General features: G+C 67.3%; 50 protein-coding genes (1 of these 50 running past the window's edge). 14 read left to right on the top strand and 36 right to left on the bottom strand.

The window, feature by feature from the left end; genetic code table 11:
* Positions 1–266: the 5' portion of an MBL fold metallo-hydrolase gene (locus D5S19_RS33815; protein WP_325050282.1), read on the bottom strand. Its footprint begins 28 nt before the window's first position; only the first 266 of its 294 coding nucleotides appear in the window; its start codon is at positions 264–266; its stop codon lies beyond the left edge, outside the window.
* Between the two features lie 18 nt (positions 267–284).
* Between D5S19_RS33815 and D5S19_RS33810 the strand changes: the two genes are divergently transcribed.
* Positions 285–431 (top strand): hypothetical protein, encoded by a 147-nt coding sequence (locus D5S19_RS33810; protein WP_325050281.1) that lies wholly within the window; start codon positions 285–287, stop codon positions 429–431.
* A 169-nt stretch (positions 432–600) separates the two neighbouring features.
* Here D5S19_RS33810 and D5S19_RS17970 read toward each other — a convergent pair whose 3' ends face one another.
* Positions 601–1,392, bottom strand: a complete 792-nt coding sequence (locus tag D5S19_RS17970; protein ID WP_199730549.1) for a citryl-CoA lyase — start codon at positions 1,390–1,392, stop codon at positions 601–603.
* 2 nt (positions 1,393–1,394) lie between these two features.
* Positions 1,395–1,610 (bottom strand): hypothetical protein, encoded by a 216-nt coding sequence (locus tag D5S19_RS17965; protein ID WP_120024498.1) that lies wholly within the window; start codon positions 1,608–1,610, stop codon positions 1,395–1,397.
* A gap of 330 nt (positions 1,611–1,940) precedes the next feature.
* On the opposite strand from D5S19_RS17965, the gene D5S19_RS17960 reads away from it, so the two are divergent.
* The 7 genes from D5S19_RS17960 to D5S19_RS17930 all read left to right on the top strand — a co-directional run bounded on the left by D5S19_RS17960 (position 1,941) and on the right by D5S19_RS17930 (position 8,346).
* Complete coding sequence (locus D5S19_RS17960; RefSeq protein WP_158605557.1) at positions 1,941–2,648, top strand: GntR family transcriptional regulator; 708 nt, start codon at positions 1,941–1,943, stop codon at positions 2,646–2,648.
* 284 nt (positions 2,649–2,932) lie between these two features.
* Complete coding sequence (locus D5S19_RS17955) at positions 2,933–3,424, top strand: nuclear transport factor 2 family protein (RefSeq protein ID WP_120024496.1); 492 nt, start codon at positions 2,933–2,935, stop codon at positions 3,422–3,424.
* A gap of 102 nt (positions 3,425–3,526) precedes the next feature.
* On the top strand, positions 3,527–3,793 hold the full coding sequence (locus tag D5S19_RS17950; RefSeq protein WP_120024495.1) for a maleylpyruvate isomerase N-terminal domain-containing protein: 267 nt from the start codon (positions 3,527–3,529) through the stop codon (positions 3,791–3,793).
* The gene (locus D5S19_RS17945) at positions 3,778–5,286 is read left to right on the top strand and encodes an AMP-binding protein (RefSeq protein ID WP_120024494.1); all 1,509 of its coding nucleotides are present in this window, start codon (positions 3,778–3,780) and stop codon (positions 5,284–5,286) included. Before D5S19_RS17950 ends, D5S19_RS17945 begins: the two co-directional genes overlap by 16 nt.
* A 19-nt stretch (positions 5,287–5,305) precedes the next feature.
* Positions 5,306–6,163 carry an oxygen-binding di-iron domain-containing protein gene (locus D5S19_RS33185; protein WP_120024493.1) on the top strand — a complete coding sequence of 286 codons (858 nt, stop codon included), beginning with the start codon at positions 5,306–5,308 and terminating at the stop codon, positions 6,161–6,163.
* A gap of 38 nt (positions 6,164–6,201) precedes the next feature.
* Positions 6,202–7,401 carry a CaiB/BaiF CoA transferase family protein gene (locus tag D5S19_RS17935; RefSeq protein ID WP_233574011.1) on the top strand — a complete coding sequence of 400 codons (1,200 nt, stop codon included), beginning with the start codon at positions 6,202–6,204 and terminating at the stop codon, positions 7,399–7,401.
* A gap of 9 nt (positions 7,402–7,410) precedes the next feature.
* Positions 7,411–8,346 (top strand): hydroxymethylglutaryl-CoA lyase, encoded by a 936-nt coding sequence (locus D5S19_RS17930; protein ID WP_120024492.1) that lies wholly within the window; start codon positions 7,411–7,413, stop codon positions 8,344–8,346.
* A gap of 51 nt (positions 8,347–8,397) precedes the next feature.
* Here D5S19_RS17930 and D5S19_RS17925 read toward each other — a convergent pair whose 3' ends face one another.
* Genes D5S19_RS17925 through D5S19_RS17910 form a run of 4 tightly spaced genes read right to left on the bottom strand, consistent with a single transcriptional unit; the run spans position 8,398 to position 15,025 of the window.
* Positions 8,398–9,561 (bottom strand): DUF3322 domain-containing protein, encoded by a 1,164-nt coding sequence (locus tag D5S19_RS17925; protein ID WP_120024491.1) that lies wholly within the window; start codon positions 9,559–9,561, stop codon positions 8,398–8,400.
* 1 nt (position 9,562) lies between these two features.
* A complete protein-coding gene (locus D5S19_RS17920; protein WP_120024490.1) occupies positions 9,563–12,955 on the bottom strand; it encodes an ATP-binding protein in 3,393 nt (1,130 codons plus the stop codon).
* On the bottom strand, positions 12,952–13,560 hold the full coding sequence (locus D5S19_RS17915) for a DUF4194 domain-containing protein (protein WP_120024506.1): 609 nt from the start codon (positions 13,558–13,560) through the stop codon (positions 12,952–12,954). Before D5S19_RS17915 ends, D5S19_RS17920 begins: the two co-directional genes overlap by 4 nt.
* Before the next feature lie 10 nt (positions 13,561–13,570).
* Positions 13,571–15,025, bottom strand: a complete 1,455-nt coding sequence (locus D5S19_RS17910; protein WP_120024489.1) for a DUF3375 domain-containing protein — start codon at positions 15,023–15,025, stop codon at positions 13,571–13,573.
* A 213-nt stretch (positions 15,026–15,238) separates the two neighbouring features.
* Here D5S19_RS17910 and D5S19_RS17905 point away from each other — a divergent pair, with 213 nt between their 5' ends.
* The gene (locus tag D5S19_RS17905; RefSeq protein WP_120024488.1) at positions 15,239–16,420 is read left to right on the top strand and encodes a hypothetical protein; all 1,182 of its coding nucleotides are present in this window, start codon (positions 15,239–15,241) and stop codon (positions 16,418–16,420) included.
* Positions 16,421–16,482: 62 nt separating this feature from the next.
* On the opposite strand, the gene D5S19_RS17900 is transcribed toward D5S19_RS17905, so the two are convergent.
* The 3 genes from D5S19_RS17900 to D5S19_RS17890 are packed head-to-tail and all read right to left on the bottom strand — an operon-like array spanning position 16,483 to position 19,909.
* Entirely contained in the window at positions 16,483–17,511 is a 1,029-nt protein-coding gene (locus D5S19_RS17900; RefSeq protein WP_120024487.1) for an ABC transporter permease, read from the bottom strand.
* Entirely contained in the window at positions 17,508–19,058 is a 1,551-nt protein-coding gene (locus D5S19_RS17895) for a sugar ABC transporter ATP-binding protein (protein WP_120024486.1), read from the bottom strand. Before D5S19_RS17895 ends, D5S19_RS17900 begins: the two co-directional genes overlap by 4 nt.
* Positions 19,055–19,909: a sugar ABC transporter substrate-binding protein gene (locus tag D5S19_RS17890; protein ID WP_158605556.1), complete on the bottom strand. Its 855-nt coding sequence runs from the start codon at positions 19,907–19,909 to the stop codon at positions 19,055–19,057. Before D5S19_RS17890 ends, D5S19_RS17895 begins: the two co-directional genes overlap by 4 nt.
* Positions 19,910–20,199: 290 nt before the next feature.
* Here D5S19_RS17890 and D5S19_RS17885 point away from each other — a divergent pair, with 290 nt between their 5' ends.
* Positions 20,200–20,607: an SDR family oxidoreductase gene (locus D5S19_RS17885; RefSeq protein WP_199730547.1), complete on the top strand. Its 408-nt coding sequence runs from the start codon at positions 20,200–20,202 to the stop codon at positions 20,605–20,607.
* Positions 20,608–20,616: 9 nt separating this feature from the next.
* Here the strand turns inward: D5S19_RS17885 and D5S19_RS17880 are convergent, their stop codons facing one another.
* From D5S19_RS17880 to D5S19_RS17835, 10 genes are all read right to left on the bottom strand, one after another.
* Positions 20,617–21,654: a phosphotransferase family protein gene (locus D5S19_RS17880; RefSeq protein WP_407641758.1), complete on the bottom strand. Its 1,038-nt coding sequence runs from the start codon at positions 21,652–21,654 to the stop codon at positions 20,617–20,619.
* Positions 21,655–21,694: 40 nt separating this feature from the next.
* Positions 21,695–23,479 carry a hydantoinase B/oxoprolinase family protein gene (locus D5S19_RS17875; RefSeq protein ID WP_199730546.1) on the bottom strand — a complete coding sequence of 595 codons (1,785 nt, stop codon included), beginning with the start codon at positions 23,477–23,479 and terminating at the stop codon, positions 21,695–21,697.
* Positions 23,476–25,557, bottom strand: a complete 2,082-nt coding sequence (locus D5S19_RS17870; RefSeq protein ID WP_199730545.1) for a hydantoinase/oxoprolinase family protein — start codon at positions 25,555–25,557, stop codon at positions 23,476–23,478. The genes D5S19_RS17875 and D5S19_RS17870 overlap by 4 nt, the downstream gene beginning before the upstream one ends.
* Positions 25,554–26,915 (bottom strand): aspartate aminotransferase family protein, encoded by a 1,362-nt coding sequence (locus D5S19_RS17865; RefSeq protein WP_120024481.1) that lies wholly within the window; start codon positions 26,913–26,915, stop codon positions 25,554–25,556. The genes D5S19_RS17870 and D5S19_RS17865 overlap by 4 nt, the downstream gene beginning before the upstream one ends.
* The gene (locus tag D5S19_RS17860; RefSeq protein WP_120024480.1) at positions 26,912–27,502 is read right to left on the bottom strand and encodes a glycosyltransferase family protein; all 591 of its coding nucleotides are present in this window, start codon (positions 27,500–27,502) and stop codon (positions 26,912–26,914) included. The genes D5S19_RS17865 and D5S19_RS17860 overlap by 4 nt, the downstream gene beginning before the upstream one ends.
* A 48-nt stretch (positions 27,503–27,550) precedes the next feature.
* Positions 27,551–29,086 carry an amidase family protein gene (locus D5S19_RS17855; protein ID WP_120024479.1) on the bottom strand — a complete coding sequence of 512 codons (1,536 nt, stop codon included), beginning with the start codon at positions 29,084–29,086 and terminating at the stop codon, positions 27,551–27,553.
* Positions 29,083–30,579 carry a sugar ABC transporter ATP-binding protein gene (locus tag D5S19_RS17850; protein WP_158605555.1) on the bottom strand — a complete coding sequence of 499 codons (1,497 nt, stop codon included), beginning with the start codon at positions 30,577–30,579 and terminating at the stop codon, positions 29,083–29,085. Before D5S19_RS17850 ends, D5S19_RS17855 begins: the two co-directional genes overlap by 4 nt.
* Positions 30,580–30,622: 43 nt before the next feature.
* Positions 30,623–31,513, bottom strand: a complete 891-nt coding sequence (locus tag D5S19_RS17845; RefSeq protein WP_158605554.1) for an ABC transporter permease — start codon at positions 31,511–31,513, stop codon at positions 30,623–30,625.
* Positions 31,514–31,645: 132 nt separating this feature from the next.
* Complete coding sequence (locus D5S19_RS17840; protein ID WP_120024476.1) at positions 31,646–32,116, bottom strand: nuclear transport factor 2 family protein; 471 nt, start codon at positions 32,114–32,116, stop codon at positions 31,646–31,648.
* A 52-nt stretch (positions 32,117–32,168) separates the two neighbouring features.
* Positions 32,169–33,248 (bottom strand): sugar ABC transporter substrate-binding protein, encoded by a 1,080-nt coding sequence (locus D5S19_RS17835; RefSeq protein ID WP_158605553.1) that lies wholly within the window; start codon positions 33,246–33,248, stop codon positions 32,169–32,171.
* Positions 33,249–33,500: 252 nt separating this feature from the next.
* Here D5S19_RS17835 and D5S19_RS17830 point away from each other — a divergent pair, with 252 nt between their 5' ends.
* The 3 genes from D5S19_RS17830 to D5S19_RS17820 all read left to right on the top strand — a co-directional run bounded on the left by D5S19_RS17830 (position 33,501) and on the right by D5S19_RS17820 (position 37,263).
* A complete protein-coding gene (locus D5S19_RS17830; RefSeq protein WP_120024474.1) occupies positions 33,501–34,562 on the top strand; it encodes an aldo/keto reductase in 1,062 nt (353 codons plus the stop codon).
* Positions 34,563–34,631: 69 nt separating this feature from the next.
* Entirely contained in the window at positions 34,632–35,471 is an 840-nt protein-coding gene (locus tag D5S19_RS17825; RefSeq protein WP_120024473.1) for an SDR family oxidoreductase, read from the top strand.
* A 40-nt stretch (positions 35,472–35,511) separates the two neighbouring features.
* Complete coding sequence (locus D5S19_RS17820; RefSeq protein ID WP_120024472.1) at positions 35,512–37,263, top strand: acyl-CoA dehydrogenase; 1,752 nt, start codon at positions 35,512–35,514, stop codon at positions 37,261–37,263.
* Positions 37,264–37,315: 52 nt separating this feature from the next.
* On the opposite strand, the gene D5S19_RS17815 is transcribed toward D5S19_RS17820, so the two are convergent.
* The 16 genes from D5S19_RS17815 to D5S19_RS17740 all read right to left on the bottom strand — a co-directional run bounded on the left by D5S19_RS17815 (position 37,316) and on the right by D5S19_RS17740 (position 56,427).
* A complete protein-coding gene (locus tag D5S19_RS17815; RefSeq protein WP_120024471.1) occupies positions 37,316–38,323 on the bottom strand; it encodes an NADP-dependent oxidoreductase in 1,008 nt (335 codons plus the stop codon).
* Between the two features lie 33 nt (positions 38,324–38,356).
* On the bottom strand, positions 38,357–39,049 hold the full coding sequence (locus D5S19_RS17810; RefSeq protein WP_233574010.1) for a TetR/AcrR family transcriptional regulator: 693 nt from the start codon (positions 39,047–39,049) through the stop codon (positions 38,357–38,359).
* Positions 39,050–39,115: 66 nt separating this feature from the next.
* A complete protein-coding gene (locus tag D5S19_RS17805; RefSeq protein ID WP_120024470.1) occupies positions 39,116–40,339 on the bottom strand; it encodes an acyl-CoA dehydrogenase family protein in 1,224 nt (407 codons plus the stop codon).
* 59 nt (positions 40,340–40,398) lie between these two features.
* Positions 40,399–41,910, bottom strand: a complete 1,512-nt coding sequence (locus D5S19_RS17800) for an AMP-binding protein (RefSeq protein WP_120024469.1) — start codon at positions 41,908–41,910, stop codon at positions 40,399–40,401.
* 14 nt (positions 41,911–41,924) lie between these two features.
* The gene (locus tag D5S19_RS17795; protein WP_120024468.1) at positions 41,925–42,347 is read right to left on the bottom strand and encodes a hypothetical protein; all 423 of its coding nucleotides are present in this window, start codon (positions 42,345–42,347) and stop codon (positions 41,925–41,927) included.
* Positions 42,348–43,184: 837 nt separating this feature from the next.
* A complete protein-coding gene (locus D5S19_RS17790) occupies positions 43,185–43,610 on the bottom strand; it encodes a hypothetical protein (protein WP_120024467.1) in 426 nt (141 codons plus the stop codon).
* Between the two features lie 51 nt (positions 43,611–43,661).
* The gene (locus D5S19_RS17785; protein ID WP_120024466.1) at positions 43,662–44,441 is read right to left on the bottom strand and encodes an SDR family oxidoreductase; all 780 of its coding nucleotides are present in this window, start codon (positions 44,439–44,441) and stop codon (positions 43,662–43,664) included.
* Entirely contained in the window at positions 44,438–44,818 is a 381-nt protein-coding gene (locus tag D5S19_RS17780) for an ABC transporter substrate-binding protein (RefSeq protein ID WP_120024465.1), read from the bottom strand. The genes D5S19_RS17785 and D5S19_RS17780 overlap by 4 nt, the downstream gene beginning before the upstream one ends.
* Before the next feature lie 600 nt (positions 44,819–45,418).
* Positions 45,419–46,588 carry an amidohydrolase gene (locus D5S19_RS17775; protein ID WP_120024503.1) on the bottom strand — a complete coding sequence of 390 codons (1,170 nt, stop codon included), beginning with the start codon at positions 46,586–46,588 and terminating at the stop codon, positions 45,419–45,421.
* On the bottom strand, positions 46,585–47,796 hold the full coding sequence (locus D5S19_RS17770; protein WP_120024502.1) for a dipeptidase: 1,212 nt from the start codon (positions 47,794–47,796) through the stop codon (positions 46,585–46,587). Before D5S19_RS17770 ends, D5S19_RS17775 begins: the two co-directional genes overlap by 4 nt.
* 91 nt (positions 47,797–47,887) lie before the next feature.
* Positions 47,888–49,273, bottom strand: a complete 1,386-nt coding sequence (locus D5S19_RS17765) for an aldehyde dehydrogenase family protein (protein WP_233574013.1) — start codon at positions 49,271–49,273, stop codon at positions 47,888–47,890.
* Positions 49,274–49,329: 56 nt separating this feature from the next.
* Positions 49,330–50,877: a GMC family oxidoreductase gene (locus tag D5S19_RS17760; protein ID WP_120024463.1), complete on the bottom strand. Its 1,548-nt coding sequence runs from the start codon at positions 50,875–50,877 to the stop codon at positions 49,330–49,332.
* 74 nt (positions 50,878–50,951) lie between these two features.
* Positions 50,952–51,797, bottom strand: coding sequence for an ATP-binding cassette domain-containing protein (locus D5S19_RS17755; RefSeq protein WP_120024462.1), 846 nt, complete (start codon positions 51,795–51,797; stop codon positions 50,952–50,954).
* Positions 51,798–51,804: 7 nt separating this feature from the next.
* A complete protein-coding gene (locus tag D5S19_RS17750) occupies positions 51,805–53,730 on the bottom strand; it encodes a dipeptide/oligopeptide/nickel ABC transporter permease/ATP-binding protein (RefSeq protein WP_120024461.1) in 1,926 nt (641 codons plus the stop codon).
* Positions 53,731–53,764: 34 nt separating this feature from the next.
* Positions 53,765–54,778: an ABC transporter permease gene (locus D5S19_RS17745; RefSeq protein ID WP_233574009.1), complete on the bottom strand. Its 1,014-nt coding sequence runs from the start codon at positions 54,776–54,778 to the stop codon at positions 53,765–53,767.
* Positions 54,779–54,834: 56 nt separating this feature from the next.
* Positions 54,835–56,427 (bottom strand): ABC transporter substrate-binding protein, encoded by a 1,593-nt coding sequence (locus D5S19_RS17740; RefSeq protein WP_120024460.1) that lies wholly within the window; start codon positions 56,425–56,427, stop codon positions 54,835–54,837.
* Between the two features lie 384 nt (positions 56,428–56,811).
* Between D5S19_RS17740 and D5S19_RS17735 the strand changes: the two genes are divergently transcribed.
* Positions 56,812–57,540: a GntR family transcriptional regulator gene (locus tag D5S19_RS17735; protein ID WP_147397434.1), complete on the top strand. Its 729-nt coding sequence runs from the start codon at positions 56,812–56,814 to the stop codon at positions 57,538–57,540.
* The last annotated feature ends 131 nt before the right edge of the window (positions 57,541–57,671 follow it).

Here is a 57,671-nt window from a genome sequence, read left to right as displayed (position 1 = left end):
GATGGACAGAAGAGGAAGTCCGCCGCCGACCAGTCGCGGCGTTGCCATTCCGCCGTTTTCGGCCGTCCGGCACCGTGCGTGGTGTCGGGGCCGTGGCCAGGGTAGATCCAGGTGCTGACCGGACAGGCATCGAAGAGCTTGCGCGTGACACCCGCCGGCAGCAGGGCGAACAGTTCCGGTTCGTCGTGGGTTTTGCCTACACCGCCCGGAAACAGCACGTCGCCGGTGAATACGTGGACGATACCCTTCGGCTCCTCGTGACTCAAGGCGATCGAGCCTGCGGCGTGGCCCACAAGATGGGTGACGGCGAGTTCGACGTTGCCGAGCCGGATGCGGTCACCGTCCCGGACCGGGCAGTCGGTGCCGACCGGGATGTTCGGCGCGTCTGCGCGCCGGTCTTTCCGGCCACTTCCGCCCGCGCCTGCCAGTGATCGTAATGGCCGTGGGTCGTGACCACTTTGGTCAATCCGGCAGGTCCGGCGTAGGGACCGACCGCGGCCTTGGTGACGCGAAGCCCGTTCGCCTCACGGATCGCGGCCGGCGCGTGCACCGACACGTCAGTGTATCCGGTGGACATGGTCTGCGTCCTTTGTTTCGGAGTCAGCGGAGAGGGCGGTACTCGACGGCGTCCTCGGCGAGTGTCCACAGTGACCTTCCGATGGGCGCCCGGGCTTCTTCGGCCAGATGCCCGACGACGCCCGCCGCGCGGGAAACCACGGCCACGCCTCGCAGCACCGAGGTGTCGATGCCGAGGTCGCACAGCACCGCGCCGCACATGCCGCCCGCGTTCAGCGGCAATGGCACCGAAGCCGACGCCGCGGCTTCTTGCTGCACCGCCAGCATCAGCTGGATGTGCGGGCCGACCGTGCCGTGCTCGCGGGCCAACTCCAGCAACCGCGCCGTGCGAGGGTCGCCGCTTTTGTGGATCGGATGCCCGATGCCCGGCAGCCGCTTTCCCGCCGCGCGATACTCGTCCACGATCCGCTTGGCACGGCGCCTCACCTCTGCCTCGTCGTGCGGCGCCTCCTCACCCGAGGCCCGCAACATGCGGCCGGTGTCCTCGAAAACCCCGAGAAAGACACTGCCCGCCCCCAGCACGCCGGCGGCGACCGCGCCCTGAACCGCTTCCGGAGCGCCGGTGTAGGTCAGCCGCGCGGCCAACGCGGACGGCGTCAGGCCGTGATCGGCGAGCGCCACCAGCACCGCGTTGAACAGCACCGCTTCGCCGTGGCCGGGGAGCCGTCCGGTGACCAGCAGGTAGAACATGCTGCCGAAGTCGACGGTCCCCATCAGTTCATCGGCCAGCCGATAGCCCTGTACCCGGATCTCGTCTTCGGTGGTGAACCCGATCGACGTCCTCAGGCCGGCCGGCCGCGCACGAGCCGAGTCCACTCTCAGACCTGCTCACGCGCGGCGGGCACCGGGTCCGCATCGTCTGACCACGGCTCGAGATCCAGATCGCGGGCGGAGACGGAGAACCCGATCGAGCCGCCCCGGCCCGGGCTCAGGAAGTAGTGCCGGTGCGGGTAGTTCTCGTCGCGGACGGCGGCGTCGAGGTCGTCGGTGACGAGCGCCAGGTGGTTCAGACTCACGTAATTGATCTTGCTCATGAACTGCGTCTCCTAGGCCCGGGATGGCGCCGGGCAGTGGACCTGCGTCGGTTAGTGAAGGATTGTATGCATGTAAAACTTGTCTGCGCAATCGGATCTGCCACCTCCGGTACCGCGAAGAGTTCCGCTACACCCGGTCCAACCTGCAATTACCGCCTGCCGGACGGCACCGCGAGACCAGGATGCAACCTTTCCGCAGACCGCCAGCCTTGCCGTACTATTGTATCCAACATCGTGACACGCGACGGCTCGTGCACCAGCCGTATGCGACATGGGATGCTGATGGACAGGCACGCCGTGTGCCGTCGCAGTGCGCGGAGAGGAGTCTCGGTGGGCCGGTCTGCGAGGGATACCGCCTACGAACACCTCCAGCGAGGCATCGCCGACGGCGAGTATCCGGCCGGAAGCTGGCTGCGCGAGGAGGACATCGCCGTCGCGGCCGGGGTGAGCCGAACCCCCGTGCGCGAAGCGATTCAGCGGCTCAGCGCACAAGGGCTGGTGCGCATCGAGCGGCACCGCGGCGCGGTGGTGATCGGCTGGACGGCCTCCGACCTCGACAACATCTACGACTTGCGACTGGTGCTCGAATGCTTCGGCATCCGGCAGACGACGGAGCGGAAGGCGCTGCTCGACGAGGACGCCCTCCTCGCGATCTGCGACGAGTGCGACACGCTGCTGGCGACCGAAGGGCCACAGGCCGGGCAGCTGGGCCAGCTCTGCATCGATTTCCACCTGACGCTCTACCGCGGCAACCGGCAGCTGGTCGCGATGCTCCCCGCGACCCTCGACCCGCCGTTCGTGCGGGAGGCGTTCCACCACCACACCCGTGCGGACCTCAGCCGTGCCTTCGCCCAGCATCGGGAGATTCTCGAAGCGATCCGCCTCGGCGACGCGGATTGGGCGGAGGGCATCATGCGCGCGCATCTGCGCGCCGGACGGCACTCCCTGACGAGGATGGAGTGGACCCGCCCGGAGGACGGGCAATCGGCCTCGGCAGCCACGCCGGACGAGCCGGGCAGCGACCGCGCCACCGCCTGAGCGCGCGGATTTCCCGCCCCACCAAGGGATTCGCGGCTCCCCACCGGGCAGGCAGGCCACGGCACCGGGTTGAGGTTGACGGGTTCACTGTCCGCGCGCTACCTTCTCTCGTATACAACTTACTGCCACGTCTGCCGTAGCATCTCCAATAACCAGCAAAACAATACAAACTGTCACTACATTGGATACAACTCGGTGGGCGGGGCCTCCGGTCGCGTCTGCACGCCTCATGGTCCACAGAGGAGTGGAGATGACGATCGGCGTATTTACGGAGGGTCGCACGCATGACCAAGGCGGGCACGGACGGTGCGCTCCACGAAACACCGCGGAGCGGGCACGGCGAAACCGAAGGCCGGGCAGCGGCGGCGTTCGACCGGTGGTACCAGGCCCATGAGACCGCCGACCTCGCAGGGCTCGCGGCCGTCCTCGCCGAGAACGTCACGGTCAGGTCGCTGTTCCGGCCGGCTCCGGTGCAGGGGCGCGAACGCGCGGTCGAGCACTTCAAGAAGACGCTGCAGGCGTTTTCCGATCTGTCGATGCCATTGCTGGGCCCCGCAGGAATCACCGCTATGGGGGTGGTGCTCGGAGAAGTACGGTTCGTCGGGCACTTCACGGGCTTCCTGACGGTGCGCGATCGCCGCTACGAAGGCGAGCGACAGCCCTTCGACGTCTCCGGTGCGGTCATCCTCCACACCGGAAACGATGCCGTCACCTCCGTACGAACGCTCTTCGACCGGGATGACTGGCTGCACCAGATCGGCATTCCGGTCCGCTGAAGAAATCTTGTCAACCAAGCAAAGGAGCTTGTGCACCATGGCCGCGGCCGTGACCCCACGAGTGGGCGTCACCCGGACCGGCGGCAAGGACACCCTCGTGCGGTGGATTGCCAGGAGTTCGCCACCTGCCTGGAGATGATGGTCGAAGCCGGCGAACGGGAATGGCAGAGCCAGACCCCGTGCGACCGGTGGGAGATCCGCGACATGGCCGGCCACCTGCTCGACGCGGCGTACTGCTACCTCGGCTATTTCAAGCAGGGTGAGGGCTCTGCGACGAGGAGTGGCCCGGCCGCCTGGTCCCGCACCTTCAGGCACCTGACCGCAGTTCCGACCAACGAGCGAGAAGATGGGCGATGGCTGAGATACTGACCCTGCCGGAGTTTCTCCGCGAAGGCGTGCGGAAGTGGCCGGACAAGCCGTGGCTGCACACTCCGGAAGGCACCACCACCCGCGCGGCGCTCTACGCGGATGCCCTCCGCTGCCTTGGCGGGCTTCGCGGTCTGGGCGTCGAGCCGGGAGACCACGTGGTGATCGTGTTGCCCAATGGGCAGGACTTTCTGCGTGCCTGGTTCGCGAGCGGACTCTGTGGCGCGGTCAGTATCGCGGTCAATCCCCAGGCGACCAGCGAACTTCCCGCGGTCGTCAAGGACACCGGCGCGAAGCTGGTCGTCGTGCCCGCGGACTTCACGGCCGAAAATCTCGGCGGCGTCCCGGTCACGACAGTGGCGGAACTGAATGCGGCAGAACCCGCGGAACCCGTTGTCTGTGCACCGGAATCACCTGCCACCTACATTCAGAGTTCGGGTAGCACCGGCAGGCCGAAGTTCATCATCGAGACGCACGGTATGTACACGATGGCCGCCGAAGGCTACCCGTACTGGCTGGGTCTCACCGAGGACGACGTCTGTCTCACCACACTCCCCCTTTCCCATCTCAACGCACAGGCGTATTCGACACTCGGAACGTGGGGCAACGGCGCCGAGCTGGTGTTGCTGCCGAAGTTCTCCGCGAGCACGTTCTGGGAGACCGTCCACCTTTACGGTGTCACGGTGTTCAACGCGATCGGCGCGATGATCGAAATCCTGATGGAGCGGGAGCCCTCAAGCGCCGAACGCGGACACAAACTGCGTTACGCATACTCCGCACCCGCGCCGGTCGAAGCCCGGCACAAAGAGATCGAGAAACGCTTCGGCTTGCGTCTGGCGATCGGATACGCCCTCTCGGAAACCCCGTACGGGCTCATCGTCCCGCTCGACGAACCACCGGCGTACGGTTCCATGGGACGTCCCCGCCAGCACCCACGGCTCGGGCGCGTCAACGAGGCCCGGATCATCGGCCCCGGCGGAGCCGAGGTCCCGGCCGGGCAGACCGGCGAGCTGCAGCTGCGGAACCCGGCACTGAGCCCCGGGTACTTCGGCCTGCCCGACGAAACTCGCGCTCTGCGCAGCGACGGCTGGCTGCACACCGGCGATCTGGCCTACGCCGACGCCGCCGGAAACCTCTATTTCGCAGGCCGGCTCAAGGAAATCATCCGGCGCCGCGGCGAGAACCTCTCCCCCGCCGATGTGGAAGTGGTCCTCGACGCCCATCCTGCGGTTTCCTCCAGCGCGGTGATCGGCGTGCCGTCCCCACTGTCCGAAGAGGACGTCAAGGCGTTCGTGCTGCGCAAGCCGGACACCGAAGTCGACGCCGGGGAACTCGCGGAGTGGGCAGCGCAGCGGCTCCCGCCGTACAAGCGGCCACGCTACCTCGAATTCGTCGAGAGCTGGCCGCTCACCGAGACGCACAAGATCGCCAAGCGCTTGCTGCCGACCACGCGCACCGCGAACGAGGTCGATTTCGACCCACGTAGCGGCGCCTGACCCTCCCGAGGTGACACCGATGTCATCGCCAGAACCAGCCGCCGGGCAGCTCCATCCGCTGCACCTGCCGCCACAGAAGGTGGCCGCCGGCACATATCTCGTCCAGGCGGCGCAACAGGGCCTGGGGGCGCCGCTCTCGGTGCACCTGAACTCCGCCGTCTTCCAGGGTGCCGAGCCGATCATCGTCGACACCGGATCGGCGCGAAACCGCGACCACTTCATCAAGGACGTGTTCTCGCTGGTCGAGCCGGCGGACGTCCGATGGGTGTTCCTCTCCCACGACGATTCCGACCACACCGGCAATCTCGCCGAAGTGATAGAAATGTGCCCGAACGCGACCCTGCTCTGCAGCTGGGCGCTGGTCGAACGGTTCGGCAACGCCTACGACTTCCCGCTTCGAAGATGCCGGTGGGTCAACGACGGCGATTCGGTCCAGGCCGGCGATCGCACCCTGGTCGCACTGCGGCCCCCGGTCTACGACTCGCCGGCCACCCGTGGCCTGCTGGACACCTCGACCGGCGTGTACTGGGCCGCGGACGCGTTCGCCACCCCTGTTCCGGGCGGCCCCGGCACGGCGCCGGCCACCGACGTGGCCGAGCTGGACCCACAGCTCTGGTGGGACGGCATGGTCATGTTCGGTGTGCACGCGCTCGCGCCGTGGCTCAGCCTCGTGGACCGCGGACGCTATGCGAAGACTGTCCGGAACGTCCAGGGCCATCGCATCGAGTGCATCATTTCCGGGCACAGCCCTGTGATCGGTGCAGATCGCGTCGCCGAAGCGTTCGACATGATCGGCCGCCTGGCCGACACCACCCCGCCCCCGTGCCCGGACCAGCAGGTGCTCGAACTGATGCTGCACGCCATGGGCGAGCAGTGACCTCCCTCCGTTCGCCTTCGCAGAGAAAGGGCCGCACCGTGCCCGAACCTCCCGGCCCGCTCGCCGGAATCACCGTCGTGGAGATGGGCCAGCTGATCGCCGGCCCGTTCTGCGGGCAGCTGCTCGGCGACCTGGGCGCCGAGGTGGTCAAGATCGAACCGCCGGGCAGTGGCGATCCGATGCGCCGCTGGGGCCGGACCACCGCCGAGGGCGCCTCCCTGACCTGGCCGGTGATCGCCCGGAACAAGAAGTCCCTCACGCTGGATCTCCGCCGGGAACCGGGTCAGGAGGTGGCCCGCGAGCTGCTGCGGACCGCCGACGTGCTGATCGAGAACTTCCGCCCGGGCACGCTCGAACGCTGGTCGCTGGGCCCCGAGCGCCTGCATGCGGAGAACCCCGGCCTGATCGTGGTCCGGGTCAGCGGATTCGGCCAGACCGGCCCGTACGCGGGGCGCGCGGGCTACGGCTCGATCGGCGAGGCGATGGGCGGCTTGCGCTACCTCATCGGCGAGGCCGACCGTCCGCCGTCACGCGCCGGGATCAGCATCGGCGACTCCCTCGCCGGGACGTTCGCCGCGCTCGGGGCGCTCGCCGCGCTCCATTCCCGGCAGGCGACCGGCCGGGGCCAGGTCGTCGATTCGGCGATCTACGAAGCGGTTCTCGCGATGACCGAGGCGGAGGTGACCGAGTGGGACGCGATCGGCCATCAGCGCGAGCGCACCGGCGCGATCCTGCCGGGCGTCGCGCCGAGCAACGTCTATCCCACCGCGACCGGTGGTGACGTGCTCATCGCGGCCAACCAGGACACGGTGTTCCGCCGGCTCGCCGAGGCGATGGACCGTCCGGAACTGGCCGAGGATCCCCGTTACGCGACGCATCAGGCACGCGGCGCCCGTCAAGCGGAGCTTGACGCTCTCATCGCGGACTGGAGCGGCAAAATCGATGCCGGGGATCTTTTGGCTCTGCTGCACGACGCTGGTGTTCCGGCGGGCAAGGTCTACCGCGCCGAGGACATGTTCGCCGACGACCATTTCGCCGCACGTTCGGCCATCGTGCGCGCCCGCAACGCCCTCGGGCACGAATTCGCCATGCAGAACGTGGCCCCACGGCTGTCCGCGACGCCCGGTGCGGTCCGCTGGTCCGGCCCGGAGCTGGGTGAACACACGGAGGAGATCCTGACCGGGCTCGGCCGCAGCGAGGCCGAGATCACCGCGCTCCGTGACGCGGCCACGATCTGAGTGCCGGCCATGACTCGACACCCCAGCCTCGTGCTGCCACCGTCCGTGGACATCCGCGAGGTCGGCATGCGTGACGGGCTTCAGCTTGAAAAACCCATCCCCACCACCGCCAAGCTGCGTCTGCTCGAAGCGATCGTCGCCTCGGGCGTACGCCGGGTCGAAGCCACGTCGTTCGTCTCGCCGCGCGCGGTCCCGGCACTCGCCGATGCGGACGCTGTGGCCGCCGAACTGACCCGTTGGCCGGGCATCCGGTTCTCCGCACTCGTCGCGAATGTCCGCGGCGCGGTCCGAGCCATCGACGCCGGGGTCGCCCACCTGGAGTACGTGATCTCCGCTTCCGACTCCCACAGCAAAGCCAACGCCGGGCGCACCACAGCCGAAGCCACGGCCGTGATCGGCGACATCGCCGGCGAAGCCCACCGCGCGGGCGGCGAGCTGGAAGTCATCGTCGGCGTCGCCTGGGACTGCCCCTTCGACGGCCGTACCCCACCGCAGCGCGTGCTCGATATCGTCACTTCCGCGGTACGCCAGGGCGCGGACCGGCTCTGCCTCGGCGACACCATCGGCACCACCACGCCGATCCGCATGCTCGCCCTGCTCGACGCGGTACGCACCGCCTGCCCGGACGTGGAGGTCGGCATCCACCTCCACGACACCCGCGGCACCGGCCAGGCGAACGCCCTCGCCGCCGTCCTCGCCGGCGTCCGCCAGCTCGACGCCTCCGTCGGCGGCCTCGGCGGGTGCCCGTTCGCCCCCGGTGCCAGTGGGAACATCGCCACCGAGGAACTCGTGTACTGGCTTGAAGAGTCCGGTGTGGACACTGGTCTGGAACTCTCCCGCGTCCTGTCCGCGGCGTCGGTCGCCGAACACGCGGTGGGTCACGAACTCACGAGTTCGCTGTTGCGTCTTGTGCCGACGTCACCCAGCTGGAACCCAGAGCTGTGAAGGGACCCTTCACGGACTCTGGGTCCGTGAAGGGTCCCTTCACAGCCGTTCTCAGTGGAAAGTCCGGGTGGCTTGCTCGATGGCAGCGTAGGAAATGCGTTCTTGCTCCAGCCGCACGGACCGGCCCAGTACCCCCTCCACCAGATCGGCATAAAGGCGCGCCTCCTCCGGTCGAAGCAACTCGAGATGTTCACTGGTGGGGTCGGGCTCACTGACCCACTGAACCTCATGGGCGAGGAGTGTCGCACGGTCCATGAGCATTGATCGGGTGCCTTCGAACAAGCCGCGCACAGTGTTGAGGATCGCGAATCCGTGGGTGTCGATGTCTCCCCAATAGACGAGGTTTTTCTGAGCCAGCCAGGTCAACGGGCGCAGCCGGGCCGCCGCGTAACCCTCGCCGAAGATCACGACAGCGTCCTCGATCGGCGGAAAGGCCAGATAAGTGATCTCGTTCTCGACGACGAATACTGTACGCTCCGTCGGCGGCATTTCGGCCAGCTCGGCCACCCGGACGGTCAGTTCGCTGAATCCGGGGCCGTCCGCCAAGCGGCGGTAGCGGACGTAAGACGGCTTCTGGCGAAAGAGATACCGTCCGGCGAAATCCGATGGCGGCCTGCCGCGGTCGACGCGCGCCTCGGGGAGCTGCCGGTCCAGCAGCGCGGCCAGGATGCTCCGGAAACGTTCGATGAACTTGGTGTCGACGCCGGGTACGTCGACCTGCCGGAGGTACATGTCGGATCGCGCGTGCGCGTCGATCCACAGGGCGGTGTCGACCAGCCTGGTCCATTCGCCCTGATGCCCGAGCACTTCCATCGGCTTGGCGCACATCCAGCCGGCGATGGCGGGCGCCCGTAGCCGGGTCGCTGCCAGCAAGGCCATGAAGGTCCGCACCTCCTGCTGGACGCCGAGGGCGGACCACAGCTGTTCGTAGGAGTCGATCCAGACCCGGCCGGGTATCTCATTCGTCCCGGCGACCCGGCCGCCGACCGTTCTCGCCTCGACCCGGAGATGCCGGGCCCGGTGCCATTGCTCAACCCAGGCGCGGGCCTCGTCCAGGCGCGCCGAGGTGTCCCGGGGGCTCGGCCCCCGCAGCCCCATCACCAGCGGCTCCCACGATGTTCCCCCGGCGAGCTGCGACAGGAACTCGCCGCGGTCCCACCGGCGTCGCAGCTTGCCGAGCACATCACCGGGAACGGTCCAGCCGGTCGGTGCCATCTCAGCCGCTCTGCTCGGACGCGGTGCCGAGGGCATGCGCGAGCTGGCGTCGCTGGTATTCCTCGATGGTCAACGTCTGCAGCCGCGAGCTGTTACCGGTCTTGTTGTCCACGAACCCGACCGCCGCGACGTACGGTTCGATGACGTGGATTTTCTGCAGTGGTGTCACGATCAGCAGTTGCAGGCCCAGCCTCCGGAACAGGCCGAGCGCGAACCTGGTCGACTCGTCGGAGCCGCGACCGAATGCCTCGTCGATCACCACGAACCGGAAAGTCTTCGACTTGCTCGCACCCCAGTCGAGCTTGAACTGGTAGGCCAGCGAGGCCGCGAGGATCGTGTACGCGAGTTTTTCCTTCTGGCCACCGGATTTGCCACCCGAGTCGGTGTAGTTCTCGTGCTCGGTGTCATCGGTGCGCCACCGCTCGGACGCGGCGAAGGTGAACCAGTTGCGCACGTCGGTGACCCGGCGGGTCCACTGCCGGTCCGGTTCGGTGTGCCCCTCCCGGCCCCTGAACCGTTCGACAAGCGCCTTGACCTGGAGGAACTTCTGTTCGGAGTACTGATTCGAGTCGTCACCGCCGAGCGATCCACTGGTGCAGTCCCGGAGTTCTTTGCGGAAATCGCGGATCTCGACGTTCACGGTGGGATGCGGCTCGAGCCGGATGAACCGGCCGGGGTTGTAATCGATGTCGATCAGCGAGTCGTTGATGGTCTCGATCCGCTGCTTGATCAGCTCCGCCTGCTTGGTCAGCTGGGAATGAAACCCGGCGATGTCGCGAATGGTGTTCGTATTGAGATAGGTCTTGAACTCGGACTCGAACCGGGGCAGGTCGTCGGACGCGATCCGCTCGTGCAGCGCGCGATACTCCCCCGCGGACTGCACCGAGTCGTCGAACTCCGCGGTTTCCAACGGGTAGCCCTTGCGGAAGTCGCCCATCTTCCCGACCACCCGCGCCGCCACCTTGTTCTGCCTGCCGGTATGCCGATCGATCTCCCCAGTGATCTCGTCGTTCACCTCGCTCCGGCAAGTGTCGCAGTCCTCCGGGGTCGCGAAACTCCTCGATCCGACGCGCTCGTGCACGAGAGGAAACGACGCCCTCGCGGGTTCGGCCGACGGCTCGTCCAGGATGGCCTTCGCGACGTGCAGCTGTTTCTCCGCTTCTTCGCTCTGGCTCCTGAGCTTTCCGAGTTCCGCCTGCGCCTCCTCCTTGACCTCCTCCGCCGCCTCGATCCGGGTACCGACGGCATCGAGCTCCACGGTCAGTCGTTTCAGCTCGTCCGACTGTTGTTCCAGGCGCCGCTTCTCCTCACCCAGTTCGGCAATGCGGTTCACCGAAGCCTGCCAGTCGAGTTCGGCGAACTCGCCGAACTGCGCCAGCAAGGTCAACGTGGTGACGAGCCTGCCCTTGGCACTCAGCGCGGCTTTGCACTTTTCGGTCCGCTCATGCAACCCACCCAGCTGAAGCTGAAGCCGGCTCGCCTGGTCGAGCAGCGTGTCGATCTTGGCCTGGTTGTCCCAGCCCAGCACGTAGTGCCGGCGGTCGCCGATCCGGCGGGCGTCGTCCTTCTCATGCCTGCCGCGGGTCCCTTTGCTCTGCCCGGCCCGGGTCACGGCCTTCGCGGCCCGTCGGAACTCGACCATGGTGTCCACGCACTCGTAGTCGGCGCGGTGTGCCAGCTCGCGATCCAGCCAGGCCGAGAACGGCGAGTCCTTGATCTCCAGCTTGGCGAACAGGGACCGCTCGGGCAGCGGCGAGGACGGCGTCCGGCTCAGCCGTTCGGGCACGCGGTAATAGACGAGCTTGATACCGAGGTGCCGTTCGTTGATCCACTCCGAGACTGCGTCGTAATGCTCGCTCGAGACCAGCATCGACAAACCGAAGCTGTGCAGGAGACGCTCGGCGGCGCCTTCCCACGCGGCGCATTCCGCGCGGACCTGGATGAGCTCGCCGACGAAGGGCAGCTCGGCAGAGTCGACCCGCAGCGCGGCGCACAGGGCTTCCCGCACGTCCAGGCTGCGGGTGGGAATGTTGCTGCGCCGCTCCCGCAGGCTTGACAACTCGGTGTTGAGTTCGGCGGCTTCGGCATCGAGTTCGCGGCGCTCCACGGTGAGATCCGTGAGCTGATTCTGCAGATCGGCCTGCTCCTGGTCGAGCGAACCCTGCTTTTCCGCGATTTCCCGCTGCCGGGCGATGAACTGCGCCGGATCCACGACGGCGGGCAGGCCGGCCGACTCCAGATGCGTTTGATACCGGTCGTGCTGCGCCTTCCGCCGGTCGCGTACTTTCTCCTCGCGGTCGATGTCGGCTTCAAGCTGGCCGATCCGATCGCCGCCACAACCCGCGCGTTGGATCTCGAGAGCCCGTTCCTTGCGGCGCAGCCCTTCCAGCTCGGCCTTCGCCTGCACCAGGCTCGCCTGCCGCGTCCCGATCCGGTCGGCGAGCACGCTCAGGCGTTCGGTCAGCAGTGTCGCCTTGCGATCCGCGCAATAGAACCGCAGGGCATCGCGCGCGGCTTTGCCCGTCCTGATCCGGGCGTCCAGCTCGTCATAGGTGTCGCATTCGGCGAGCAGTGGTTCCAGCAGCGTGAGCTGCGTACGCGCCTTGAGCACCGCTTCGTGCGCCTTGGTCAGATCCTCGAAGTGACCGACCAGCCGGCTGGTCCACTCGGCGGCGTCGAATGGTTCCAGCATGTGCGAACGGACGAAGTCGTTCAGGTTGCCGACCGACTTCATCGAAACGGTCTGATGGAACAGCTCCATCGCCTGCTCCGACTCGATGCCGAGCCTACGGCAGAAATCCTTCCCGTAAGCGGGAAAATGCTCGTGGATGCGCACGTCCTGCTTGCGCAGCCTGCGTTTGAGCGTCGCGACGTCCCCGCCGAAGTCGGTGAAATCCCCCGCGATCGTCAAGCCACGGTCCGCGGTCAGGTAGAACCGGTCCGGCTGGCCGGCCGACGCGTCCCGAAACCAGAACACCTGGGCCAGCGTCACTGTCGAGTCGTACCCCGCGTTGGTGAAGGAACCGAGAACGACCGAGAACGACCGCCGATCCCGCAACCCGACCGGCTGGGACGCTCCGGTCACTTCGTTGCGTTCGGACTTGTAGTAGCCCAGCACGTAGGAACGGAGGTGCCGCTCCCTGGCCTCCGCACCCGCGGCCTTGTTGTAGGAGATGCGATGAGCAGGCAGAAGCAGCGTCGTGATCGCGTCGACGATGGTCGATTTCCCGGAGCCGATGTCACCGGTCAGGAGGCTGTCGCGCCCCTCGGGGTGGAATGTCCACACCCGCTGGTCGAAGGTGCCCCAGTTGTAGACCTCCAGGCGCTGCAGCCGGTAGCCGGCGAGTTCGGCCCGCTCGGTGTCGAGCGCCGGTGTGCGGGACAGCCCGCTCATCCGTCCGTATCCTTTCCGCCGCCCAGCTGCGCCGCGTATTCGCCGAGCCGCTGGTCGAATTCGGCGAGCCACTGGCCGTCGACGAACGCTTTGAGAATGCGCCGCACCTCGTAGGCAGCCTCCTGCCCGGTGATCCGCCGCAGGAAGCCGAGGTCGACGATCTTCGCCAGCTGGGTGTCGATCTGGTCGACCAGCCGGGCCTCGTTGCTGCTCTCGGGCAGGAACATCCGCACCATCTCGACGAGCTGGTCCCTGGTGAGGATCAGCCGGGTCTCCGCGCCGGAAGCGTCGAACTCCGCCAGTTTCTTCCGCAGCAGGGCCAGCAGCAGGCTCACGTGGAAGGACAGGGCACGCCGCGGGATCAGCCGGGGCAGCTTCCCGTCCTCCTCCTCGTCGTCCGGCTTCGACCGCAGGAAGGCATAGCCCTCGGCCTCGTCGACGATGACGGTCAGGCCCATGACGCCGACGTAGTCACGCACTTGGGCCTGCAGCGGCAGCAGATGGCGCCAGGCCTTCTCGTGGCTGTCCGCGTAGACCACCCCCTTCATCAGGTGCGTGACGACCAACGGCAGGTCGAGCTCGTCTCGGCGCAACGACGTGGACATGCTGCCCATGCTAAATGGACCCACCGACAGAACCGGCACGCGTGAACGTCACCCGCGGAATGGTCGCGACCCGCTCCACTCCGGTGTCGTCGTGCCATCGCACCTGTTCCCGGGTCCCCTCGTCGAAAACCACCTGAAACGCGGGATCTCCCAAGGAGAGGTAGGCGACCAGCTCGGCCATCCCCTGTTCCAGCGGCCGGCGCCCGAGCACCTCGGCCAGCCCGATCTGGCCACGCTCGCGCAGCTCGGCGCGCACGATGCCGGACAACCGTTCGCGGTCCACGTAGACCTGCTCGTAGAGGACCGACGCGTCGATCTCCTCGTCAGCCGCGGTGATCCCCCCGCTGTCCAGCGGGACCTTCTCCTTCGGGGTGTAGAGCGGACGTTCCATCGGCAGCGCGACCACCGGCGCGGTGCCGTCGAGTTCGGCGGTGAGATCGGGGGCCGGGTGTTCACGGAGCCTGAGCGCGGACGATTCGATGCTGCGCAGGATGTCCATCACGCGGCGGTTCTCCAGCCACACCTGGTCGTCGAGGAACCGACGAAGCTGTTCGGACAGCAGCCGCACGGTGGCTTGGGTGCGTTCGGCAGCGTCCAGCCAGTCATGGTGGATGTGGCGCATGCGCGGGTCGGGCTCACCGACGACGTCCAGCGACTGCACCTTCGCCAGCAGGTCGGACAGCTCGATCTGCCGCTCGTGGGAAAGGAGGAAGTCATAGAAGGCCTGGAAACTGCGTCCCTGATCCGACTCGGCGATGCCGGCGCGGTTGCCGACCACCTCGTCGAGCAGCTGGCCCTTGCTGCCCTCCCAGCCCGCGATACGGGCGCGCAGCTCCCGGTCGAGCACGCGGAAATTGGCCTCGACCTCGCGGAAGTCGGCGAGCAACTCACGCGCGGTCGCGGCGAACTGCTGATAGCGATCCCGCTGTCCCGACGCATCGAGGACGGCGAAGTCACCCCCGGTGACCCGGTTGATCTCGACGTCGAGTTCGGACCGGCGCCGACGCAGCTCCGCCAGCCGGACATCCGGATCCGTCTCGGCACCATAGGCCATCTGGCGCAACAGCTCGAAGATCGTGTTCAGGCGGGACTCGGTCCCGACGAACGACCGTGCGCGGAGCGAGTCGACCCAGGTCAGCGCCTTCTCCACGGCGGGAGTCGCGTCGAAGTGCACCTCGTCGGATCCGGCCGGGTAATACTTGCGCAACCAGCTGTTCGCCGGCGCCGCCCAATCATCGAGGTAGGCCTTGGCCGATTTGGGGAACGAGCCCGCACCGAGCCGTTCGTTGAGCGCGTACAGCTCGTCATCCAGCCGGCTGATCAGCTCGGTCGCCGAGATCGACCGGACGTTGTCGTCGACGAAGACCTTCCCGAGAAACCCGAGCACCAGCGGCGCGTTGTCGGCACGCAGCAGCCGCCACGCCGGGTCATTGCGGCGGAGGAAGTCAAGTTCGTCGAAATCCATCACTCTGGGTAACTACCGGGGCGCTCGTCGGCAACGTCAGCGGAAACCATAGCGGAGCCCCTCGGCCGGCACCGACGGCGCGCTTCGCATCGAGCCCACCGAGTTCAGTACGCTGACGCCGAGAGGAAAGAGTCCCGTGGCCGGATGATCGGGCGATCGCGGATCGTGGCGATGAGCGGCCGGGACCGGGGCCACCAACCAGCAGGACAGGCTGTGAGCGAGTACCAGTACTACGAGTTCGTGGCGATCGACCGGCCGCTGGACAAGGACCAGCAGGCCGAGGTCCGGTCGCTGTCCACGCGGGCACAGATCACCGCCACCAGCTTCGTGAACGAGTACCACTGGGGCGATTTCAAGGGCGATCCGAACCAGTTGGTGGAGCGCTACTACGACGCGCATCTGTACGTCGCCAATTGGGGCACCCACCGGGTGATGTTCCGTCTGCCGTGCGATCTGCTCGATCCCGATGTCGTCGAGGACTACTGCATCGATTACGACGTAAGTGCCTGGACCACCGGCGACGACCTCGTGCTCGAATTCGCCAGCGAAGACGAAGCCGGCGAATTCGAATTCGATTACGACGCGTCGTCATTACTGTCGGCGATAGTCGGAGTTCGTGCCGAACTCGCCGCCGGTGATCTCCGCCCGCTCTATCTCGCCTGGCTGGCCGCCTACAGCAGGTGGGAACGCGATGAGGACGCCTTCGATCGAGACGCCGACGACGATCTCGAACCGCCGGTGCCGCCCGGCCTGGACACACTCACCGCGGCTCAGCAGGCATTGGCCGACTTCCTGCGTCTCGACGACCACCTCATCGCGAGCGCAGCCGCGGCTTCTCCACCGCTGAACGAGACGGCCGGCGATCCCGCTGACCTCGCTGCCTGGGTGGCTTGCCTGCCGGTCGCCGAAAAGGACCGGTTCCTGACGCGAGTAGCAAGGGGTGAGGCGGCGCGGGTGCACATGGAGTTGCAGCGTGACTTCCGAGACAGACACCGCCGCGACGACACCGCGCCAGGCATCCCCGCCCCAGTCCGCCGCACCGTCGCCGAACTGCTCGACGACGCGGCGCGGCGACGAGCCGACCACGAACGTCAGCTGGCCGCCCAGCGCGCCCACGAGGAAGCACTCCAGGAGCAGAAGCGCCAGCAAGCCCGCGAACGACGACTCGACAGCCTGGCCGGCGCGGAAGACGCCGCATGGTCGCGCGTCGAGGCGATGATCGACAGCAAGAAACCGGCCGAATATGACGCCGCCGTCACGTTGCTCACCGATCTGCGGGCGCTGGCCGAACGCGAGGACCGGCACGAGACGTTCACCTTACGCGCCAAGGCATTGCGGCAAACGCACGCACGCAAACCCGCGCTCATGGAGCGCTTCAGGCTGGCAGGCCTCTGACCCATCTGCGGTGGGCTCATCGCCACGCACACTCCGCCGATCGAGCTCGTCATCTGCGTCAGCTACGTCGATCGGCGTCGCGCAAAGGTTCCGAGACCCACACCGACGATCAGCAACAGACCTTGGAACAGGTACTGGTAGTAGGTATTGAGACCGAGGAGCGCGATCGCGTTGAACCCGACGATCACTGTGATCACTCCGACGATCGTCCCGAGGATGTGGAACTGTCCGTCCCGCAGGACCGACGAGCCGTAGAACGCCGCGGCGTAGCTGCTCAGCAGATACGCGTCACCACCGTTGGCGGCGGCGCTGCCGGTACGCGACGCGAGCATGACCCCCGCGATCGCGGCGAGCACGGCAGCCAGGACGAACGCGATGACGCGCACCCGGGTCACCCGCAGGCCCGCGAACTCCGCCGCCGTCTTGTTGCCACCGACAGCCTGCATGGACTGACCGAGAGCCGTGCGGTTCAGCACTATCCAGCTCAGAACCGCGATGGCCGCCATAACGTAGATCGGATAGGGAAGCCCCGCCGCCTTGCCCAGCGTCAGGTTGACGAAGGCCGAGGGGTGGTCGAGCGTCGTGGGCAGTCCACCGCTGATGGCAAAGTTCGCGCCGACGACGATCGTGCCGATGCCGAGCGTGCCGACCAGAGCATTCACGCCGACGACGGTCACAACCAGACCGTTGACGAGCCCGATTGCGGCGGCCACCACGATGGCGACGAGGAAGGCCAGCGGAATCGACAATCCGGCCGAGGCCATCAGCGTGGTGGCGACGACACCCGAGAGGCTCGCGGTGTACCCGATGCTGAGGTCGAAGTCGCCTGACACCAGTGCGAACGTCAGGCCGATCGCGATGATCGCCGCCAAGGAACTCTGGTTCAGGATGTTGATCACGTTCGAGTACGTGGCGAACGTCGACGGCTCGAGGATCGTCATCGTGACGACGATCGCGAGCAGCACGACGAGGGTGCCGTATCGAGCGACACCCGCCCACAGCCGGTCGGACCTGGAGTGAGACCTGACGACCGGCGCAGCTTCGCCGACCATCGTCAGGTCGCCTTCCGGGGAAGACAGCGACGAGGTCATGCGGGGACCTCCTCGAAGCACAGCGCGGTCAGGTGCTCCTTGGTCGCGTCATCGCCGTTGACGACCCCGACCGTCCGGCCCGCCCGGAGGATCGCCACAGTGTCACACATCTCGAGCTCCTCGAAGTCACTGGAAATCATCAAGACCGCCGTGCCGGCGCCGGCGAGGTCTCGGACTGCCCGGTAGAGGTCCTCACGCGCCGCGACGTCGACCCCCACGGTCGGCTCGTCGAGCACGAGCAGGGCCGGGGATGCCCGCAGACATCGACCAACCACCACCTTCTGCTGATTACCACCGGAGAGCTGGCTCACCGGCTGGCGAACCGACGCCGCCCTGACGTTGAGCCGCTGCGCCATCGTCGTGGCCACAGCGCGGGAGCGCCGGGGCGAGACGAAGGGAAGCCACGACCAACGCCGGTCGTCCTTCAACGTCGACATGGCCATGTTGGCCGCTATGGACAACCCCATCACCAGCGCCTCGCTCCGACGCTCCTCGGGCACGAAAGAGATGCCCTGACCGATCGCGTCGTACGGTGTCTTGGGGCGGTAGTCCCGCCCGTGGAGGGTCATCCGTCCGGCGGAGAGGCGATCGATCCCACTGATCGCTCGGGCCAGTTCCGTACGGCCGGAGCCGACCAGGCCGGCGATGCCGAAGATCTCGCCGCGCCGCACCGTGAGCGAGACGTCGTGGACCCGTGGTCCTGACGCAAGGTTCGCGACCTGCAGCACCACCGGCCGCTCCGTCAGATCTGCGCGCTCTGCCACGGGGCGCCGAGCAGGCGCCATCGCACGCCCGGCGATCTCGTCGGTGAGCCGGCCGCGATCGATGTCGACTGCCGCGAATGTGCCGGTGAGACGCCCGTCCCGAAGGACGGCCACCCGGTCGCACACGGCCAGCACCTCCTCGAGCCGGTGCGAGACGTAAAGCACCGCGACCCCGCGGCGACGCAGCTCGTCGACGACTGCGAACACCCGGGTCGCCTCCTCGTCGGTGAACGAGGCTGTCGGCTCGTCCAGCGCGATGACCCGGGCGTCGTCCATGAGGGTTCGTCCAAGGGCCACCATCCACCGGTCGGAGACGCTCATGGAACCGACCGGAGTGTCGAGCGGGATGTCCGCGCCGACCTGAGCGAGCACCTCACGGGCCCGTTCGCGGTAGTGCCGTCGTGCCAGCATCCCGCGGACAGATCTGCGCGAGTAGCCGAGCGACATGTTCGCCGCGGCGTCGAAGTGGTCCACCAGATTGAGCTCTTGGTGCATGAAGCGCAGACCAAGTGCGTCGGCCGCACGGGCCGATCCGATCGCCACCTCCTCACCGTCCAGCCGGACGACACCTCCATCGGCGTGATGGATGCCGGCCAGGATCTTGATCAGGGTCGACTTTCCAGCTCCGTTGGCCCCGCAGAGACCGAGGACCTCGCCCGGGGCGACCGCGAGGGACACCCCCGACAAGACCTCGACGCCGGCAAAGCTCTTGGACACCGCCGACAGCTCGATCCGGGGCCGGCTCGCGCCGACCGGGCGAGGCGCCACACCAGACGACGTCATGATGTAGAGACCGCCTCAGGATGCTCGGCGAGGAAGGCGTCGATGTTCGACTGATCTACGATCTGGAAGGGCACGGCCACGTCGCTCGGCTTCGCGTCCACTCCGGCCTGGATGTAGTCGGCCGTCTTGCGCGCCGCCTCACGCCCGGCGGCCGGCAGGTCGAACCAGACGGTGGCGGTCATCGATCCGTCCTTGATCGCCTTCAGCGCGGGCGGTGAACCGGCCAGACCGTAGACTTTGACATTCGCGCGTCCGGCCTGCTTGATCGCCGCGATCGCACCCAGCGCGGGGTCGTCGAAGCAGCCCCAGACCGCCAGCCCGTCGCCCGCGTCAGGATGCTTGGCGAGCCACGCCTGCGTGAACGTCGTTCCGTCCTCGACCTGTCCGGGGATCCGGATCTCGTTCGCAGTCACGGCCAGGCCGGTCCCCTGGACCTTTTCCGTCAACGCCTTGAGGTTGCCGGCGCAGGTATAGCCACTCCGATAGGTCAGTTCCAGAAGCGCGCCCTTGCCGCCCGTGTCCTTGACGATCCTCGTGGCCAGGTCGACGCCTTGCGGGTAGCCGATGTCCCAGTTGGTTTGCACGCCGTCGGCCAGACCACCGGCCAGTGAGACCACGGGAATCCCGGCTTCCTTGGCCGCGATCGTGCCGGCCGCCAGCCCCTCGGACGGGAACGTCTCGGTGATGATGAGGTCGACCCGCTTCTGCACGAAGTTCTGCATCGCGGCGACGGCCGAGTCCGCGGACCCGTTCGCGTCGACGACCGACACCTTGTATTTCCGCGTCTCAGCCTCGGCCTTGTAGGCGTTGGCTGTCCTCGTCGCATTGGGATCGGCCGAGGAGAACTGCACGACTCCGATCGTGTACTCATCCTTGTTCGCCTTGCCGGCGCTCCCAGAGCCCGAGCACGCAGACGTCACCGCGACAGTTGCGAGCGCCGTACTCAGCGCCAGCATCCTCAGTACATGCCTCATTCTGTTCACCGCTGAACCTCTCATCCGGTCCGGCACAGCGCATCGGCGACCGTGATCGAGACAACACTGTACATAAACTTGAGTCCAACTTCAATAAAATTCGCGGTCGCGCTTCGCCTCTTGGAGCGGCCCCGGCACCGGCCTCCGCGCCCTCCTCGAGGCGACTCGTGACCGGTGGCACGCGCGGCATCGGCCTGGCGACGGCCGAGCTCCTCGTAGCCGGAGGAGCACGAGTGTGCGTGACCGGGAGGAAGGCCGAGCACCTCGACGCGGCCCTGCGCCGCCTCGGTGGGCCCGAGCACGCCATCGGGGTGTGCGGGTCGAGCGATGACGAGTCTCATCAAGCGACAGTCATCGATGCGGTCATCGCGTCGTTCGGCCGGATAGACCTCTTGGTCAACAACGCGGGAATCAACCCGGCGTTCGGCCCGCTTGGCGATCTGGAACCGCGCGCCGCGCGCAAGATCTTCGACGTGGCGGAGCTGATCACCTTCCTGCTGTCCGACCGTTCCGACTGGATCACCGGCCAGGTCGTCACCATCGACGGCGGCGCCCTGCTGGCCGGCCCCTCCTGAGCCACCGGCTCAGCGCCGAAGCTGAGCCAGACCTTGCTCGATCAGCGGTTCCACGGCCTGCCCCACCCTCGCGAAGGCACCGTCGACGGCCGTGCCGTCGACATGCCTGCGGTGGACCCCCTCCAGGATCGCCGCCGACTTGAAGCAGGAGAGCGCGAGATGGAAGGTGAGGTCCCCGACCGGCCTCCCGCTGGCCGCGATGTAACGCTCGATCACCTCCGCGCCGGTCAGGAAGCCGGGTGCCGACCCGACGTCGCCCAACTCCGGAACGTCGCGCAGTACCGGTGCGATGTCAGAGTTGATCGCGAGTGCCGCCACGTCCGTCAGCGGATCACCCAGTGTCGAGAGCTCCCAGTCGAGAACGGCACGCACACCGAGCTCGTCGACCAACAGGTTGTCGATCCGATAGTCCCCGTGGACGATCGCCGCCGTGTTCGCTTCGATCGAGACGCTCGCGATCGAGTCGACACGTTCGGCCAAGGCATCTCGGAGTCGTTCGGCGCCGCGGAGCGGACGACCGCCCGTCGCGAGCATCTGCCGCGACCACAGCGAGAGCTGTCGCCGCAGGAATCCGCCGGGGCGCCCGAAGTCGCCGAGGCCGACCTCCACCGGGTCCACCGCGTGGAGCTCGACCAGGGTGTCGACCATCGCCTCGCAGATCTCGCGCGTCCGGGAAGCCCCCAACGCGACGAGGTCGTCCGCGCGCACATAGGCGGTGCCGGGGACGCGCTCCATCACGTAAAGTTCCGCTCCGGTGACGGTCACGTCCTGGCAGTGCGCCAGAACCCGTGGCACGGGGACCGCGGTGCTCGCGAGCGCCGACATGACCCTGACCTCACGGCCCATGTCGTGAGCCCCCGAGGACACGTGACCGATCGGAGGCCGCCGGACGACGACGCCCGACTCGATGCCACCGACCAGGTATGTGAGGTTCGACCGTCCTCCCGCCAGGAGGCGCGCAGAGGCGTCGGCGGGCAGTCGTCCCGGTTGGACGGTCTCGAACCACTCCAGGAACTGCTTCAGGTCCAGCCCTGCGAGACTTTCCACTTGATCTCCCTTCGCGCCCATATGCCCTCCGTCACGCCGATCAGGCGCGGGGTAGTGATCGCAGTGTCCGCGTGGCCTCGTCGTCGGCTCGCACCGAGACACCGTCGTCAACGAGCACGACACCGTAGACATCAAGGGCCGCCTCTCGGGTGACCCAGCCTTCGCGCACGTCGCGCGCCACCAGATCGGCCTGCCGGGCGAAGGGGTCGCCGTATCCTCCGCCGGAGGTCTCGAAGCCACGCACGGTCTCCCCGGGCCGCACGACCACGTTGCCGGCACTCGGAAGAGGCTGCTGGGTTCCGTCCGCAGCGACGAGGTACGCCCGGGAGGGCACCCCATCGAGCCCGCCGCGTACGCCACGGGGCGGGGTCTCCTGTCCGTCGCCGGGGAATATGACGGTCATCTCGTCGAACCGCGGCCCATAGGCGACGTCCGCCGCCAACGCTCCTCGATGCTCTCCCGCACCGCCGGTGTCAGGCACGAGACGCAGGTGCTCGTAGAGCATCGGGATCTTGCTCTCGACGACCTCGATGGAGTCTCGGTACATCAGGCCGCCCACGCACGGCAGCCCCCAGGTCACCCATCCGTCGGCGTCGGCGCTGCCCGGGCCCCCGCCGACACCGCTGATGAGCTGGTTCACGTATGGCCGGCCACCGTACCGGGCGTCGTGACCCGAGACGACGGCGGACGAGACGCTCATGCCCACCGCGCCTTCGGCGACCCCGTGCGGTGCACCCAGCGTTGCGAAGGCCGCGCCGATGCTGTTGATGATGCGATCCGTCAAGTTCGTGGTCGCGATGGCACACGAGTGCGGGAAGGTGGGACGCCCGACGATCGCACCATCGCGGATCAGGACGTCGACCGCCCGGAACGCTCCGGAGTTCTTGGGGATCCCGGTCGGCAGGGAGTTGAAGACACCCGCGTAGACCGACGCCCGAGTCGTCGCCTCGGTCAGGTTGAGACCGCAGTCGACGTTGTCGGGATTGTCGCGCAGGTCGACGACGATCGTCCCCTCGTCGGACCGAATGTCGATCTTCACGTCGAGCGGCACACCGTCGGGCAGCACCGGATCGAGCGCGTCGTGCCGTGCGGTGTTGTGCAGGCTCCGGGCCGGCAGCTTGCGGATCTCCGACCGGATGAGGTCCTCGGAGTAGTTCAACCAGTTCTCGACGAACTCCTTGACCGTGTCGACCCCGTACTTGGCGCACAACTCCTTGAGCCGGCGCTCACCCACGCGCGCCGCCCCGATCTGCGCGAGGAAGTCGCCGTACCACTGTTCTGGAACACGAATGCGTGCCTTGCACATCCGCACGATGTCGCCTACCTCTTCGTAGTCTCGCTGGACGCGGACCGTGGGGAAGATGAGGGCACCTTCCTCGTACACATCCTTGGCGGTGATGTGGTAGGTGGTCGGCAGTGAGTTGCCGATGTCGGCCTGGTGCGCCTTGGCGACCGCGGTGAACAGGTGCTGGCCCTCGAAGTACACCGGTACCAATACGGTGTGGTCGGCGGCGTGCGAGTTACCGATGTACGGGTTGTTGTCGAGGAACGCGTCCCCCTCGGCCAGATCGGGATGCGCGTCGCACATCGCCTGTGACTGCAGCTGCGCGCCGAAGATGTGCACCGACAACCCTTCGGCCGCGCTCAACAGCCGGTTGTCGCCGGTGGTGATGGCACACGAGAAGTCGCGCGCGGAATTGATCACAGCGGACCTGCCGGTCCTGAGCAGGGTGTCGGTCATCTCGCGGACGATGCTGTCGAACCGGTTCGCCAGTACCGCGGTCAGCACCGCGTCGAACTTCCCGGTCGTCGTGGTCATGGTCATGCGGACACCTCGTCTACGTGAAGGATGTAGTTGCGTGCCGTGCTGACGCGCGCGCTCGTGCCCGGGTAGACCACCAGGGTCGTGTTGGGCTCCTCGATGATGGCCGGGCCGCTGACAAGCTGGCCGACCTCGAGGTGGTGGGGACGGTAGATCGGGGTCGAGACCAGTCCCGCTCCGAAGTAGCAGTCCCGATGGACCACCACGGGCCGGCTGGGCGCCGGTGGGACGGTCAGGGCGTCCCCGTGCTCGAGTCGCACCGAGATCCGGACCTTCCAGTTCGTGACGACGACCGGCGAACTATCGGCACGGATGGCGAACAGCGACTCGTGGAGACTGTGGAACCGCTCCACCAGGTCGCGGACGTCGCCGGGCCCGGCGAACCTGCGCATCGGCAGTCGGACATCGATGTCCCATCCTTGGCCCGGATAGCGGGCCTCGGCGAACACCTCGATGTCGTAGGGATCGCCGCCGAGACCGGCCCGGCCCCGAAAGTCCAGTACCCGCGTCTCGAGCCGCTCGAGAGTCGCGTTGACCCGATCGGTGTCGAACGCGTCGCTCGTGACAAGAAGCGCGGCCGACTCCTCCTTCACGATGTCGGCGAAGTGCATGCCCGTCGCCGAGAGCGCCGAGGCCAGGTTGGGCAACAGCACGTTCTCGGATCCGAGCTCCTGAGCGATCCGCAGGATGTTGATCCCGGCCGCACCACCGCCGGCGACCAGAGTCGACTCGCGCGGGTTGATGCCCTGCGCGACCGTGATCTCATGGACCGCTTTGACCATGGCATCGCTGGCCAGGGACAGAATCCCCCAAGCCGTCTCGTGCACGCCCAGCCCGAGGCGGTCTGCGATCACCTTCAGCGCGCGATGCGCGGCCTGGGCGTCGAGTCCCATCCGCCCGCCAAGGAAATAGTCGGGGTTGAAGTAGCCGAGAACGCACGCCGCGTCGGAGACCGTTGCCTCGGTGCCGCCACGTCCGTAGCAGGCTGGACCCGGCTCCGAGCCTGCCGACTGAGGTCCGACCCGCAGGAGGCCGCCCCCGTCGACCCAGGCGATCGAGCCCCCACCCGAGCCGATCGATCGGATGTCGACCGAGGATATCCCGAGGAGGTCGCCCTCCCAGGTCCCTCCGAGCCAGGTGTCACGCGAGTGTACGAGCTGACCGCCGCGGGAAAGCCCGACGTCGAACGTCGTCCCTCCGGTGTCGCACACGATCATGGTGCCGCCGAGGCCCTCCAGCGTCGAATACGTGACACCCGCGAGCGGCGCCATGGCCGGCCCGGACTTGGCCGTGTGGATCGGTGCCGCGATGACCTCGTCGATCGTCATCACCCCGCCGATGCTGGTCGAGACGAGCATCTGGCCCGCATAGCCGGCTGCCCGCACGTCCTGCTCCAGCTGACGGAAGTGATGCTGCATGAGCGGCTTCAACGAGGCGTCGATCGCTGTGGCCGAGGCCCTCCGGTACTCCCGGATGATCGGCAACAGCTGGTGCGACAGGGTGTACGGGACCCCCGGGAGGATCTCTTCGATCAGACGTCCGACGATCAGTTCGTGCTCGGAGTTCACCACCGACCAGAGCAGGCACACGGCCACAGCCTCGAAGTGCTGGTCACGGAGAGTCTCCAAGATCGAACGGACACGGTCCTCATCGAGCGGTGTCACGACGTCACCCTCGGCCGTGACCCTCCCGGGCACCTCGAACGTCCGGCTCTTGGGGATGTAGGGCTGGGGATAGGGCTTGGTGAAGTCGTGACCGTCCGACTTACCGCCCTCCTTCAGCACCAAGACGTCGGGGAACCCCTCGGTGGTCAGGTAGGCCGTCTTCGCGACGTTCCTCGTGACGATGGCATTGGTGGCGCGAGTCGTGCCGTAGATGAACAGGCTCGTCTCCGCGAGGATGTCCCCTCCGCTGCGTCCGAGTGTCGCGGCCGCGGCATCGACGGCTTCGAAGAGACCGCGTGAGACGCGGTCGTGGGTCGTGAGCGCCTTTCCCATCGTTTTGTGGCCGTCGGGCGCGCTGATCACGACGTCGATGAAGGTTCCTCCGGTATCGGCGGAGATCTGGTAGGACATGGTCATCGCTTTCCGTGTCGAGCGGCGTCGGGCCGACGCGCAGGTGGTGGGCTGGTGTCGAACGCATGACGCCAGGCGGACTCGATCGCGGCGACGACGGTGTCCACATCTTCGGGCGTAGTGGCACCGTTGAACAGCAGTGAGCCGCGCGGGTTGATGAATGCCCCGTAGACATAGGCCAGCTCGCACACCAGGGCGATACACCCTGCCTCTGACGCTCCCGCCGGCAGCGGGGCGAGGTCGTGATCCCAGGCGAACCGGGCGATCGAGCCGACGTGCGAGGCGACGAGCGGCACGCCTCGACCGCGTACGGACTCCAGTCCCGCGACGAAGCGGCCACCCAGCTCGTCGAGGCGCGGATACAGGTCGGATGCGACGGCCTCGAGCACCTCGGTCGTGGCCAGAGCCGCGGCGACGGGTGCCGCCGACGCGTTGTAGGTCCCGGCGTGGACCACCCGGCTCTCGACCACCACTGCCATCGCCTGCTCGGACCCCGCGACGAACGCCAGTGAGGCTCCCCCGGCCACGGCCTTCGCGAACGTCGACAGGTCCGGGCGGACTCCGAGCCTTTCCTGGGCGCCGCCGAGACCGAGCCGGAACCCGGTCACGACCTCGTCGAAGATCAGCAGAGCGCCGAAGCGGTCGCACAGCGCGCGCAGCTGCTCGTAATAGGCGCGATCCGGCGGATCGGCCAGCGCGATCGCCGGGATCGGCTCCAGTATCAGCGCGGCGATGTCCTCGCCGTGCCGGTCGAAGGCCCGTGCCAGCGCTTCGAGATCGTTCCACAGGGCGACCATGACATCGTCGGATGTCCCGAGGCCCTCGCCGTGTCGCCGCACCGGCACAAGCCCCTCGACCGGCTCGGCCGCCTCCACGTCGTTGTTGACGAGGACGGGATCCAGCCACCCGTGGTAGTGCCCGTCGAGCTTGAGCACGCACCGACGGCCCGTCGTCGCCCGCGCTATCCGCAGCGCGAGCTGCACCGCCTCGGACCCCGTGCTGACGAAGCAGATCTTCTCGGCCGACGGCACGAGACGACAGAGCCGCTCCGCCAGCTCGACCTCGAGCGTGCTGCCGGCGCCCACGATGTCCAGTCGCGCGAGCTGACGCGCGATCGCGTCGGTCACCTCGGGTGCCCGGTGTCCGAGCAGCACGGGCCCGAGGGCGTTGACGCAGTCGACGACCCGGTTCCCGTCGAGATCCGTGAGGTAGGCACCCTCCGCGAGTTCGAAGAACAGGGGGACGGCCCGGCGACGGGAGCCCGAGCTCACCCCCCGTGGGATGACCGCCTCGGCGCGGCGGGCCTGGGCCAGCGACAGCGGCACGGCCGCCCTCACGAGGTCGAGCGGATCGTCGGTGCTCATGACGCGGTTCCTGTTCTCTTCGGATCGGAGGGGGCGTCGTCGGCAGCCGGTCGCACGAGAACCCCGGCACTCATTTCGACTCCCCCCGACCTGTCTCGTGGCTGGCAACGGGAGGCGGGGCCGCAGGCCGGGACCGGCTCCCACGGCCGGGCCGCGGCGAGCAGGGTCGTCCCGTGCCCCGCGGCATCGGGAACGAAGGCGAGGTCGTGCTCTCCGCGCAGCCTCAAGCCCGTCTCGACCGCGGCAGGCGTCAGCGCCGGGAGGTCCGCCGGCGCCACCACGACCTCAGCTTGCGGAGCATGCGTCGCGACCCGATCACGGCGGCCCACCAGGATCGCCTCGTTGAGGGAGTCTCGGTAAAGGAGCTGACGGTCCTCACGCACCGCCACCTTGACACCGAGTGTCAGTCCGGCGAGGCCGCGTCGCGACGCGGTGACGACCACCGTCCGGTCGATCGACGCAGCCACGGCCGGCGAGCAGGGCGCATCGGCAGCGAACGCGCGCATCAGCTCGGCGTCCTGCTCCGGCGTTGCCGCCAGTGTGGGCCACCGAGGTGCGATGGCCGGATCGGAACGACGGTCGTCCATCGCCTCGAGCGGGCCTTGGATCGGGCAGCCGTCCAGGGCGTGTCCGGGTCAGTGCGCGTCGACACGGTTCCACCCGATCTGGGCCTGGACGGTCGCCGCGACCGCCACGAGGTCCTCCTCGCCGAAGCGTTGCGCCGTGACCATCAGGCCCACCGGCAGCCCGTCGGCCACCGCCACCGGCATCGACAACGCCGGCAGCCCCGTGACGTTGGCGCTCGATGTGTTCGCGAGCGTCGCCCACGAGCGCGAGACCCGCTCATCGAGCGGGATTCCCGGGTCGACGAGGTAGGGCAGGGTCGGCACCGTAGGACCGATGAGGAAGTCGACCTCGCGCAGCGCCGCCTCGAACGCGACGGTGACGTCCCGCGATCGATTGGCTGCCCGCGCGTACCGCTGCCCGGGCTGTTCGGCCCGCACGATCCGTCCGACTGTGAGCTGTGTCTTGACGTGCGGCGAGAGCTCGTCGGCACGGGTGCGGAACCCCTCGTGGACCGCCGCCGCGAGCTCGGGCCAGTATTCACCCGCCCACTGGTACCCCTGGGCGCCGGACTCGAGCAACGCCGAGAATCCCTCCGGCGTCATGCTGGCGCCGATCGGCCCCGCCGACCGGTGCTCCGGGATCGAGATGGCCACGATCTCGGCACCCAGGTCCCGCAGTGCCTCGAGGCCGGCCGCGAACGCCTCACCGACGGCCGGCTCAGCGGGACCGACCATCTCCTCGACCACTCCGAATCGGAGGCCCATGAGCCCCGAGCGACCCGCGGCCGCCTCCGTGAGTGCGAGCGCCGGGGGAACCGTGCGCTGACGGGGGTCGAGCAGATCCGGCCCAGCCAGTGTCTCCAGGACCCGCGCCATGACGCGCACGTCTCGCGCCAGCACCCCGACGTGATCATGAAGCTGGTCGATGCCGAGCACTCCTCGATAGGAGACCAGCCCGCGGGTCGGCTTCATACCGAGCGTCCCGCACCAGGAGGCCGGAACGCGAGACGAGCCACCGGTGTCCGTCCCCAAAGCGGCGTCGATGTCGTCATAGAACAGGCCGGCCGCACTGCCGCTGGAGGAACCGCCTGCGAGGCGAGCCGGATCAGCCGGGCAGAGCGTGGGTCCGTAGTAGCTCGAGTCGCCGGAGGCCGACATGGCGAGGCAGTCCATGTTGGTGATCGCATTGATCGTCGCTCCGGCCCCGATCAGCCGGCGCACCGCCTCGCTGTCGCTGCGCGGCACGAAACCCTGAAGGATCGACGACCCTGCCGTCATCTCGACTCCTGCCACCGCGAAGCAATCCTTGACGGCGACCCGCAGACCCTGCAGCGGGCCCTTCGTCACGGTGTCGTCACGGACGGTGACCCGTCGGACGATCGCGTTGAACGGGTCGTCACCGACCGGTTGCGTCTGCCGTCCCGTCGGAGCCTTGGATGACACCGCGATCGCCTCGTCGAGCGACTCCATCGCCACCTCGAATCCGTGGGCGACTCGGGCCAGGTCACGCGCCTCGGCACTGGACAGCCCGAGTCCCAGCTCCTCGGCCGCGCGCCGGAAGCGGTCGCCCGAGATGCCGAGCGGTGCCCCACCGGGGGCCGTCATGCCCGTCCCTCGATCTCGGAGGAACCTGCGAGACCGCCGTGGGGCGTCGCGCCCTGGCACGAGAGCAGCACGTCGCGCTCCGTCAGCGGCTGCGACTGCTCTGCGACGACACGGCCGTCCCGCATCGTGACGACCCTGTGACAGGTCGCGGCAAGCTGTTCGTAGTCGGTCGAGCAGATGATGACTGCCGCGCCCGCCTCTGCGGAGGCGTTGACGAGCGCCAGAATCTCGCGCTTCGCTGCCGCGTCGACGCCCTGGGTGGGCTCGTGGAGGATCAGCACCCGCGGCTTGAACTCCAGCCACTTGGCCATGAGGACCTTCTGCTGGTTGCCACCGCTCAACGAGCCGACCGGCATGTCCGGCGCGACCGGCCGGACGCCCACGCGCTCGAACGCCTTGCGCGCGGCCGACCGCTCGGCAGATGCCGAGATGGGCGTCCAGGCGCGGCGGGCCCGCAACGTCGGCAGTGTGAGGTTCTCCCGGCCGCGAGCCGCGAGCCACAGCCCTTGTCGCTTGCGGTCCACCGGCACGAAAGCGACGCCGGCACCCATGGCCGCCCTGATCCCGCCGCGCAGGACCCCGCCGTCCGGGCCACGGACGGTCCCCGCCGCGACCGGGCGGGCTCCGGCAAGCATCTCGGCGAGGGGGTCCTGCCCCATGCCCACCAGGCCGGTGATGCCGAGCACCTCACCCGCGCGCAGGCTGAGGCTCACGTCGTCGACCCCGGCTCCCGAGACCCCCTCGGCCACGAGCCGTACGCTGCCGTCCGGCTCGGCCGCCCGCGGCGGGTAGAAGTCATCGATCGGCCGGCCCAGCTGGAGTGTCACCATCTCGGCCGCGCTGAGCCCCTCGGTGGGCCGGGTCGTCACGACCCTGCCGTCGCGAAGCACCGTGCAGCGATCGGTGACGGAGAGGACCTCGTTGAGCTTGTGGCTGACGAAGAGGACGGCCGCTCCGTCGGCAGCGACAGCGCGCATGACGTCGAGGAGCCGCCCGGACTCCGCGGGCCCCAGGTAGGCCGTCGGCTCGTCGAGCACGAAGATGTGCTGGGTCGCCCGCAGGGACAGGAGCCAGAGTGCTCGGGCGACGGCCACGATCGAGTGGTCGCTCGGGTTGAGCGTGTCCACCCGGGCGTCGGGATCGATCCGCGTGCCGAGGCGACGGAAGATCCGCAGCACATCGGCCTTCAGCCGCTTCCAGTCGATGGGCCGCGCCCGCCGCCCACCGTAGGCGTCGGACACCCCGATGTTCTCGATCACCGACATCGAGCCGACGAGCCCGAGGTCTTGGTGGATGATGGCGATGCCATGGTCGGCCACCTGCGCGAGCGGCGTCTTGACACGCCGGCCGCTCAACTCGACGGTGCCCCGGTCGGAGGCGTGAAATCCGCCCAGCACCTTGATGAGAGTCGACTTGCCCGAGCCGTTCTGCCCGAGCAGACCGTGGATCTCACCGGGCAGCAGGTCCAGGTCGACGTCATCGAGGGCCTTCACGCCACCGAACGATTTCGTCAGTCCTCGCACGGAAAGGGCCGGCTCAACCACGGGCCCGCCCCACAGCCATGCCGAAGACGACAGCCACGATGAGAGCCGCACCGTTGAACACGTCCGACACCCACAGCGCGCCACCCATGAGCTGCAGACCCGTGATACCCACGGTCAGGAGGCACAGCCCGACGAAGGTGCCGAAGGCGTTGTAGCGGCCCACCTCGATCGTCGTGGCACCGAGGAACGCCGCGGCGAACGGCGTCATGAGGTAGGACGATCCGATCCCGGGATCGACCGACCCGAGGTATCCGGCGATCAGGAGGCCCGCGACCGCTGACAGGACCGCCGCGACCAGGAACGACGTGATCTTCAGCCGGTCGACCGGGATGCCGGACAGCCGGGCGGCCTCCGGATTGCCACCGGTGAACAGGAGCATACGGCCCACGGGCGCCTTCTCGTACACGTACCAGACCACGATCACGAGCAGCCAGCCCGCGTAGGTCAGGGCGGGCAGGCCAAGGATCTCCTTGTTGACCGCGTCCTGAAGCCCGGCCGGGTAGACGTCGGCGCGGCGGCCGCCGGTGAGCGCGAACGTCGCGCCGGACAGAACCGTCAGCATGCCGAGGGTCGCGATGAACGAGTTGACACGCAGGCGGACGACGAGAACGCCATTGACGAGTCCGATCAACGCACCGGCGAGGAGGACGATCACCAGGCTCAGCGTCAGGTTCACACCGTGCTCGGTGAGCACGCCGAGAGCGACCGCGGTGAACGCCATGACGCTGCCGAGCGAGAGGTCGAACTCTCCCGCCCTCAGCACGAACGTCGCTGCGATGGCCAGGAACAGGACGATGGTCTGCGAGGTGACCATGACGCGGAAGTTGCCCCAGCTGGCGAAGGTGTCCGGCATCGCGATCGAGAAGCCGACACTCAGTGCCACCAGGAGGATCATGACCGCTTGGCGGGCCACCACCGTCGAGACCGACGTGCGCTGACGCCTCGACGAGGGCGTGGCTGCGCCGTGACCGAGCTCGTCGTTCGGGGAAGAGGGCTGGATCGCCATGCGCGCCTCTCAGCTCTGGATGAAGCGCTCGGTGACCCAGTCGCTCGTAGCGGGGGTCAGCGCGTGGACGGTGAGCCGCAGGTTCGCGTAACGCCAGCCCTGGCCGGTGAGGACGTACTCGTCGTCGTAGGTGCCCATGAGGACGACGGCCGCGCCGCGAAGGATCATCGGCTGCCACAGGTACCAGGTACCGGTCGCAGAGCGGCCGTCGCTCGCGACCACGATGTCGCCGCCCACGATGTAGTGCAGGGCGAACGGAACGTTGGCCGGGGTGGCGGCGAAGTACTCCTCGATCTGCTGGCGACCGACCGCGACGCCGAGAATCTCGCCGCCGTCCCAGGTGGCCGAGTCGACGAAAAGCTTTCCGATCTCCTGCGCCGGATAGCCTGCGTCGCACAGTTTCGCGTAGTGCATCTTGAGGGCCTTGATGTCCTCGATGGCCTCGAGACGCGCGAGACGGGCTTCGAAGTGCTCGATCATGCTCTTCCTTGTCTGGTGTCAAACGACCCGGGACGGACGGGGAGACGGCGCGCTAGCCTCGCCAAGCCTTCTGGTACGCGGACTCGAAGTCCGCGTACGCCGGCCAAGCCTCAACCTCGGTCTGGCCGACATTGTCCCGGTCCAGAAGTCGCTGCGGAAGCACGATGTCCTTGGCCGAGGAGTCCCCCTGGAGGAGACGAGCCTGCTGATCGATCAACTGCCATCCAAGCGAGGGGGTCGGCGGGAACGCGAAGTCGGAGTAGAGGTTGCCGGCCTTCTTGCGCAGAGCCTCGATGTTGTCCGCGAGGCCGTCGCTCGTGGCCAAGTGGACGTGCGAGCCGGACGACCGAAGGCCCGCCTGCACGTAGGGCACCGTCGAGCCGACAATCGAGAAGATGTGGGTCAGGCTGGGATTGCGGCGCACGTCGGTCTGGACCTCGCTCGTCAGGGTGCTGGCGAACTTGCCGTAGTCGAGGTCCTTGACCTCGAACTTGCACGCGGGGCACAGCGCCTTGTATTCCTTCTCGAACAGCTTGGCCGACTCCACGGTGATGGGCAGCGACGAGGGGCTGTACATCAGCGTGTCGGCCTTGCAGCCCGAGTCCTTCATGATCCATCCGGTCAGGGCCTTGAGGTCACCGGTGAGGTCGACCGACGCGGTGCCGCTGATGCCGGCCGGGAGGGCGGCCCCGACATTGCGGTTGATGGCGTCCGTCACGACGATGCCCGCGTCGTGAGCATTCTTCACCGCGCGCTCGATAGTGGCCGGGTCGACGACCACGAGGATGATCCCGTCCGCCTTCTGCGCGATGGCCTGCTCGACAGCCGACTGCGCCGAGGCGGTGGTGCCGTCGCCGTAGACGGCCTTGGTCGTCATGCCGGCCGCCTTCGCCGCCGCCGCGGCGCCGTCCGAGATCTGCTGGAGGAAGGGCACGCGGGCCGCGTTGACGATCCAGATGTTCTTCCCCTTGACCTTGGACAGGTCAAGAGCACCGCGGAGGTGGGGTTGCACCGGATCGGTCTTGGTCTTCTTCTGCTCCGTAGCCTTCGCGACGCACGCCGTCGTGTCCGAGGCGCTCGCGTCCGAGCCCCCGTTCGATCCCCCGCACGCCGTCAGGAACAGTGCCGGCACGAGTGCTGCCACCACGAGTAGTGATTTCTTCATCACGGTCCTTCGTCTGGATGGCTGAGGCGGCCCCCTCACGGAAGATCGCCGGCTGACAGCTGCCGCGCCCGGTGTGGAGAACGATCGCGGCGACGTGCCGCGCCGATGGTGTTCCACGTCACGCGAGGCGACGCTGGCACTGTAACCTGAACTCGGATTTAAGTTCAATCCCTTTCGATGGCAGTGCGCATGACGTTCGTATGACAGCTAGGAGACACCGTGCGTCACCTGAATCTCGGCCTTCGTTCCGGCCTTCGCGTGTCCGAGCTCGCGCTCGGGACGGGCAACTTCGGCACCGCCTTCGGTCCTCGGACCGGCGCGGACCTCCCCACGGCCCGCGCCATATTCGAGAGTTATGCCGAAGCCGGGGGCACCATGATCGACGCCGCGGACATGTATCAGGCAGGCGAGTCAGAGGTCATTCTCGGCGATCTGCTGGGGGCCGACCGAGATCGGTTCGTGGTGTCGACCAAGTACACCTACGGTGCCGAGCCGACACGACCGTCCGCGCTCGTGGGCAACAGCCGCAAGAACATGATCACCTCGGTCGAGCAGAGCCTGCGCCGCTTGCGGATCGATCACATCGACCTGCTCTGGGCGCACAACGACGACGGCGTCACTCCCATCGACGAAGTGACCAAGGCCTTCGAGGATCTCATCTCCGCCGGCAAGATCCACTACGCCGGACTGTCCAACTTCCCGGCCTGGCGCACCACGAGAGCCGTGGACCACGCCGATCAGCACGGCTGGAGCGGCATCAGCGCGATCCAGGTCGAGTACAGCCTCGCCGAACGCACCGCCGATCGAGAACTGCTCCCCATGGCCGAGGCCCTGGGTCTTGGAGTGCTCACCTACTCACCCCTCGGCGGCGGGCTGCTCACCGGCAAGTACCGCTCGAGCGACGAGGGACGGCTCACGACGATCGGCGACGTGATCCTGACCGAGAACTCGGCGCAGCGCACCGCCGTCCTCGACACCGTCCTCGATATGGCGACGCAGCACGACGCCCGGCCGAGCGAGATCGCGGTGGCATGGCTCCTCGAACACGGTCGCCGAAGCCAGGTCGGCTGGATCCCGGTCATCGGACCACGGACGTCCGACCAGCTCGGCAGCTATCTGAACGCCCTCGACCTCACCCTGACCGCGGACGAGATCACCCGGCTCGATCTCGTGAGCGCGCCTGCCCTCGGCGTCCCCCACGAACTTCGGGTCAAGCTGCAGGACACGCTCCTCGGCGGGGCCGGCGGTCCGACGCGACCTCGCACCCGGCCACTGCTCTAATGAATATGAGTTCATATTTGACTCTTTGCCCCTGCCGGGTCATCCTTGACTTCCGCAGAGAGGGAAGTGATGAACAGCGAGCGCACGATCAACGAGGCCCGCGGCACCGACTGGCTGGCGAGCATGTTCGGACTGCCCGGACAAACAGCCGTGGTGACCGGAGGAACACGGGGAATCGGCTACATGATCGCCGAAGGACTGCTGCGCGCCGGCGCGGCGGTCATCTTGTGCGCACGTCATCAGGAGGACTGCGACACGGCGGCGCGGCAGCTGTCACCCTTCGGCGAGGTCATGGGAGTCCGTGCGGACCTGTCGACGACCGGCGGCTGCGAGAGCTTCGCCCGACTGGTGTCGACGCACACCGACTCCATCGACGTGCTCGTGAACAACGCGGGCGCATCCTGGGGTGCCGCCATCGAGGAGTACCCAGAGGCCGCCTGGGACAAGGTGCTGGGACTCAACCTCAAGGCGCCGTTCTTCCTGACCCAACAGCTGCTCCCGCTGCTCCGCCGGGGCGCGACCCCGGACGATCCGTCGCGTGTGATCAACATCGGGTCCATCGACGGGTTGGTGGTGCCCAGCGTCCCGAACTACGCGTACGCCGCAAGCAAGGCGGCCATCCATCACCTGACCCGAGCGATGGCTCGCGACCTGGCCGAGTCGCACGTCCTCGTAAATGCCATTGCACCTGGTCCTTTCGAATCCAAGATGATGTCCTGGATGCTCCGGAACTTCGAGCAGCGCATCAAAGACAGCTCGCCTCTCGGCCGCGTCGGAAGCGCCATCGACATGGCGGCGGCCGTCGTCTACCTCGCCGGCCGGGGCAGTGGCTACGTCACCGGCGCCGTCCTCCCGGTCGACGGCGGGATCGCGACCACGATCAGCTCTCCGTGGGCGGAGGATCTGTGAGCCGGCCGGGGGCGGACGTCGCTCGGGGCGGTGCCGCGCGATGACGAGAACCAAGACCTCGCACCTGATGTCGAGGCGCGACCTGGACTACTTGATGTTCGAGTGGCTGGACGTCGAGTCGCTGCTCCGGCAAACCGGCCACGATGGTCATGATCGCCAGCTCGTCGGCGACCTCCTCGACCTCGCGCAGGAACTGGCGACCGAGCACTTCGCACCCCACAACCGCCGCAACGACCTCGAGGAACCACAGCTCGTGGACGGCGTGGTCCGCATGCACGACGAGGTGGCACCCGCACTCGCGGCCTACTTCCAGGCGGGCTTCGCCCAGCTGTCCGCTCCGGCCGAGGCCGGTGGCGCGGACCTGCCGGCGACCGTGTCCCTGGCTGCCGACATCTGGTTCACCGCGGCGAATCCGACGACGGCCGGCTTCCCGATGCTCACCCGGGCCAATGCCCACCTTCTGCTGGCCCACGCCGACCGCGAGCAGATCGACACCTGGGTGACACCGATGCTCGAGGGGCGGTACTTCGGGACGATGTGCCTGAGCGAGCCGCAGGCGGGATCGTCACTGTCGGACATCTCGACGCATGCCCATCGCGCGGACGACGGCACCTATCGGGTCCGCGGGACGAAGATGTGGATCAGCGGAGGTGACCATGAACTCGCCGAGAACATCGTCCACCTCGTGCTGGCCCGGACCTCGCCCGATCAGGGCGTGCGCGGGCTGTCCTTGTTCATCGTGCCGAAGGTTCTCCAGGACGGGCGGCGCAACGACGTCACGCTCGTCGGGCTGAACCACAAGCTCGGTATGCGGGGCATCCCCAATGCCGTCCTCTCCTTCGGCGACAGCGGCGGTGCCGTCGGCTACCTCGTTGGCGCGGAGGGTGGTGGCCTTTCGGCGATGTTTCACATGATGAACGAGGCACGGCTGGCTGTCGGCACGACCGCCGTGGCCCTGGGCTACTCCGGCTACCTGCAGGCGCTGGACTATGCGCGACAACGGGTCCAGGGGCGCGCTCTGGGGTCGGCCGCCGGGTCGCCGCCCGTGGCGATCATCGAGCACCCTGACGTCCGACGCATGCTCCTGATGTCGAAGTCCTACGTCGAGGGCGGCCTGGCCCTGGCGCTGCTCTGCGCACGGCTGCTCGACGAGGAGCGGTTCGGCGACGATCCGCACCGTGCGCACCTCCTGCTCGAACTCCTGACGCCGATTGCCAAGAGCTGGCCGGCCCAGTGGTGCCTCGTCGCCAACGATCTCGCGATCCAGATCCATGGTGGGTCGGGCTACACCCGAGACTTCGCGGTCGAGCAGCTTTGGCGCGACAACCGCCTGAACCCGATCCATGAGGGCACCCACGGAATCCAGTCGCTCGATCTGCTCGGCCGCAAGATCTCGCTTGAGGGCGGCGCAGCGCTGCGCCATCTCGAAGAGATGGTCCGCGCCACGGTGGCGCGGGCCAGGCACGAGGACTGGGGCGAACTCTCGTCGCTCGTGGAGGAAGCCCTCGACTCGCTCCTGCACACGACCTACTCGCTTCTCAAGCACCCGGATCGCGCTGTGGCACTGTCGCGCTCCTCGACGTACCTCGAAGCCTTCGGGCACGTCGTCGTCGCGTGGGTTTGGCTCGATGTCGCGCTGAGCACTCGTCACCACGACGAGCCCTATCACGCGGGCAAGCGGCTCGCCGCCGCGCACTTCATCCGGATCGAACTCGCGACCAACCGGGCCAGGATCGACGAACTGGGCCGGCTCGAGAGCACGCTCGTGGACCTCGACCCGAGTCTGCTGTGACCTTGGGCCGTCGCCGGGAACGGGTACCCCTGGCCTCGCTCCCGGCGGGTCCTCAGCTGATCTTCAGCACAAGCTTTCCGGTATTCCTGCCGTCGAACAGCCGCAGGAGCGTGTCGCCGAAGTCGTCGACCGTTCCGTCGATGACGGTCTCCCGGGCGATCAGGCGACCGGACCGGTAAAGCTCGACCAGGTCTGCCATGGCCGCCTCGTCGAGCGCTGGATAGTCGAAGACCAAGAAGCCCTGCATGCGCGCTCGGCGCACGAGCAGCGCCATGTAGTTGCTGGGCCCGGCAACCGGCCCCTCTTCGTTGTACTGCGAGATGGCGCCGCAGATGACGACTCTCGCACCCCGCGCGAGGTTCGCCAGGCCTGCGTCCAGGACCGCGCCGCCAACGTTGTCGAAGAAGATGCCGACCCCCTCCGGCGCCGCCGCGCCGATGCGCGCGGCGAGGTCGTCGTCGCGATAGTCGATGACCTCGTCGAATCCGATCGTCCGAAGCCAACGCGCCTTTTCCTCGCCCGCCGCAAGCCCGATCACCCGGCATCCCTTGGCCGCGGCCAGCTGGCCCGCGACGCTTCCGACCGCACCCGCGGCAGCAGAGATCAGGACGGTCTCGCCACCGCGAAGCTGTCCGACTTGGGCGAGCCCGTGGTGGGCGGTCAGGCCCGTCATGCCGAGCGCTCCCAGCCAGGTGGGTGCATCGGCGACGTCGAGATGCGCTCGCGTGACGCCGGTACCGTCGCTGACCGCGAACTCGGTGACGCCGAACAGTCCGACGACGGCGTCACCAACCGAGAAGCCGGCGTGGCGCGACTCGACCACCTGGCCGATGGCGTTGGCTCGCATGATGTCGCCGACGGCGACTGGCTCGATATACGACGGAACATCTCGCAGCCAGCCCCGCATCGCCGGATCCACCGAGATGTGACTTACCTTGACGAGGAACTCGCCGTCCGCGAGCGGATCGAGCGCGATGCCCTCGACCGACCAGGTCGAGGTGGTGGGCAGCCCATGAGGACGTGCCGCGAGACGGACAGCGCGGGGACCGGAAGATGACATGAGCCGAGTCTACCAGTAAATCTGAATTCGAATTCAGTTCAAGCTCGTGATCTTCAGGCCGTTCACCCACAGCTTGGTGCACGTCTCGACCAGATCTTCGAGGTCCCGTGGCCCCTCCCCCAGAGCGAAGACCTCGAACGCGATACGACTCACCATGAGGGACAGAGCCCTCGCCGCCAGCTCGGCGTCGATCGAAGGGTCCGCCAACCCCTTCTCCTGGAGGAGCTTGATCCGGCGCATGTTCCGCTCGCCGAACCGCATCGCGCTGCGCGCACGGAGCTTCTCGAACTCCGGATCGATCATCGAGACCTGCTGCATGAGCCACATCAGCTTGGCGTTGCGTTGGTAGGCCAGCAGATAGGCCCTGTTGCTCGCCTCGATGACAGCGGCCGGGCCCTCCTCGTCGGCCAGATGCGGCATGCCGGGATGGAGCATGTCGTGGCGTGCGGCCTCGATGACGGCGGCGAAGATCTGCTCCTTGGTTTCGAAGTAGGTATAGAAGGTGCCGATCGAACAACTCGCCTCAGCGGTGATGTCGACCAGGCGAGCGTTCAGGAAGCCATCACGCTCGAAGACCACGCGCGCGGCCGCGACCAGCGATTCCCGGGTCCGGCGACCTCTCGGAGTGGTGGGCAGGTCCCGCACATTCATCGAGTCGTCGATCAGCGAACCGACCTGGTCGATCGCATCAACGCCCTCGACCACCACGTCCTTCTCGCGCGCCACGCGCCACCACCTTTGTCGAACTCGGATTCACCTACGGGTCAGCGTACGCTGCCGCGCTCGGCGCCGTCACCTTCCCGCGACGACGGCCGCGCGCCGGTTGAGCTCCTGACGAGCGATCGTCCGCTTGTGCACCTCGTCCGGCCCGTCCGCGAGCCTGAGTGTGCGCAGTTCGGCGTAGAGGCCGGCCAGCGGGAAGTCATCGGACAGCCCCCCGGCGCCGTGGACCTGGATGGCGCGATCGACCACCTTGAGCGCCACGCTCGGGGCCGCGACCTTGATCGCCGCGATCTCGGTCCGCGCACGCTTGTTCCCGACCGTGTCCATCAGCCAGGCCGTCTTGAGCGTCAGCAGGCGGACCATCTCGAGCTCCACGCGCGACTCCGCGATCCAATCCTGGATGTTGGATCGCTGGGCGATCGGCTGACCGAAAGTGACCCGGCTCGAGGCACGATCGATCATCAGGTCGAGCGCCCTCTCGGCCATCCCGATGGCCCGCATGCAGTGGTGGATCCGCCCCGGCCCGAGCCGGGTCTGGCTGATCATGAAGCCGTCACCCTCGCCGGCGAGCAGCGCCGACCGCGGCACACGCACGTTTTCGAACAGGATCTCCGCGTGTCCGACCCTGTCCTGGTACCCGAAGACAGGCAGGCCGCGGACGATCGTGATGCCGGGCGTGTCGATCGGCATCACGAGCATGCTCTGCTGGCGGTGACGTTCCGCGTCGGGATCGGTCTTGCCCATCACGATGAGCACCTCGCACTTACGGTGCAGTGCGTTCGAGATCCACCACTTGCGCCCGTTGAGCACGTAGTCCTCACCATCGGCTTCGATCCGGAGCTGGATGTTCGTGGCATCGGAGCTGGCCACCGCCGGCTCGGTCATCGCGAATGCCGAAGCGATCTCGCCCGCGAGCAAGGGCTTGAGCCAGCGATCCTTCTGCTCGTCGGTGCCGAAGATCGACAGGATCTCCATGTTCCCCGTGTCAGGGGCGTTGGAGTTGGTCGCCTCGGGAGCCAGATGGAAGCTGCGACCGAGGATCTCCGCCAGCGGAGCGTACTCGACGTTCGACAGCCCCGCGCCCTCCGTCGCATGGGGGTGGAACAGGTTCCACAGACCACGGTTGCGGGCCTCGGCCTTCAGGTCCTCCAGGATGGCCGGGTGGTGATTCGGATCCCCGGCAGCACCCATCTGCGCCGCATAGACGGCCTCCGCAGGATAAACGCACTCGTCCATGAAGCCCTGGAGCTTCTCTCTGAACTCCATGCCCCGCTCGCTGTGGGAGAACTCCATGGCGATCCTTTCATTATGAATTCTCATCAGTTTCATGCCGGAGAGAGGTCTCTCGGCGACTACAGGCGCAGGATGGCCGGGTCGATCTCGCGTTTGAGGATCTTGCCCGTGGACCCCTTCGGCAGGTGATCGGTGAAGGCGACCACGTGCGGGACCTTGTAGGCCGAGAGCCGCTCCTTGGCCCACAGCCGGAGCGAATCCACGTCCAGCTCGGCACCCTCCCTCAGCACGACCACCGCCCCCACCTCCTCGCCGAGACGTTCGTCCGGCACCCCCAGCACCGCAGCCTCGAGAATGTCGGGATGGTCGTACAGCACGTCCTCGACCTCTCGCGGATAGACGTTGTAGCCGCCTCGAATGATGAGCTCCTTGGCCCGTCCGACGATGCTCAGATAGCCGTCCGGATCAAGGCTCCCGAGGTCACCTGTCCTCAGCCAGCCCTCGACCAGTGCCTCCCCCGTCTCCGCCGGTCGGTTCCAGTAACCCTTCATCACCTTGTCGCCACGGATGTGGATCTCGCCCACGTCGCCGACGCCGAGCACCTCGCCGCTGCTGCGGATCTCGATCTGCACTCCCGGCAACGGACAGCCAACCGAGCCAGGGCGCCGGGGCCGCGAGACGTCGTTGAACGTCACGACCCCCGTGGTCTCGGACAGTCCGTACCCGTCGCGTATGTCGCAGCCGAAGACACGCTCGCACGCGCGCTGGACCTCTGGCGGGATCGCCGCACCTCCTGATCCCGCGAAGCGCATGGACGTGAAGTCGGCGGGATCGAATGCCGCGGCCGCACCCACCATCGCGACCCACATCGTCGGAACAGCCGCGATAGCCGTGAGCCGCTGGTCTCGCGCCAGTTCGAGCATGACGATCGGGTCGAAGCCGTCCACGAGGAACATCGATCCGCCGGCCGCCAAGGTCGTGTTCATGACCGCCGCCTGACCAAACACGTGGAACAGCGGGAGCGCGGTGCCCACACGGTCGTCGGGCCCGAAACCCGAGACCTGCGGAAAGTCGACCGCATTCGCCACGAGGTTCCCCGAGGTGATCTGTGCGCCCTTCGGCTTGCCGGTCGTACCGGACGTGTAAAGGATCAGCGCCGTGTCGTCACGCTCGTACGCCCATGGCGTCGAAACAGGGTCCGCGTCGAACCTGGCGCCGGCGGGGACCTCCCAAAACGGCACACCGGCCCCCGTCGCTGCCTCTCGGGCGGCCGCAGACGCGCCGGTCCAGGCGATCACCAGGCTTGGCTCGGCGTCCGTGAGCACGTGCGTGATCTCCGAGCTCGTCGACATCGTGTTCATCGTGATGACGGTGACCCCAGCCGAGAGCATCCCGTAGTACAGGATCGGAAACTCCGCGATCGTCGGGCAGACGAGCAGGACCCGGTCGAGCGGCGCGACACCGGCCTCTCGAAGAGCACCTGCGACACCCTGAGCCGCGCGACGCAACTCGGCGAACGAGAGCTCGGAGGTAGCCGTGTGGATCGCCAGCCGCTCGGGATCACGCTCGGCGACGTCCCAGAGCAGAGCGACGAGATTGGACGCGGCCGGATCCCCAGCGAGCGCAGACATAGCCACCTGCGCCATCAGAAGCTCTTGAAAAAGCCGGCGGCACCGACGCCACCCTCGACGCACATCGTGACGACGGCATAGCGCTCGCCACGCCGACGGCCCTCGCGGAGCACGTGGCCGACGACCCGGGCACCGATACCGGCCTGCGCCACGGCCGTCCCGCGCTGCGACGAGTGCGCGTACTCGTCCTGCGCATCGCATCTCACGCCGTGGCGTTCGCCGACGATCTCCGCCGTGTGCAGCACGGGGACGTCCATCGGGATACCTGCCCGCTGGAACCAGGGATCCTGAGCGCGGTACCGGTTGGTGCGCTCGAGGGCCTGGGCGACAGCGCAGGCAGCCAGATCTTGGAGCGGGACGTCGTGGAATGCCCCCTTGAAGGCGCGCCCGATCGGGGTGCGCGCCGTCGAGACGGTCCCTGCGTCGCGACTGGTCATCGTGTTTTGATCTCCGTCTGGGGTGTCGAGGTCTGATGGGTCGGCGCGGCGCGACGCGGAGCCCCCGTCGAGACGGATCGGCTCGGCGTTGAGATCGCCGCGCCGGATACGACTGCTCGAAGTCCCACCACGCCCATGAACACGCCCATGAAACGGTCCTCTCCGCGAGCTTGAATTTGAATCTTAGTTCATGTTCAGGCGTCTGTCCATCCGCCCTGACCCGGCGACGCCAGGAAGCACCACCTGACATGTGTCCTGCAGCCAAGGCCGATCGTCACCCCGCCGCCCGCCCGGGCCGCGTTACCCCCAGGGTGTCGGCAAAGTCGGTGTGGAGGTCCGTGAAGGGACCCTTCACGGACTCAGAGTCCGTGAAGGGTCCCTTCACGGACCCGAAACCGGTCCGGCGCACGCCACGAGGTGGTCGCACACACCTCCGCATCGCCCGCTGCCGGGCCCCCGACCAACTTTGCCGGGGCCCTGCCGTTACCCCGACAAACCCGTCGACCTGAAGACGTACCGGCGCGACCACGCCGGCCGCACAGGAATCTGCTGCGACAACAGCGTGGCCGAATCATTCTTCAGCGCCCTCAAGAACGAGCGAGTCCATCGAGTTGATCTACACAACACGAAAACAGGCCATCGCGGATATCGCCGCATATAGAGAACTGCGCTACAACAGCGAACGTCTCCACTCAGGACTCGACTGCAAGACCCCCAGCGAGGTCCACACCGGGTACCTGAACCGGCAGCAAGCAGCGCAGACCAAGCCACCAAGCAGCTGCCCGGGAAGATCGAGGCCCCTCGGATCGCGTAGTTCGCCTCAGCCGCATACGGCGTCTACGCAACCGTCGGTCCGGCTTTGCGAGCTGCGATAGCCGCCCACAAGGGGGCACCCGCCCCGGACTCGATGTACTCCTCGATACGTGCGACCCGCTCGCCGGCCAGCGTCACGACGACACAGATCGGGATGCGGACCTCGCTGCCGTCATGCAGCAGTGCGACGAAATCGTGTTGACTGACATAACCACTCGGAGTGGGCGTCAGGTGCACGCCGTCGTACCCTCGCGACACGGTGGCGGCGAACAGCGGACCGAGGGAGGCGAGGCTCTCTTCGACGGTTTGGTCGCGGAGTTCGAGGTTGGTCCATATACGGGCCGTGGGTACATATACCGCCCGCAGCGCTTCCACGTCGGCCGCCGCCACCGCCGCACCGATCGCATCGGCAACCGATCGGACGGCAGCCTGATCCACGAATTCGACCATGTTCTCTCCCGGAGCGTGCGGTCTTTCTGTACCCAGGTCGGTGCGGCGGGCTCATCGCATGATGCTGAACCCGCCGTCGATCACCAGCGTCTCGCCGACCACGTAGTCTCCGGCTCGTGACGCCAGGAAGACAGCACCTCCCGCGAGATCCTCCGGCGTGCCGATGCGCCTCGCCGGAATGATGGCCGCGAGTTCGTCAGGCGTGTCCAGCGCACGGCGGTTGAGATCAGACACGAACGCCCCGGGAGCGATCGCCGACACGACGATATGGTCCCTGATGAGCCTGACGCCGAGCTGCTTGGTCAGATGTACCACGGCTGCCTTGCTCGCGTGGTAGGCGTAGGTGTCGATATCGAGCCGGTTGACCGAGACGGCATCGATCGACGCGATGTTGATGACTTTCGACGGACGCTCAGCCGACGCACCCGCCCGCAGGTCCGGCGCGAGTGCCTGGGTCAGGAAGAACAGCCACTTCAGGTTGAGATCGACCGTGGCATCCCACTCCTCGTCCGTGACGTCGTCGAACGCCGCCAAAGTGCCGGTTCCGGCATTGTTGACCAATATGTCGAGCGAGGACTCACGTTCACGCAGTCTTCGCACCAGGTCGTCAATACCTTCTCGAGTCGACAAATCCGCAGGGAGCGCGAAGCACGTACCGAACTCGGACAGTTCCTGCGCGGTGGCCTCACACTTCGCGGCCGTCCGCGCCGCGATATAGACCCGGGCGCCCTGGGCGACGAACCCCTCGGCGATCATTCGGCCGATACCCTTGGACCCGCCCGTGACAAGAGCGACACGGTCGGCGAGCGAGAAGAGCTGAGAACCGTTCATCGAGTTTTCTCCCTTTCCGTGGACTCACGCCCGGCGGGACAGCCCGCCTCCGTCACTGTGATCGCGACGGTGCGGTCGTCGATCTTCCTGAGCTGCTTGGCCGGCTCGGTGACCGAGGACGAGAAGCAGGTCGGCCGGAGACTCCCCTCTGCCTTCCACTTCCGCTCGAACGACCACACGACATCGCCGGCGGTCAGGGGGTTGCCCTGTACGTTCTTGACACCCTGCCGGAGGTGGAACGTGGAGGTCAGACCATTTGCGTTCGGCGCGTCGCCGACAAGAGCCGCCGGCACGGCCGCGGCCGCCTCCGTGGTCGACGTCAGCGCGAGGCCACCACCTCCCCCGCCCTTGCCGGTCGAGCACGAGGGTCCGGTCATGTGGTTCCTCCAGTGCTCGATGTCCAGCTGGGGGCGCTGGCGATGACACTAAATCTCAGACCGGGCATCGACGCTCCCGCGCCGATCGTGCCGAGCGACCTGGCCATTGCCGGGATCATACACCGTATTCGAGTTCATGTTCAGGTCTAGTCTGCTCGCCGAGCGTCCGATGGCGGTGCTGGACCGGGAGTTCGGCCACGCCTGGCTATCCGATCGCCGGCATCGGGACGTTGCTCGCCATCCGACCCTGGTGTCTCCCGCGCCTGGTGTGGTGCCACGCGTCTTCGTCGCTCCGATGAACTCTGACACCGACGCAACGGATCTGGCCGCGACGTCCCCAGGGTTTACCGCCTGATGCCGTAAAGGAGCGGGGCCTCCGCTCCTCGTGGTCCCGAGTGGACACTCGGGTTCTCGGGTCAACACGGCGAAGGAGGCCGGTGACCGTGCGGCAGAGCGCGACCGGCGAGCAGCTCGGCGTGGTCCGGATAGCGCATGATCCGGCTCATCCGGCACGACGAGATTGATCATTTCGTCCGAAGTACCGAACCGCCAGCCACAATGTGCGCGGGAGTGTGCACCCGGCAAACCGGGTGAGGTCGTTCAGCTTCGGCCCAGCAGCCGGGCACGCAGGGGCACCGAGGCCGCGGCGTCGGCAATGGTCAGGGCCATGGCCAGCCCGCCGTCACGCACGACGGCGTCTCCATCCGCCGCACCTGCCGCAGCTGCGAAGGCAGCCGTATGGTTGCCTTGATCTGGCGCCAAGCCGAAGGACAGCACCGGGTGCAGCGCCGGAATCCGCAGTGACACCTCCGCCATGTCGGTAGATCCGAGCATGCGATCGTCGTAGTCGGGGAACGTTCGACCGAGAGCCTGCGCGTGCAGCGTGAACAATTCGGCGAGGTCCGGGTCATGGCGAAACTCGGGCCAGCTCATCAGCCCCTCGACTTCATGCGTCGTCCCCGTGGCAACCGCCCCCGCCGCGAAACACCTCTCGACTCGCGCCCATACCTCGTCGACCTGCTCCAGAGAATCACCGCGGATCATGCAATCGACCGTCGCGGTGGACGGGATGACGTTCACCGACGCCCCGGCGCCGCGGGTCATGACGTGAACCCTGATGCCATCGCGCAGCTGCTGGCGTAGCAGCCCGATCGCCGTCTGGGCCACCACCACCGCATCCCCCGCGTTCAGCGCGCTCCAGGGACGTGAGGCGTGACCACCGATGCCGGCGAACGAAACACGCCAGGACCGCGAGGCCCGGATCTCGGGGGTGACCATGTCCTTGAGCGCCGGATGGACCAGCATCGCGGCGTGTGTTCCGTCGAAGACCCCGCGGTCGAGGAGCTGCCGCTTGCCGGTGCCCATCTCTTCGGCCGGGGTCCCGAACACCTTCACGGTCACACCGAGCTCGTCGGCGAACGGCGCCAGCGCGGCCGCGGCGGCGACCGCCGCGGCGGCGACCGCCGCACCGGCGATGACGTTGTGCCCGCAGGCGTGACCGATCTCCGGCAATGCGTCCATCTCGGCACACACGCCGATGACCAGCTCTCCCGTGCCGACCGAGGCGGTGAAAGCGGTCGGGAGCCCGCCTGCACCGCGGTCGACCCGGAAGTCACCCAGCGACAGCAGAGCGTCAATGAGCACAGCCGAGGTGCGATGCTCTTCGTAGCCGAGCTCGGGGTGCCGGTTGATGTCGTGCGAGAGTTCGAGCGCGCGGTCGAGGTTGGCATGGAAGGCCTTTGTGATGCGCGCGTTGACGTCCTTGCTCACCGCCACACCTGCTTCACCAGGCGGAGGATGTTGCCGCCGAGAACGGCCTGGATGTCGCTGTCGCGGTAACCGTGCTCGACCAGCCAGCCCGCGATGTTGCGGAAGCTCTCGGTGGGGTTTTCCATGCCGTCGACGTGTGACACACGCTCGTATTGCAGGTCGCCGGAGTCCAGCATCCGTGCCAGGCCCAGGTGCGAGTTGATGACCTGGTGAAGTCCCACATGGTCGCCGTAGATGGCGTCGGGCCCGAAGGCGACGTGCTCAATTCCCATGAGTTCCACTGCGTAGGTGAAATGGTCCATGACCGACTCGATCGTGTGAGTGCGGTGCTCGGCCGAGAGCGTCGTGTGCGGGGCCGCCTCGAGGCCAAGGACGCCGCCGCGCTCTGCGAGAGCCTTCAGCACGTCGTCGGACTTCATCCGGGGCGTCGGCCAGACCGCACGAGCGCCGGCGTGCGTGACGGCGATGGGCGCGGACGACGCCTCGATCGCGTCGAGGGAGGTCTGGTCGCTCGCGTGTGACACGTCGATGAGAATGCCCAGCGCGTTCATCCGTTCAACTGCTCTGCGTCCGAACGTCGTCAGACCGGCATCCCGCGCCTCCTTCTGGCCGCTTCCCAAGGTGTTGGAGTCGGCGTAGACCAAGCCCATCTGGCGGACTCCGAATCCGTACAGCATGTCGAGCCGGTCCACCTCGTTCTCGATCATGCTCGCGGACTCCGTGCCCAGAACGAAACCCAGCTTCCCGTCGCGATGCGCGTCGAGGATGTCCTGCGCGCGGCGCACGACGAGGACATCGTCCCGATGGGCCAGGTCGGCCAGTCGCATCCCCAGCGCGGTGGTGACGTCGTCCCACTTCCCTCCGGCCGTCGTGCTCGCGCCGAAAGTGCCGACGAGGTTGTCGAACACCGCGGTGAGCCCGGCGCTCCGAAGCTCGGTGAACGCGGTGAACTCACGCCGCGACCTCAGGTAGGGGAAGAACTCGGACGGATCCACCGGGAGCAGCTGGGGGTGGTCGTGAAAACTGATCACCAGCCCCCCGAGCAACCGGTTCACTCGGTCCGCCTGCTCATCGGACAGGTCGGCGGCGTACGTGCTGCGCCGATGACCGGGCGAGACGAGCTCGTGGGCGGGGAAATCCGGCGTGCGTCGAATGTAGGGGAAGGATTCGTAGTCGGATGGTTTCGCGACGAGATCGCGACCGGTCATCGTGTTCACCTCACTGGCTCGGCGGGCGCCCAGGAGGACGCGCCGTGGTGGTCGCGCGTGTGAGCCGCCTGCCGGCCGGCTCACACGCCGGTCAGAAGCGATGCGTCTCCACCGACCCGATGACACTGGCCGGCCGGGTAGCGGCGTCGTAAGCGGCGAAATGGCCCATGGCGGTCATCCCGCTGATCCCTGCGGGCTCGTACACGACGCCTGACCCGGCGCCCTGCCATCGGTTGACCCACGTGATCGCCGAGGGGATCGCACGGGCCGCGAGGGCGGAGTGTGCGGGGTTGGTGGTGTACACGGTGGCCGCCAGCCCGTACGGCGTCTGCTTCGCTTTCGCCACCGCCTGCGCGAAGTCGTCGACGACCTGAATCGGGGCGACTGGCCCGAACGTCTCCTCTCTCATGATCAGCATTTCGTCTGTCACGTCGGTCATCACAGTTGCCGGGTACCAGTAACCGGTCCTGTCCGGCACGATGCCACCGGTGCGGACGACGGCTCCCTGTGCGACGGCCTCCTGCACGTGTGCGACGACGATCTCGCGTTGGGCGCTATCCACCATCGGGCCGAGAAGTGCGTCGGCGGCGACGGCGGTCAGCTCGGTGACGAACTCCCCTGCCACGGCTCGGTGCACGTAGATCCGTTCCATCGACGTGCAGATCTGCCCGGTGTTGGTGAACGCGCCCCGGGCCACGTCGCGCGCCACCGCGGCGACGTCGACGCCGTCGTCCACGATCGCCGGATCCTTGCCGCCCAGCTCAAGGACGACGCGGTGCAGCTGTCGAGCCCCCGCGCTCGCGACCGCGGCACCCGATCGAACAGAGCCGGTGAAGTGGGTGAGCCCGACGAGAGGGTGCGCGCTCAGTGCCGCGCCGGTCGGACCGCCGCCGAGGACGACGTTGACCACGCCATCGGGAAGATCGATCAGCTCAGCGATGCGCAGGGCGGAGAGGGGCGCCTTCTCCGACGGCTTGACGACGGCGGTGTTGCCCGCCGCGAGCAGCGGACCGAGGGCGCCCAGGATGATATTCGCGGGGAAGTTCCAGGGCGCGATCACCGCCGCGACACCCAGCGGGCGCCGCACGACCGTCGTCGACAGATCCTCGCTGACCTTGCGGAACGGGTACTGGAGGGCCAAGTCGACGTTCGTCCTAAAGCCGGCGATCGCACCCCGGATCCACGACTCACCGACAGCGGCCGGCCGCCCCATATCCTGCTGCTCTGTCTCCGCGATCTCCGGCGCGTGCCGTTCGAGGACATCGGCGGCATGCAGAAGTGCCTCGACCCTCTCCCGCACGGGTGTTGCCGACCATGTCGCAGCTGCGGCGCGGGCGGCGTCCACCGCCGCGCTCACGTCCCGCGGCGAACTCGACCGCAGCAGAGCGAGAGGCTTCTCGGTCGCCGGATCGACGACTTCGAGTGTGTCGGACTCAGAACCGGTGACCCATCGGCCACCGACCAGATTGCGTAGCACGTTCAACGCGGCTCTCCAGGGACGTCTTCAGACAATTTCCGGTCCTACCCTTCGGCTCACAGGGTGAGCCGGTCGCCCATTACCTCGCCGAGCATGATCGCGACGAGATTGGTGTTGGCCCCGGGAACGAAGGGCAGGACCGAGGCGTCGACGACGCTGAGTCGGTCGATACCGAGTACGCGGCAATCAGGGTCGACCACGACGTTCCCGGCGTCTGCGGCTCCCATCCGGCAGGTGCTGGTCCCGTGCTGCGCATCTGAGACCCCCCGTAGCAGGACGTCGTTCACCGAGGCCCCTCCGGCGGCCGCCTCGATGAAATCGCGATTCACGTCCCTGGGATCGATGGCGCAGATGTCTTTCAAGGCCGGTGATCCGAGCAAATCGACCAGCAATTGTGCGCCGAGCCGCATTCGCTTCAGATCTGTCTCATCGGACAACATGCGCTCGCGGACGCGCGCGCTCCGCCGCGGGTCGCGGGACACGAGCGTCACTTCCCCGGTCGAGTCCGCCCGGTTGAGCCAGACCCCGACGGCTCCGGATCCCGCCCGCGTGTCGGCGCCCTGCAGGGCAAGAACGTTCTGGTTCATCGCGACGATCATCAGATCGTTGGCCGGACCGTCGAGCCCGCTCGAGTACCGCACGCAGCAGTTGGTGTGGCGGTCCTCCCGACCGGCCGCGAGCTCGGGGCGGAGCGGAAGGCTGAGGCGGAGGACGGGGTGGTCCTGCAGGTTCTGTCCCACAGGGAGGTCCTGGACCACAGGGATTCCGAGTGAGCGGAGTGCGGCCGCGGGCCCGATCCCCGAGCGCATGAGGATCTCGGCCGATCCGATCACCCCCGCTGCGAGGACGACCTGACCGGCCTCCACCTGCGAGCCGTCGGCGACACGGATCCCCACGGCCCGGCCATCGCGCAGGAGGACGGAGTCCACCAAGGCCTTGGCTCGGACCTTGAGATTGGCCAGCCCACGACGCGGCTCGAGATAGCCGTCGTTCGTGGTGACGCGGCGAAGGTCCCGGGAATTGATGGGGTAGGGCGACACGCCTGTCGCGCCTGGCGCATTGACGTCCTCGATCCACGGGAATCCGTGCTCGAGAGCCGCCGCCCGCAGACCCTTGTCAACCGCGCCCCACGCGGAAACCGGGTGGCGGTAAATCGGAATCGGCCCACCTGCCCCATGGAAGCTCTCGCCCCCGAACTCCAGGTCATCCTCAAGCCGGCACAGGTACGGCAGGACCTCGGCGTAGGACCATCCCGGGCAGCCCGCCTCGGCCCATTCGTCGAAATCCTCCGCGGGTGGACGGATGGCGATCTGACCGTTGACGATCGAACTTCCCCCGACCCCCCGTCCCCTCCAGAGCAGCGATGGCTCCTGCAACTCCGTCCGAGTCGCCCGCAGCTCTGTCCACAGGTACTCGTCTCTGGTGTGAGAGAGGAATCCATTGATCGGGTTCGGTGAGCGCCACTCCGTGGGCAGGGCATCGCTGCGGAAGTCAGCACCGGCTTCGGTGATCAGTACCCGTGCGCCCCGGTCGGCCAGCCGCGCGGCGAGCGCCAAACCACTCGACCCAGCCCCGACAACGATGACGTCCCAACTGTCAGTCATCTGACTCCACCCGCTTCTTTCCGTCGTGTAGAGAGATCTGCCCATTCGTGTTGTGCCGGCTGCGCACCGAGCGGCTAGGCGGTCTGTTTCCGCCGGTTCCATCGCGCCTCGCGCCGGATTCTCTGCCGCTCCGGATCGGGCACGGGAACTGCGTCGAGCAGAGCCCGGGTATAGGGATCCGCCGGCTCGTTGTAGATCTTTTCGGCCGGGCCCTGCTCGACCTCCCGGCCCCGATACATCACCAGGATCCGGTCCGACAGAAAGCGAACGACGTCCAGGTCGTGAGCGATGAAGAGGTAGCTCAAGTGCAACTCGTCCTGCAGCTCCCGCAACAGATTCAGGATCTGGGCCTGCACCGAGAGGTCCAGCGCGCTGACGGCTTCGTCACAGATGACGAGGCGGGGCTGCGGCATCAGGGCGCGGGCGATCGCGATCCGCTGTCGCTGGCCGCCGGAAAACCGGCCGGGGTAGCGCGCCGCGGAATCCGCGGGAAGTCCGACTCGCTCCAGCATGGCGCCGACGCGGTCTTTGATCTCGTTGCGGCTCAAAGACCCGTGATGTCTCAACGACTCGGCGAGCGTCTGCCCGATGGTGCGGGTGGGGTTCAGTGAGCTGTACGGGTCCTGGAAGACGACCTGAAGGCGCGAACTCAAGGCCCGACGACGACGGTAGCCGGCTCGGGTAATGTCTTCGCCCTCGAACAGAATCATCCCTGCCGTCACCGGTGTGAGACCGAGGACGGCCCGTCCCAGCGTCGTCTTGCCCGAGCCCGACTCGCCGACGATACCGATCGTTTCGCGTGGACGTACGGACAGGCTGATGCCATCGACGGCGCGGGTCGCGCGCTTTCTCGAAGCGCCGTACACCACGGTCAGGTCTTTGACCGTGAGAATCGGGTCATCCTGAGGAACTGTCGACATGGGCTCGTCACTTCCGCAACACGTGGTGGTGGATGCAGCGCGTCTTCCGTTCGTCGCCGATCTCTTCCAGCTCGACCGGCTGAGCCGCGCACTGGGGGGTGCTCAGGTCACAGCGCGTCCGGAAGTGGCACCCCTGCGGCCATTCGTCCGGCCGTGGCACGGTCCCGGGGATCGTCGGCAGGAACCGTCCGGTGTGGCGGCCCTGGGGGTTGGTGGCGAGGAGCGCTCGGGTATAGGGGTGCAGCGGTTCGGCGACGATCGGACCCAGCGCGGCCTGCTCGACGACTTCACCGGCGTAGAGAACGACGGCTCGGTCACAGATGTCCGCGACCACACCCCAGTCGTGGGTGATCAAAAGGATCGCCATTCGGCGCTCGGCGCGAAGGGTGCGGAGCAGATCGAGAATCTCGGCCTGCACCGTGACGTCCAGTGCGGTCGTCGGCTCGTCCGCGATGAGTAGCTTCGGTTCGCCGGCCAGCGCGCGGGCGATCGCGACCCGCTGTGCCATGCCGCCGGACAGTTCGTGGGGGTACCGGCGAGCCACCGAGGCGGGGTCGGGCAGGTTCACCTGACGTAACAGCTCGAGGACATAGTCCTTCACCGCCTGCCGGCTCATCCGGGACCCGTGGTGACAGCGGACCACCTCACCGATCTGCCAGCCCACCCGGTACGTCGGATCGAACGCGACCATGGGTTCCTGCGAGACGAGTCCGATGCCGCGCCCGCGGATGTCGTGGAGTTCGTTCTCGTTCAGCGAGGCGAGATCCCGGCCCTCGAACAGGATGCTGCCGCCGTCGATCGCGCCCCCGCTGGGGAGGAGACCCAGCACAGCCATCGCGGTCGCGCTCTTTCCGCAACCGGACTCGCCGACGACGCCGAGGACTTCGCCGTGCTTGATGTCCAGCTCCGCGTCCCGAACCACCTGAACAGCGGAGCCGCCGGGCCGCCGGAAGGAGACCGCCAAACCGCGAATCGACAGCAGGGCCTCCGATCCTGTGCGCTCGGGATCTTCGCGGCTCTCGCCCGCCTTCGAGTTGCTCACTCGTCGCCGTGCGACCGGCGAGGCCCAGGCCTCGGTCATCGCGTCCCGGACACTGTCGCCCAGCAGGCCGAACACCAGGATGCTGGCGGCGATGGCGATTCCCGGCGGCCAGATCAACCACGGGTCGAGGACGATCACCTTGGCTCCGTCCGCAACCATTCCGCCCCAGCTCGGCGCGGGTGCCTCCACCAGGAGGCCCAGGAACGCGAGGCCTGTCTGCACCAGGAGCGCGAGTGCCCCCAGCAGCGACAGCTGCACCACGATCGGGCCCGCGACCCGCGGCAGCACGTGGCGGGTCAGGATGTAGGTGCGCGACAGTCCGGCCACCCGAGCGGCCGAGATGTACAGCTCGTTGCGGATCGGAAGTACCGCGGAGCGGACGACGCGCATGAGGGCCGGTGAGACGAGGACACCGAAAGTGATCATCCCGGCGAGCATGCTCTGCCGAAACACCGAGAGCACCATCAGGACGACGACGATGGCCGGGATGGAGAGGAAGATGTCGGCGCCCCACATCACCGCGCGATCCACTCGTCCGCCGAAATAACCGGCGAGCAGACCCAGCGGTACACCGAGGAGAGCCGTCACGAGAAGCCCCTCCACCACCCCGAGGATGGTGACCTGGGTGCCGACGAGGAGCCGGGTCAGCACATCCCTCCCGAGGGTGTCGGTTCCGAGGAGATGCTCCGCGCTCGGTCCCTGACGAACGAGGGCGAGATCTCCTGCCTGCTGCCCTGCGGCATCGGGCAGGAGAATCGGAGCGACGATCGCGACGAGGACCACGATCGCCAGGTATGCCAAGCACGCGAGCGCGAGGCGCCTGCGGAGAAGTCGCTTCACGAAGCGTGGCGACTCTGCCGCAGGTGGTGGGTTGACGGCGACGTCGGTCACGGAGCTGCTCCTTCCTTCGTTGTGCTCGTCGGCGCTAGCTGGTGCGCACTCGTGGATCGAGCAGGGTGTAGAGCAGGTCGACGACCATGTTCACGACGACGACGATGATCGAGAACGACAGGACGACGCCTTGGACCATCGGGACGTCGTGCTGCGTGGCCGAGCTCACCGCGAGACCGCCGAGTCCAGGCAGAGAGAAGACGGATTCGACGAGCACGGTGCCGCCGAGAAGGCTGACGACCAGCCAGCCGAGCACCGTCACAACCGGAAGGGACGCGTTCCGCAAAGCGTGCCGAAACACGATCGAGCTCGGAGCTATTCCGGTCGACCACGCCATTCGGATGTGTTCGCTGCCCAGCGCGTCGAGCATCGACTCGCGTGTCTGCTTCGTGAGCGCTGCGACGCCGCCGGTGGCCAACGCTGCAACGGGGAGAACGAGGGAAGCCAGCCAGCCACCGGGGGACTCGCCGAGATCGACGTAGCCGGTGGCCGGGAACCAGCGCAGCCCGACCGCGAACACCACGACCAGAATGGTTCCCAGCCAGAAGGACGGAATGGAGAACGCGGCCACCGCGACGGTGTCCACGACACGTCCTACGGCGCCACCGCGCACGGCACTGATCACCCCCAGCGTGACGCCGAGGAGCACACTGATCACCAGGGCACCGACGATCAGGCTGGCGGTCACGCCCAGGCGCGCACCGATCGCGTCGGTCACCGGTTGCTTGGTGAAAAGCGAGCTGCCCAGGTCGCCCTGCAGTGCTTTGCTCAGCCACGTCCAGTACTGGACCGGGAGCGGCTCATCAAGCCCGAGTGCTGCCCTGGCCTGCTCGTACTGCGCCTGTGATGCCTCAATGCCGACCAGCGCTCGTGCGGGGTCACCCGGCGTCACGGCCAGCAGGACGAAGCTCAACGCCGGGACCACGAACATCAGAACGATGGACGTGCCCAGCCGTCGTGTCAGGACCTTGGTCATCGGCGAGTCCAGGATTCGCCGCCACACGGAGGTCCCGGCACGAGCCGCCTGCGTCCGAGCGGTCGACTCCACCGCTTCGAGAGTCGAGCCGGTGCCCGGCGAGGAAGTCGGCCGCGATGTCCCTCGGTTCATTTGCGGGACCATTCGGTCGGAAGCGCTACGGGACGCTTCGCGGTCGCCTCCGCCCCGGCGATGTGCTCCGACACGTAGAAGAAGTTGGGATTGACGAGCACCGGCGCGACATAGGCCTGGCTCGTGAAAAGGCGCCACATCGTGGTCCAGTGCGCGGTGGGGTCCTGCGACCGCGCACCTGCGTCGAACTCTCGGGTCAGCACCTCGTCGTCGCCGAAAAAGTTCACCCGGGCCTTAGGTGCCATGTAGGTGTTGTAGAGCGTCGGGGTGTCGGCGATAAGTCCCGTCAGCGTGAAGACCGGCGCCTTTTTGCCGAACACGTCCTTGGCGTATTCGGGATCAGTCGCATACGAGGTGATGTTCAGTTTGATCCCGACCGCTGCCAGGTTCTGTGCCACCGCTCGCATGAGCGGCTCGCCCAATGGCCCGAAGTAAGGCCCTTGCACCAGGGCCTTCATCTCGAATCCGTTCGGGTATCCGGCATCGACGAGAAGAGACTTGGCTTTCGCGGGATCGTATGTCCAGAAGGCGTCCATGCCGGTGGTGACGTCCGTCGGGAGGAAGGCCGAGGCCGGGATGCCCGCCTTGCCCAGGAGTGCCTGCGCGATCGACTTTCGGTCGATGGCATGGTTGATCGCCTCGCGGACTCGCTTGTCCGCGAGTTCGGGCGCGAGCCCATTCTTGGAGTCGAGAACGATCTCGATGACACCGCGCGGTGCCGTAATCACTCCGAGTCCGGCCTGCTGAGCAGGTTCGGCCGTCGAGCTGTCCCCGATCGCGACGTCGACCTGCCCGGACTGCTGTGCCGCGAGCCGGGCGGAGGCATCCTGAATCACCTTGACCTCGACCTTGCGGAACTTGATCGCGTTCTGGTCGAAATAGTTGGGGTTGGGCTTGTAGGAGTAGTGGTCACCACGAACGGAGCCCGCGCTGTCCAACACATACGGGCCCGCTCCGTGGGCGTCCGTGGCCAAGGAGTCCGGGTTGTCGATTCCAGCGGGACTGACGACGTGGCCGATGTTCCCGCCACCGTCGCTGAGGATGACCGGAAGGCTGGGGTTAGGGCTCGTCATGCGGATCTGAACCTTGTTCGACCCCACGACCTGGAACGTCGGGTTGGCGCCGAGTACGCCTGCGAGGGGACCCGTCTGCCTGACGAAGTACTGCAGCCACTTGGCGACGGCCTGCGGTGTCACCGCACTGCCATCGGCAAACTTCGCGCCGTCACGGAGCGTCATCTGAAAGACGGTGTTCGGCACAGCGCCGTCGACGTACTCCCACGCCGCGGCGAGCGCAGGCCGAAGGCTGCCATTCGGGAGTTGGCGGATCAAAGGCTCGTACACCAGGTTGTAGGAGACGGCGCTCCATGCGCTCTTGGTCGTGGCCAAGGCAGGGTTGGGCAACGCCTCGGCACCGATCGCGATCGTGAGCGTCTCCCGATCGCCCCCGCCGGCTCCGCCGGTCCCGCAGGCCGCGATGGTCACCATCGTCGATACGACGGCGAGAACCAGTGCGAAGGATCGGGAGCGGCGGCGATCCGCCTTCGGCCGCGGCAGAAGGCGTCGCATCAACTCTTCGTGGAGTTTCATGTGGTCCTCCGGGTCCTCTGATCACGTGCTGACGCGCTTCCGAAGCCGCGGGGGTGGGTCGCCAACGTGGTCTGGGTCACTTGGCGTGTAAGCTAGAATACAAGCAGGGATATGTCAACGGCTCCCCTCCTGACGTGCCGCCGACGTCCAGGGGTGGTGACCTGAGGGCAGATCCGCGTTCGCTGATCGAATCTGAGCCGACAGAGGGCCGCGCCGGCAGACGTTCCCGCCGGATGCCACCTTCCGGTCCGCCTCGAAACGACCGCCCGGTTGCGCCGCTGCACAGGGCCGACCGGAACGAATTCAGATCATGGACCTGCGGCGGACTCGCGCACTGCCCACTGGAATGCCAGCTTGTATGGCCAGGGCTGTTACCATGCGTCTGTGTTCGATCTCGATCCGCGTCTTCCCGGCACAGGCCGTCCACCCGCACTCTCAGACCGCGTGTTCGACTGGGTCAATGGCCGAATTCTCGACGGTACGTTGTCTCCCGGCCAATGGGTGAGCGAGAACGAGGTTGCCGACATTCTCGGCGTCAGCCGATCACCGGTTCGTGAAGCCTTCGCACAGCTAGTGCGCGAAGGGCTGCTCGAGGTTCGACGCAGGCGGGGGACGGTGATAGCCGAGCTCAGCGCACAGGACGCCAGTGACCTCTACGAACTCCGTCAGCTGATCGACAGCGATATGGTGCGGCGTGCCGTGAAGGTGTTCACGACTGCGGATGTTGAGGCTCTCGAGTCGATCGTCGCGGAGGCCCGAAGGGTCATCGGCGACCGTATGCCGTTCTTCGATTGCACCCGCAAGGTGTGGCAGCTCATCATGGATCGATGCCCCAACCGTGCCGTGTGTGACGTCGCCGCGATGCTATGGCGACAGTCCATACGGATGCGCGGACTGGTGGTGTCGCTACCAGACGGACAGCGGCTCGTTCTCGAGTTCTTCGAGGAGCTCCTTGACGCGGCAAAAGCCGGGGATGCCGACAGAGCAGCGCGTCTCATGGCAGCCCAGCAAGGGGCAATGCGGGAACTCCTCCTGAGGGACCTCTTCATACAAACCGCAGACAGGGGTCTCGTGCCCAAGCTCGTCCCAGAAGTCAACCGTCGGCTGGTATGACAGCAAGGATCGTCGGGAACATGCCGCGGGCCAGGGTTCCGGCAAAGTCGGTGTAGAGGTCTGTGAAGGGACCCTTCACGGACTCTGAGTCTGTGAAGGGTCCCTTCACAGACTCAGAGTCCGTGAAGGGT

Source organism: Amycolatopsis panacis, from assembly GCF_003600245.1.
GTDB classification, from domain to species: domain Bacteria; phylum Actinomycetota; class Actinomycetes; order Mycobacteriales; family Pseudonocardiaceae; genus Amycolatopsis; species Amycolatopsis sulphurea.
The sequence above is the reverse complement of the archived record's forward strand: the minus strand, read 5'-3'. Positions and strand labels throughout refer to the sequence as shown.

Excerpts from the sequence above, each read along its gene's own strand:
- D5S19_RS33185 (WP_120024493.1), top strand. The coding sequence starts at position 5,306 with ATGTCATCGCCAGAACCAGCCGCCGGGCAGCTCCATCCGCTGCACCTG.
- D5S19_RS17825 (WP_120024473.1), top strand. The coding sequence starts at position 34,632 with ATGAACAGCGAGCGCACGATCAACGAGGCCCGCGGCACCGACTGGCTG.
- D5S19_RS17770 (WP_120024502.1), bottom strand. The coding sequence starts at position 47,796 with ATGACCGGTCGCGATCTCGTCGCGAAACCATCCGACTACGAATCCTTC.
- D5S19_RS17840 (WP_120024476.1), bottom strand. The coding sequence starts at position 32,116 with ATGATCGAGCACTTCGAAGCCCGTCTCGCGCGTCTCGAGGCCATCGAG.
- D5S19_RS17900 (WP_120024487.1), bottom strand. The coding sequence starts at position 17,511 with ATGACCTCGTCGCTGTCTTCCCCGGAAGGCGACCTGACGATGGTCGGC.
- D5S19_RS17965 (WP_120024498.1), bottom strand. The coding sequence starts at position 1,610 with ATGAGCAAGATCAATTACGTGAGTCTGAACCACCTGGCGCTCGTCACC.
- D5S19_RS17945 (WP_120024494.1), top strand. The coding sequence starts at position 3,778 with ATGGCTGAGATACTGACCCTGCCGGAGTTTCTCCGCGAAGGCGTGCGG.
- D5S19_RS17795 (WP_120024468.1), bottom strand. The coding sequence starts at position 42,347 with ATGACCAGTCGCGACGCAGGGACCGTCTCGACGGCGCGCACCCCGATC.
- D5S19_RS17920 (WP_120024490.1), bottom strand. The coding sequence starts at position 12,955 with ATGAGCGGGCTGTCCCGCACACCGGCGCTCGACACCGAGCGGGCCGAA.
- D5S19_RS17865 (WP_120024481.1), bottom strand. The coding sequence starts at position 26,915 with ATGAGCACCGACGATCCGCTCGACCTCGTGAGGGCGGCCGTGCCGCTG.
- D5S19_RS17760 (WP_120024463.1), bottom strand. The coding sequence starts at position 50,877 with ATGACTGACAGTTGGGACGTCATCGTTGTCGGGGCTGGGTCGAGTGGT.
- D5S19_RS17820 (WP_120024472.1), top strand. The coding sequence starts at position 35,512 with ATGACGAGAACCAAGACCTCGCACCTGATGTCGAGGCGCGACCTGGAC.
- D5S19_RS17740 (WP_120024460.1), bottom strand. The coding sequence starts at position 56,427 with ATGAAACTCCACGAAGAGTTGATGCGACGCCTTCTGCCGCGGCCGAAG.
- D5S19_RS17785 (WP_120024466.1), bottom strand. The coding sequence starts at position 44,441 with ATGAACGGTTCTCAGCTCTTCTCGCTCGCCGACCGTGTCGCTCTTGTC.
- D5S19_RS17895 (WP_120024486.1), bottom strand. The coding sequence starts at position 19,058 with ATGACGTCGTCTGGTGTGGCGCCTCGCCCGGTCGGCGCGAGCCGGCCC.
- D5S19_RS17925 (WP_120024491.1), bottom strand. The coding sequence starts at position 9,561 with ATGGCACCGACCGGCTGGACCGTTCCCGGTGATGTGCTCGGCAAGCTG.
- D5S19_RS17870 (WP_199730545.1), bottom strand. The coding sequence starts at position 25,557 with ATGACCATGTCCTACCAGATCTCCGCCGATACCGGAGGAACCTTCATC.
- D5S19_RS17915 (WP_120024506.1), bottom strand. The coding sequence starts at position 13,560 with ATGTCCACGTCGTTGCGCCGAGACGAGCTCGACCTGCCGTTGGTCGTC.
- D5S19_RS17860 (WP_120024480.1), bottom strand. The coding sequence starts at position 27,502 with ATGGACGACCGTCGTTCCGATCCGGCCATCGCACCTCGGTGGCCCACA.
- D5S19_RS17855 (WP_120024479.1), bottom strand. The coding sequence starts at position 29,086 with ATGACGGCCCCCGGTGGGGCACCGCTCGGCATCTCGGGCGACCGCTTC.
- D5S19_RS17800 (WP_120024469.1), bottom strand. The coding sequence starts at position 41,910 with ATGTCTGCGCTCGCTGGGGATCCGGCCGCGTCCAATCTCGTCGCTCTG.
- D5S19_RS17930 (WP_120024492.1), top strand. The coding sequence starts at position 7,411 with ATGACTCGACACCCCAGCCTCGTGCTGCCACCGTCCGTGGACATCCGC.
- D5S19_RS17755 (WP_120024462.1), bottom strand. The coding sequence starts at position 51,797 with ATGTCGACAGTTCCTCAGGATGACCCGATTCTCACGGTCAAAGACCTG.
- D5S19_RS17955 (WP_120024496.1), top strand. The coding sequence starts at position 2,933 with ATGACCAAGGCGGGCACGGACGGTGCGCTCCACGAAACACCGCGGAGC.
- D5S19_RS17805 (WP_120024470.1), bottom strand. The coding sequence starts at position 40,339 with ATGGAGTTCTCCCACAGCGAGCGGGGCATGGAGTTCAGAGAGAAGCTC.
- D5S19_RS17790 (WP_120024467.1), bottom strand. The coding sequence starts at position 43,610 with ATGGTCGAATTCGTGGATCAGGCTGCCGTCCGATCGGTTGCCGATGCG.
- D5S19_RS17910 (WP_120024489.1), bottom strand. The coding sequence starts at position 15,025 with ATGGATTTCGACGAACTTGACTTCCTCCGCCGCAATGACCCGGCGTGG.
- D5S19_RS17780 (WP_120024465.1), bottom strand. The coding sequence starts at position 44,818 with ATGACCGGACCCTCGTGCTCGACCGGCAAGGGCGGGGGAGGTGGTGGC.
- D5S19_RS17875 (WP_199730546.1), bottom strand. The coding sequence starts at position 23,479 with ATGACCATGACCACGACGACCGGGAAGTTCGACGCGGTGCTGACCGCG.
- D5S19_RS17815 (WP_120024471.1), bottom strand. The coding sequence starts at position 38,323 with ATGTCATCTTCCGGTCCCCGCGCTGTCCGTCTCGCGGCACGTCCTCAT.